This window comes from Microcoleus sp. S28C3, assembly GCF_036700785.1.
Lineage (GTDB): Bacteria > Cyanobacteriota > Cyanobacteriia > Cyanobacteriales > Microcoleaceae > Microcoleus > Microcoleus asticus.
Genome location: NZ_JAUBPO010000031.1, coordinates 1 through 57671, shown reverse-complemented (window position 1 = coordinate 57671; position 57671 = coordinate 1). Strand labels below are relative to the sequence as shown.

The window sequence follows — 57671 nt, the reverse complement described above, 5'->3', positions numbered from 1 at the left end:
CACACCGCCTGGAAATCCGTGTTAGAGCGCGATCGCGACTCACTTAATGTGTTGGGAATGCTGGCAATGCTCCTGACAGTTGTTGCCTGGGCGATCGCTGCTAATGTCGCCAATCGCCTGTTTTTATCAGGAGTGCAGCCGTTTGAGCTAGCTGGAGCAAGCGCAACGATCGCCACCTTTGGACTTGCGATTCTGGATAGTTTGGTGGGACGCTCCCACGCCAAGCCGATCGATCGTCCACAATTTGCGCTGGGACTCATTCTCGTTGGCTTAGTCGGTGCCGATTACCTGGCAATTCAGCGCTTGCCTGTAGCCGTGGCGATCGTTCTGTTATTTACGGCTCCTATTTTGGTTGTCCTCTGGACTGCTGTGACTTCCCGATGCCTGCCTGCTCGCCCTGTACTGGTGGCGCTAATTCTTTCCATCGTCGGAGTGCTGCTGGTTTCTAATTTACTCGCCAGTCACGAGGCACGGGTTGAGTGGTTTGGAATTCTCGTCGGTTTAACGACGGCGGTGTTTTTTGCTGCCTATATTGTACTGAGCGATCGGGTGAGCGCAACTCAAGAAACCATTGGTGTAATGTTGAAAGTTTTTGCCGTCGCCAGCCTATTTTGGATTGCCTATCAGTTGACCCAAGGAATGCCTTGGACGCTGCTTGCACGGGAGAACATTCTGAAAGTTATTTATGTCGGAATTGCAGGGAATTTACTTCCTTATCTATTGTTTTTCTGGTGCATTCAACGGATTCAGGCAGAAAGAGCGGCGATCGCTGCCACGCTAGAACCCGTCGTTGCAGGAGTGCTGGCATGGTTTTGGTTCGATCAAACCCTGACAGGAATGCAGATCGTTGGTGGATTTACGATCGTTGTGGCGATTACCTGGATGCAGTTTCAAACCGCAATCCCAAACTCCCTAGATTCACAGTAGCTGTTGCGAATGCTACTAGATCGAACAAAAAAACGATTGAGCGATAGATAGAAATTAAACGTTTAGTAAGGGAAGAATGACTCATGTCTCAAGTAAAAATTTATAGCGCCAAAGTTTGTCCCTACGCTCAGCGAACTCGCATGGTTCTACTAGAAAAAGGGGTAGACTTTGAACAGATTGAGATAGATCTGCGAAATAAGCCAGATTGGTTTGCTGAAGTTTCTCCCTATGGCAAAGTACCCGTGATTCAACACGAAGAAAATCGGATCTGGGAATCGAGCATTATCAACGAATATTTGGAGGAAGTATTTCCAGGGCCACCCTTAATGCCCAATAATCCGGGATTGAGAGCGATCGCCCGCATTTGGATTGACTTTGCCAATACCAAATTTACCCCTGCATTTTACAAATTGCTGTTGAGCCAGGATGTTCAACAACAACAAAACTGGACAAATGAACTCCATCAACACTTGTTGTTTATCGAAAAAGAAGGATTTCGTCAGTTATCAAAAGCAGGTTCCTACTGGTTAGGTGATTCACTGAGTTTAGTCGATCTGTCCTTCTATCCCTGGTTCGATCGATGGATAGCTTTAGAACATTATCGAGGTGTCAAACTGCCAGCAGAATGTACTCGATTGAGGGAATGGTTGGGTGTGATGCAGCAGCATCCTTCTGTTCGAGCAACTGCTCAGCCTCCCGAAGTTTACATTCAGGATTACGCCCAGTATGCCAGCGATCGAGCCTCTGGAGTAACTGCTGCGGAAATGCGACGCTACTAGGCAATCAAATTCAAAACAATCTCATGGAGAAAGTGATTTTATGGTTCGCATTTTACAGATCGACACCAGTCCTCGGTACGAACAATCTCATTCGCGGATGCTTGCGCAAGAATTTATGGACAAGTGGAGCGATCGTCATCCTGAAACTAAAATAATCCACAGAGATTTAGGGTTAAATCCTGTGCCTTACATTGATGCGACATGGGTGAAGGCAAAGTTTACGCCACCAGACCAATACACTCCCGATTTGGCAGATGCGATCCAGCTTTCAGATGAATTGATTGATGAGTTTTTGACTGCCGATCGCTACGTTCTATCTGTCCCGATGTATAACTTCAGTATTCCGGCAGTGCTTAAATCCTACATCGACCATATTGTTCGACCCAGACGCACCTTTGCTGTTGATGCTGGTGGTTTTAAAGGATTAGTAACTGACAAAAAAATGCTAATTTTTACTGCTCGCGGCAGTGATTTTAGTCCGAGTTCTGCATTTGCCCCCTTTGATTTTCAGGAACCTTTTTTGCGAACTGTGTTTAACTTTATTGGCATTACGGATATTCAATTCATCAATGCCAATGCGCTCAACTCCAATCGGCGGGAGCAATCTTTAACAGAAGTCAGAACAGCGATTCAAGATTTTGCCTTCTGCTGGTAGTTCATTCGTCAGCAGTCCCAAAGGAACTTTTCCGATTTACGGCAGCATTCGCCAAGAATACTTGAAAACAGGCGGACTTGATAGTAGGTTAGGAGTTCCTAGGAGTGGGGAGATAGCTCAATATTCCGATCTCTCTAACGGCTCGATTTCAATATCTGGAGAAATCTCAATGGCTGCAATTCTGGCATTCTCAACTATCGTATTTCCCATCATTGTATTGTGTACTGCCTCAAACTTAGATTCTGCTTCCGAAATTTCTTCGTAGTGTACAATCACATGATAATATTTATTAATTGGTTCTCCAGAATCTGAAATTTCCACGGCAAGCGAATCTATATTCTGAGACTCTTCTGCTTTCTCGCGATACTCGTCAGCTAAATGTTCTAAGCCGATCGCGATCGCGTGTTCTTTCGTTTGTCCGTAAAAATTCATGCGATCGTCGGGGCGATCGCTCAGAGATGACGAAATCTGACAAAGATACTGCCCGTTTGATTGAGCGCAAACGTCGATCGCAATTGTACCAGCAGTGCGATCGGGATTTATTTGAGTCATAAGCTGTTCGGCATTTAAAAGACGATAGTAGGGTGCGTCAGTCCATAAGCGTTTCCCTTGTCCAGTAAGTATTCTAACTGACGCACCCTACAAGGCTGAAACTCACCACAGCACAAGTTTTAGGAGCCGGGGAAGCATGACCTATTTCAGGATATGTCGAAAAAAAGCTAAAATATCAATTAGTTTTCATTGCACTTGTCATGTCGGAGAACAAATATGAGTTCAGTTGAGGAAACCGAATTGTCAGAAATCGTTGACTTGCCACTCATAGGGTCTGCTGAACAATATCTCTTCTCAGTCGAAGACAATCGAGAGCGTGCTGATAAGCTAAAAGAATTACTTGTCCCTAAGCTTAAAATAATCATTAAACAAGCTTGTGACCAAATTCACCAAGTTTATGGCACAGATGTACTCTCAGATTGTCGAATAACGACTACACCAGCTCATCGCTCTGGAGCCAAGAAAACCAAGCCATTCAAAATAGCAAGCGCTGGCTTGACTATAAAAGGAACTTGGTATTTCCAACTGAGATTCGAGTGTACTTCTGATAGTTTATTTGTGAACTTTTTTGGATTAAGAGGACTAGAAGGGAATCCGATTGTTCAAGTCCTGAAGAAGCATTTGAAAGATGTTACTCAGATTTGGGAGCAGGGTGAATATGAAGTTTACTCTGAAACTATTGCACCGAAAGAAGATGAAAATTTAGAGTATGATGAGTTCATTAACAAGCTGCAATTAGTTCCTGAACGAGATGGGAAAGGTACTTATATTCAGAGTCCATCCCTAGTTCTTCCTATTAAAGACCTAGATGCAGCTCAGCCAGTGATTGATAACTTTGTCGAACTCTTTGCTATCTTTCGTGCTGCCATAAATGTGTATCTTGGTGAGGAAGACCGTTTTGAAGAATATCTAAAATGTTTGAGGGATTGGCAAAATCCGCTTTTTGAAAAATACCTAAAATGTTTGTTGGATTGGCAAAATCCGCTTCAGGTTCAGGAATCTGTAACTACTACTAGATTCTTTCCTGATGAAGTAGATGCAGTACAAACATTTCGTGAGGGGGCAGTACGGCAAGTTTCAGTCAACGCCTATGAACGAGAGCCTAAAGCTCGGCAAAAATGTATTGATTATTACGGTTCAAGCTGCTTTATTTGTGATTTCGATTTTGGCAGAGCTTTTGGGAAACTGGGAAAAGGTTTCATTCATGTTCATCATCTAAGACCCCTTTCAGAGATTGCAGAAGAGTATGAAATTGATCCTATAAAAGATTTGCGTCCTATTTGTCCAAATTGTCACGCTATGATTCATCGTCGTTCACCACCATTTAGTCTTGAAGAAATCAAGATGTTGTTGAAGTCTGCTCGTGGTTCTACTATCTAATATGTTTTGTTGACTTATTCTAACCGATAGTTTACAAAAATTAGATCCCCGATTTCTTCAAAAAGCGGGGATCTAATTTTTCTGTTTGACTCCAGATAGCACCTACCAGGAGTCAAATACACTACTTCGCAGCTTGACGCTCTTTTGCCGCTTTAATCACTTCTTCAGCGATGTTATTCGGACAAGGAGCATAGTGCGAGAAGGACATTGAAAACTGGCCGCGGCCAGAGGTCATAGTACGCAAATCGCTAATGTAACCAAACATTTCGCTCAACGGCACATCTGCCTTGATCCGCGCTCCTGTCTGGCTTGTTTCTTGAGATTTCATCATCCCCCGGCGGCGGTTGAGGTCGCCGATCACGTCGCCCATGTAATCATCTGGTGTGAATACATCGACATTCATAATCGGTTCGAGCAACTGAGGCCCCGCTTTCGGCAGAGACTGGCGATAGGCCGCTTTGGCAGCAATTTCAAAGGCCATTGCTGACGAGTCAACGGGGTGGAAACCGCCTTCTAGAAGCGTGAATTTCAAGTCTAGGCAGGGGAATCCGGCCAAGACGCCTTTGTCGATGCAGCTTTCAAAGCCTTTTTCGACCGCTGGCCAATATTCTCTCGGGACGCTACCACCGGTCACTTTTGACTCAAACTGGAAGCCGCTTCCCACCTCACCAGGCTCGATCACGTAGCCAATTTTGGCAAATTGACCGGAACCACCTGATTGCTTTTTGTGGGTGTATTCGTCTTCGAGGCGCTTGGTAATCGACTCGCGATAGGCTACCTGTGGTTCGCCGACTTCTACTTCGATGCCGTGGGTGCGCTTGAGAATGTCTACTTTGATGTCGAGGTGTAACTCGCCCATCCCCTTGAGAATCGTTTCGCCGCTTTCTTGATCCGTCACCATGTGGAACGATGGGTCTTCTTGCACCATCTTGGTGAGGGCTGCTCCCATTTTTTCTTCGCCGCCTTTTTGTTTCGGTTTGACCGAAATCGAAATAACGGGATCGGGGAATACCATCGGCTCTAGGGTGGCAGGATGTTTCGGATCGCAGATGGTGTGTCCGGTGCGGACGTTTTTCATACCGACGATCGCCACAATGTCCCCTGCTTGGGCCGATTCAATTTCTTCGCGAGAGTTGGCGTGCATCTCCACCAAACGGCTGACGCGCTCGGTTTTGCCTGTGGCGGTGTTGAGTACGGTGTCGCCCTTGGACAACTTACCGGAGTACAGGCGCGTGAAGGTTAAAGCACCGTAGCGATCGTCCATGATCTTAAACGCCAGTGCCCGCAATGGCCTATTGGGATCGACGATCGCAAACTCGCCGGTTTCCTCGCCATCAAGATCGACTTCTGGCTGCGGTGTGACTTCCATCGGGTTTGGCAGGTAGTCAACTACGGCATCGAGAACCAACTGCACGCCTTTGTTTTTAAACGATGAGCCGCAGTAGGTGGGGAAAAATGCCCGATCGCGAGTACCTTTGCGAATGCAGCGCTTGAGGTCGTCGATGCTCGGCTCGTTGCCTTCGAGATACTGTTCCATCACAGCGTCGTCTTGATCGACGGCCAGTTCGATCAACTTTTCGCGCCAAGTTTCGACATCATCGACCATATCGGCGGGGACATCTTTAATTGCATAGTTCATCGGATCGCCGGATTCATCCCAGATCCAGGCTTTGCGGGTCAGCAAATCGACTACGCCGCAAAACTTTTCTTCTATGCCGATCGGCAATACCATTACCATCGGTTTAGCGCCAAGGATTTTATCGACTTGCTGGACAACGCGATAAAAATCTGCGCCCGTGCGATCGAGCTTGTTGATGTAGATGACGCGAGCCACTTTGGAATCGTTAGCGTAGCGCCAGTTGGTTTCAGATTGCGGTTCAACTCCACCCGAACCGCAGAACACACCGATGCCACCATCGAGAACCTTCAGCGAACGGTACACCTCGATCGTAAAATCGACGTGTCCGGGGGTATCGATGATGTTGAGCTGATGCTCGTTCCAGAAGCAGGTGGTAGCAGCGGATTGAATCGTAATACCGCGCTCTTGCTCCTGTTCCATGAAGTCAGTAGTCGCCGCGCCTTCGTGAACTTCACCAATTTTGTGGATTTTGCCTGTCAGTTTCAGGATTCTTTCTGTTGTGGTGGTCTTGCCAGCATCTACGTGGGCGAAGATGCCAATATTTCGATAACGAGTGAGATCTTTCATAATTACTGTTGAGATTAAATTCGACGAACCGTCGGCGACCACCTGCAAGCGTAACCAGCGAGGAATCAATGTTGCCTTAGGCGCCAGTACAGGCTAGATTTCCTTTCCCCTGTTTTTGGCAGAACTATCTTAATTTTGACACTTCCCCGTCATTCCTGCGAAGGATTTTTGGTTTAATTCAGTACGGGAATCCTTACAATTCATAAAAATACCCTAGGCCAAGGGAAAAATTTTCTGTGAAAGTTAGGTTGGGTTCAGAAAGTAGGTTGGGTTGAGGCACTCGTACCCAACAAATTCTTGTTTTTGACGCTTCGCTAAACTTGATATTTTGCACCATTCTCAGCAAAACGGTATAAAGCGGGTTTTCCTGACAAAAAACCTCATATTTTACGTGACTTTGTGGCAAGAAACCCGATTTCTGACATTAAATAGGTACCTGCAAATAAATCAGCCTACGGGGAGAGGGTGCGTGAGTGCAGCAATAAACTGCCGGCTTTGATAGATATGCGCTTAACCAGACCATACAAAATATTATTAAAAACACCGTTGCTGCGTCCAGGAATATCTAAGTCAAAATCGACCCGCTCATCATCCGCTGATATCTCCGCTCCAATTCATCCCGCACCACCGGCCACTGATTCAAACTTTCATCACTCTCAATTACCATTTGAGCCGCCGCCCTCGCCAACTCCAAAACCTCCTGATCCTCCACCAAACTGGCCAAAGCAAAATCCGGCAAACCCGACTGCCGAGTTCCCAAAACCTGACCTGGCCCGCGCAATCTCATGTCCATTTCCGCAATAAAAAAGCCATCTTGAGATTGTTCTAAAACCTTCATTCTCTGCATAGCTTCCGCAGTTTTGGAACCGGGCATTAACAAACAATAAGAACGGTTGCTGCCCCGACCGACTCTACCCCGCAACTGGTGCAGTTGCGACAGTCCGAAACGCTCAGAATTTTCAATCAGCATTACCGTGGCATTCGGCACGTCCACCCCTACTTCAACCACAGTAGTAGATACTAAAATATCCGTTTCTTTGTCCCGAAACTTAGTAATTGCCTCATCTTTGTCGGCACTGCTCATCCTACCGTGGAGCAAACCCACCTTAAACTCAGGAAATACACTTTTTTCAAGTTTCTCTTTTTCCTCAATTGCCGATCGCACGTCCAACTTTTCCGACTCCTCCACCAGCGGTAGCACCACATAAACTTGACGCCCGCTCGCCACTTCCCGCCGAATCAAATCGTAAGCTTGAATGCGTTCTTTTGCAGACAGTACAGTGGTTTGAATCGCCTGCCTGCCGGGGGGAAGTTCATCAATTTGACTCACATCTAAATCCCCGTGCAGCGTCAGTGCCAGTGTCCGGGGAATGGGAGTCGCCGTCATCGTCAAAACGTGGGGAGCTTCGCCTTTTTGCTGCAATTTAGCGCGCTGCTGCACGCCGAATCTGTGCTGTTCGTCAATTACTGCCAAACCCAATTTTCTGAAACTCACCGTATCTTGAATCAGCGCGTGAGTTCCCACTAAAACAGGCAATTCTCCGGTTTCTAACTGGCTGTGAATTTCCCGGCGCTTTGCTACTTTTGTGGAACCAGTTAACAGTTCAACTGACAAGTGCATCAAGTTAAACCAACCTACCAATTTGCGATAATGCTGTTCTGCTAAAACTTCTGTCGGCGCCATTAAAGCGGCTTGATAGCCGGATTGAATTGCTGCTAGCATTGCCACGACGGCTACTACAGTTTTGCCAGCGCCGACATCGCCTTGCACTAACCTGTTCATCGGTTGCGGCGAAGCTAAATCGTTGAGGATGTCGTTAATTACTCTTTCCTGAGCATTAGTCAAGGCAAAAGGCAAGATTTCATAAAAATGTTCGATCAATTTGCCGCTAGGAAGGATGACGGCACTAGCTTGAGCTTTTCTTTGGGTTTGGCGGCGCTTTAAAAGTCCTAATTGCAGGTAGAAAAATTCGTCAAAAACTAAGCGGCGGCGGGCGGCGGCCAAACAATCTCGATCGAGCGGAAAGTGAATATTAGTCACGGCATCGGCTAAACCCATTAAACCGTAACGCTCGCGCAAATCTTCCGGCAGCGATTCTGGCAACATTTTCGCCGCGGGCATTGCAGCCAAAATCGATCGCCTCACCGAACCGGCATCCACCCCTTCCGTCAGCGGATAAACCGGTATCAGGCGGCCGACTTTCATTGATTCGATCGCACCGCCGGAGTCGTCTAATATTTCTAACTCAGGATTGTCTAAAGTAATTCCATATTTACCCTGCTTCACCAACCCGGAAGCTGCCAGCACCGCACCAGTACAATACTCGCGCTTTTTGAATTCTTGCCAACCGCGATTGCTGTAGCGAGGGCCTGCAAAAAAACGACTAATTTTTATTTCTCCGCTGCGGTCTTTTAAAATTACTTCTAATATGGTTAACTTCTTATTCTTCGGACTAGAAAAGCAATTGCACCGCTTCACTTCTGCTATCAAAGTGACAGTTTCGCCAGCTACGAGTTCGCGAATTTGTACTTGCTTTGCATAGTCGATGTGGTTGCGCGGATAGTAGTAAAGCAAGTCGTATACAGTGTATAAACCGAGTTTTACCAAGCGGTTGCCGTTGGCGGGTCCGATGCCGGTGACGCGGGTTAACTGTTGGTCGAGAGTCAGACCCGGCGGTGCGGGTGCTGCACTCAGGGGTGCAGTTCGGGGAACGGAAACTGCTGGGGCGGTTGGTTGGGGAGCGTTTGCGGGTCTGACTTGTGCTACTTGTTCTTGCTGGTGCCGAGTTTCTTGTTCCCAAACTTGCTCCATTTGCCTCAAAAAACTGACCGTAATGGCGATCGAATGTTGGCGCTGTTCGAGATCTTTCTGAGGGTAGATGTCAAATTCAGCGGCTAGTTGTCTGGCTCGCTCGCGCGAAGAAGCCGCTACAGCAACTGCCAACTGTCTCAAACTCAGGCCCAGAAACTCGCTGAAGCGGTATTGACTGCCTTGGATGTCGTTAAATCCGCGATCGGCTTCTACTGAAAGAGCTTTTTGCAATCGCTGCCATTCTGGTTGATTATTAGTCATCAGTCATCAGTCATTAGTAATTAGTAATTAGTAATTAATCATTAGTCATTAGTCATTAGTCATTAGTCATTAGTTATTAATCATAGCTCAAGAATTCCAGACAGTTGTCAACTGTCAACTGACAACTGTCAACTGTCAACTGTCAACTGACTAATCTTCAAACCAACTCGATCGCCAAGCCGACTCAGCGTCCACCACAGCAAGTTCCCGCTGCTTTTTCTGGTAATCGCGGCCTAGCGAGTTCAACTTTACAGAGAGGTTGCGAATTTGCTGGCGCCAAGCCGAGGTTCCCGCATCAGCAAACTCTATTTCCGACAGCCGCAGTTTAATCGCTGTAATGTGCAGCGCCCTATTACCGGATGTTTCTGCCAAGTTTCGGGATGCGGATGACGCATCGGTTTCAATGATTAAGTTTAATAAGTTAGGTGGCCCAGCAACGCTGTCGCCGGACAATTCAGCTTGAGAAGCAGCTTCTAGAATAGGTTCTGGCAACTGACTGGGCAAGATTCCCGACTGTTGCAGCAAGCGGTTGGTGTCGCGAGAAAGCAGCTTGATAATACGGGCGATCGACTTTTCAATACTATTTTGCCAGCGCGCCAAACTTTCGGGGGAATTGGCACTTGGCATTTGGTAATTTGCCAATGAAAATAGATAGTTAATGGCGGAAACTTCGTTTTTTCCTTCTTTTTTTTCCTTTATTTCTTCTTCCTCTTCTTCTTTTTCTTCTTCTTCCTCTTCTTCTTCCTCTTCTTCCTCTTCCTCTTCTTCTTCCTCTTCTTCCTCTTCTTCTTCTTCTTCCTCTTCCTCAGATTCTGTCGTCACTAGAGATCGCAATTTTTCCTCCGACGCCGCAGCCAAAGCCCTTACAGACTGCTGCATTTTTTGCCGCCCGTCGAAGGACAACTTGAGAAAGGACTCCGGTACTGCTTGAGTGCAAAGGTGATAGCAAGCCAAAATTAATTGCTGCCGCACTGCTTGTCCCAACGCAGTTAAATAACCATCGTAGGTACTGCGAAACTCCAAAGTCAAGGCTGCTAAAGCCTCTTCGAGTCCTGCCAAATCTTGCTCTATTCGCTCTCTTGCTCGCACCATATCTCTTGTATAAAATTAAAATAGGAGGCGGGCAAAAAAACCAGGTTTCTGCCACAAATTGTCTGAGTTTCCATTTAATACTGGTTATAAACCGGGTGTTTTGTACACCGTCCGAGAGTCCTGTAAAAATTAAAAATTAAAAATGCAAAAAATCAACTTTTCACATTTTTAATTTTTAATTCTCAATCTTACATTGGGGATTATTTAGCACCCATTTGGGCTGCCACTTCATCGGCAAAGTTAGCTTCTACCTTTTCAATGCCTTCGCCCAACACAAAACGCACGAAGCGGCGCACTTGGACATTTTCTCCTATTTGGGCGATCGTTTGTTTCACCAACTCTTCCACCGAGATATTCTGATCTCTAATAAAAGGCTGATCCATCAAAGATAACTCTTTCATGCGCTTGTCAATACGCCCTTGAACAATCTTTTCTTTGATGTTGTCCGGCTTGTTGCCCAAGTCGTCCTTCTCCATTTCAATTGCCTTTTCTCTTTCGACAACTTCGGCGGGGATATCTTCAACTTTCACGTATTCCACATTCGGGCAAGCTGCAATTTGCATCGCAATATTCCGCACCAAAGTTTGGAATTCTTCGCGGCGTGCCACAAAATCAGTTTCGCAGTTAACTTCCACCAGCACTCCCACGCGGCCGCCCGTGTGAATGTAGCTACCTACTAGCCCTTCTGAGGCAACCCGTCCTGCTTTTTTGTCTGCCCCGGCGAGACCTTTTTTCCGCAGCCACTCAATGGATGTTTCGATATCGCCATCGTTTTCAGCGAGGGCTTTTTTGCAGTTCATCATGCCCGCGCCGGTTTTGTCGCGCAGTTCTTTAACAAGTTTTGCAGATATGTCCGCCATCTTCTTTAAGTTCCCAATCAAAATTAGTTATTAGTCATTAGTCATCAGTCATTAGTCATCAGTCATTAGTCACTAATTTTAATGTTAATGATTAGACCAGAGTGAAGAAATACCCAGTCGATATTAGTACCGACTTTGTAGGTGTAGCGCCAGAATTAATTCTAGCGCTGACACAATCAATGCTTTTGCCAGAACTCTACTAATGACTTAGACTCCTGCCATGTACAATTAAAAATTAAAAATATCCAACTAAAAATAATAATTATTTTTAATTTTCAATCTTTAATTTTTAATTTCCTGCTGTCAGATTCCGAGGGCAATACTAGCTCTCAGTTTCTTCGCCTTCGGCCTCAGCAGCTTCGTCGGGATCTACATAATCGGGGTCATCCAATTCTTCGATTTCGACATCATATTCAGCGCCTTCGTAACCACCGTCGTAGTCGTAGTCTTCCTCAGAGTCGCCGCCCTGCTGACCGTGACGACCTTCGTAGATGGCATCAGCCAACTTGCCGACAATCAGCTTGATCGATCGAATAGCATCGTCGTTCGCCGGAATCGCAATGTCCACCAAATCCGGGTCGCAGTTGGTGTCCAACAGAGAGACGATCGGAATTCCCAACTTTTGGCATTCCAACACCGCATTATACTCGCGGCGTTGGTCTACCAGCACCACTCCGTCGGGAATCTTGCGCATGGATTTAATCCCGCCCAGATACTTCTGGAGTTTGGCCATTTCTCGGCGCAGCACCGAAGCTTCTTTTTTCGGCAGCAAATCGAGGGCGCCGATTTCCTCGCGGCGCTCCAAATCCTTGAGGCGCTCCACGCGGGACTTAATAGTCGTCCAGTTGGTGAGCATTCCCCCCAGCCAGCGCTGGTTGACGTAATAAGCACCGCAGCGTTGAGCTTCTTGGGCTACAATCCCCGCAGCTTGGCGCTTCGTACCCACGAACAAAAACTTTTTGCCTTTTTCTGAGGCCACTCTCATGTACTCGTAGGCGTCTTCCATAAGCTGAGCGGTTTGCACGAGGTCGATGATGTGAACCCCGTTGCGCTCTGTAAAAATGTAGGGAGACATTTTCGGGTTCCACCGGCGGGTTTGGTGTCCGAAGTGAACCCCTGACTCTAACATTTGAGCCAAACTGACTACTGGCATTGTATTTTTAACTCCTGTATTCGGGTTAATCCTCCACCCGGTCGTATTTCTGAAGGTTTGCGCCCTCGAAACACCCGAAAACCCGGATGTGCGAATTGAAACAACTTTTCTAGTTTATCACAGCGCGCGCTACTTTTTCTGACAATCTTATATCCCTAGGTTTAGATGGGCGGTGGGCATCCGGAGGTGAGATTTAGTGCGGGGTGCGCAGGCTGCGGTTAGAGTTACTTGCAAGCGCTTCTTAAAAACGAAAAATCCAGATGGGAGGTTGCCAAAGCCTTTGTTCGCTTGTGAGAGAATGGCGTTGTTGGTGCGCCTCTTGTGCCTTCAACCTTCGATCGAGCTGGTAGCCATTTTTTTCGATCGCCCATTCTGTCGGCTTTACTGCCGTACCCTCTCGATCCGCAAAAATCCCAAAGCTAAAAACGATATGCCCATCCCCATTCTCGTCCTGCTTGAAGTTCTAATTGTCATCGCACTTTCCCGACTTGTCGGTTTAGCATTTCGATCTATCAAACAACCTCAAGTCATTGGAGAAATTGTAGCAGGAATTATGCTCGGACCTTCTCTGTTTGGCTTAGTTGCACCAGATTTAGCAACAGCACTTTTTCCAGCCGAAGCCGTTCCCTTCCTCAACGTGCTGTCTGAGGTGGGGCTGATCTTTTTCATGTTCTTGATTGGTTTGGAACTGAATCCCAAGTATCTCAAAAGCAATTTAGATATCGCGATTTTAACTTCCCACGTCAGCATTCTAGTGCCGTTTTCTCTGGGAAGCTTACTAGCACTCCTGCTTTATCCCATCGTTTCAAATAATAGCGTTTCGTTTACAGCCTTTGCCCTATTTTTGGGCGCTGCGATGTCAATTACTGCTTTTCCTGTGCTGGCAAGAATTATTACAGAACACAACTTACAGAATACAAAATTGGGGACGCTGGCACTGACTTGCGCGGCCGTTGACGATGTGACAGCTTGGTGCTTGTTAGCAGTGGCGATCGCAGTTACTAGAACTAACTCAATGCTAGGCGCTTTACCGACAATTATTGCATCTTTAATTTACATCGGTTTCATGCTGACTGTAGTCCGATGGTTGTTGCAGCGGCTTTCCAAGCACTACAATCGCACCGGCCGATTAACACAGTTAGTGCTTGCAGGAATTTACATGGGAGTTGTAGCTTCTGCCTTAATTACTGAATTAATCGGCATTCACTTAATCTTCGGTGCATTTTTGCTGGGTGCCGCAATGCCAAAAAATGCGGGATTAACCAGAGAATTAGCGGAGAAAACTGAAGATTTTGTCTTGATATTTCTGCTTCCAGTCTTTTTTGCTTACAGCGGTTTGCGCACTCAAATCGGCCTGCTCAACAGTCCCGAATTGTGGCTGCTGTGCGCCGCTGTTTTGGGAGTGGCTATTGTCGGCAAATACGTCGGCACTTACGTGGCGGCCAGAGTCTGTGGCATCAGCAACCGCGAAGCTTCTGCACTGGGATGGCTGATGAATACTCGCGGTTTGACTGAACTAATTGTGCTGAATATCGGTCTTTCCCTGGGCGTAGTTTCGCCGCTACTATTTACGATGTTAGTCATCATGGCTTTAGTGACAACTTTTATGACTTCGCCGCTATTGGAGTTGACTTATCCCAAACGGTTAATTCGGTTAGATATTTCAGAAGTTAGCTCGGAGGATTTAGAATTAGAAGCTTCACCAATTGCGGGTAGCAGCGAAGAAACTGCTAAAAAATTGCTGCCAACTTATCGAATTTTAGTACCGGTTTCTAATCCCAGCACGCAGAAAGGTTTACTGCAACTAGCGGTAGCGCTGGCGCAGCCGGCTGCTGGTATGGGTGGTGACGATTTACAGTCGGCGGCGGTTCATCCTTTGAGTTTGATAGAATTAAATGAGGATTATGCCTTTGAAAGTACGCCTGCGGAAGCAGATCGCACTATTCAAGAGCGCCGCTGGAAATTATCAGAATTGATTGATAGTTTGGAACTGCCTGACGCGAGAAAATTTGTACATCCTATCATTCGGGTTACTAATGATGTAGCCCGGGAAACGGCACAAATTGCGCAAATCGATCGCGCGGATTTGATTTTATTAGGATGGCACAGGCCTAGTTTTAGCAGCAATCGTTTGGGAGGACGTGTCGGTCAAATTCTCAGCAACGCTAAGGTGGATGTAGCAATTTTTGTTGACAGAAACCGGGAAACGTTGAATAACTTGTTAGTACCTTACGCGGCAAACATTCACGATGATTTGGGGTTAGAATTGGCGCTGAGACTGTTAGTTAATAGCGAGGAACGCCGTTTGACGGTGCTGCGGGTGGCGGTTGACGGGGAATCTGGAAACGAGCTGAGTTACGAGTTTCAGCGAGTGATGGAGCAGTTGCCGGTTGAGGTGCGATCGCGCATTGAAACTCCGATTGTGGAGGCTGCTGAGCCAATTCAAGCTGTGGTGGCGGCTTCTGCTAATGCTGATTTGACTATTGCAGGTACGAGTCGGGAGTGGGGAATTGAGCGCCAAACTTTGGGACGGTATACTGATGAATTGGCTGTGCAGTGTCATTCTTCGCTGCTGATTACGCGGTGTTACGTTAAAGTGCGATCGCACTTGGCATCGGTACTTCCTCAAAGGTAGTCAGTTGACTGTTGACAATTGGTAGTTGACAGTTGACAGTTGGCAGTTGGCAGGTGGCAGTTGACAGTTGTTATTAGTTATTGGTTATTGGTTATTTGTGAGTTGCCACCAATGCCCAATTCCCAATTCCCAATTCCCAATTACCGATTACCAATGACCGATGACTAATGACCAATTACCAATTACCAATTACCAATTACCAAGATCATGCATCAGTTTAACGTCAAAAAATTAACATTCTATGGTGTTTCTATCGCTTTTGTTGCGGTACTTTTTAAAATAGTGAGTGCTTACGGGGAAACAAATTTAAAGGCTGCTCCGGCAATTGGGGGAAGTTATCGCTTCGATGCTCAAAGTTTGCCCGAATGTCTGAAATCTGATTCGTTGGTCTTGACAATCGAGCAGTCAGGTGTTTATTTGAGCGGTAATTTGCGATCGGGCAGCAGCGAGGGCGATCGCGTAAAAACAGGCGAGGAGAAAGCTTCTCTAGTTGGCAAGTGGGAAACTCAAGGATTGAGTTTGTCGGGTGCTGTTCCTAATTTAACGGGTTGCAGCGACTCCACAGCAACGGGTCAAAACAGTTCTGTTAAACTGCGCGGAATTGTGGACAAAGAAACCCTCAAGGGAAAAATTAGTCTAACTGATAAGGCGGCGGCTACTGATTTTACGGCTCAAAGACAAGCGGCGGTGCAACCCCAGAAGAAGGAACATTGATCGATCCCAATGGGGCATAAGAAATGGGAAATGGGTAATTGTCAAATTCTTTGTCCCTCTCCGACTCTGTGAGTTTCCTACTCTCCGCTTCTCCCCAGGCTAAGTCAGGAATCAAAAAGCTCTGGAGGCGGGGGTGGGGGAGCGGGCGATCGAACTCCCGCCCCCAGAGCTCGCCCGCGACGCTCGGTTGCTGCTAGATTGGAAAATATATCTAAAAGTGAATGATAAAAATAAAGTATCCCAGAAGAGTCCTTGGTTGAGAATTTGTCTTGCTCAAGACCCCCCGTGCCCGTATAGTTTGTTTGGAATGGATGTTGCCGTGATCTTAATGCCGTCAGAAACTTCGCTTACCCAGTCAAAACCCTTGATTTTAGACAGTTTGCCAGACTTGTCGCCGAACGATGGCGGATGTCCCCGCCGGGCCAGATTGCAAATTGACTTGATGTTGCTGGCGATCGAAGCCTTGTATCTCGGAGGTGCTGAAGAAATGCTGGCAGTGTCAAAGGACCTGGAATTGGAATCAATTATCAAAAATCGGGTTGCCCTTTGGCTGATGCGCAATACTAACCCGCTGAGACGCTACACGCAGCGCCGCTCCCTTACCATGGTGGAGGCAAAAGCGCTGGTGGCGATCGCCTGTAATATGGCGCGCAAGTTAACCGCGACAATTCGGCAGTTACTGCTAGACTCGCAGCAGTTGCGATCGAGAAATATCCCCCTCAACCAGAACTTGCCGCTGGCTGAGTATTTAGAACGCTTTCGAGCTCACTTTCGATCGCGCATGAACCCCAAGCGATCGCTAGTTGCAGCTTACGATTCCGACGACAAGCTCAACGAACTAGCTTTGAACTTGTTGAGCAAACTGCTATTTTGTACAGGCACAGCCGGAATGCAGCGCTTCTGGGTTAGCCTGTTTGATGGAGAAGTTGAATAAAAAATGACTATTAGGCGTCAGTACAGTCTGCCAAATTGCACCCTGGTTCTAGAAGGGTTGAGCGATGGATCGGCAGCCAGCCAGTTAGATATACGGCCGGTGCTTTCCATACTAATGAGCGCTGAATGCTATGTTACAGGTCTCAGCGGGCCCCTAAGCGGGGGACGAGACTTTTTTGAAAGCTTGGTGAGGGCCGTCAGCAGCTACGCTCAAGAATTTATGAGCGGAGTGCATTATCCCGATCGCTACGGCCCGAATTTGGGTATGGTGCAGTTGCACAGAATTGACGGGAATTTGCATCGGTTGACCGTTCTACCCGCCGAAACAGGCAGCCCAAGCCAAATCGATCAAAAAACAGAACTTTCGGCAAAAGTAGATTTGACGACGGTACAGCTATTTGACTTAGTGGAAGCGATCGATCAGTTTTTTGCGGACACGCAGACGCTGCCGGAATTGTCACTGCAATTAACCCCAATTTCCAAGCGTTACGTCAAGTCTGCCGAACCTTTGGCGAAGCGGAGTTTGCCTGCTGTCGTGGGAGTGTCGAGTTTGGCTTTGGCGGCGATGGCGTTTTTCTTGGTGCCAGTGCCCGAAGTCCAGCGCCCGAGAGATCCAGTGCCGCAGCCGAATGCGGCAGGCCAGAATCTGGGAACGCCGAATCCGGGCGGATCGGGTTCGCCTAATCCCAATCCTACGCCTGCGGCGGGCGGTTTGCTGCCTGGGACTCAAACTCCGAACGCTGAATCGAGTTCGCCGACTCCGATCCCCGCGCCGCAGCCGGACGCTTCACCTCCTAGCGCCACACCGCAGTCAAACACTTTGCCGGAAAGCACGCCGAGTCCTGTTTCTGAAGGTTTGGCAAGCCCTGAGGTGGCAGCCGTGCCAATTAGCGATCCAGGGGAAATTGAGCTGTTGAAGGGCAAACTTTCCCAGCAAATTGACGGAGTTGTGAAGAATAAGCCTCCGGTTGATGCGGAGTTGGTTTATCGGGTGAGTGTGGCTAAAGACGGGGCGATTGTCGGTTACAAGTCGGAAAATTCGGCAGCAGTCGATCGATCCGAAACGCCGTTGTCGGAGTTGCTTTACAAACCGATTGGCAGCAGGCCGCCTGCGGAACCGCTGGCTGATTTCCGAGTAGTTTTTGCACCAGACGGCACTGTTCAAGTCACTCCTTGGTAATGGTTGATTGTTGACTGTTAACGGTTAACTGTTGACTGTTAACGGTTGACTGTTGACTGTTGACTGATACCAAATCCCGCTTAAATGCTCCCTCAATCTCTTAGTCTGCGGAGGCAGACTGGGTTTTTCTAGTAGCGATTTCAATCGCCGAATCATCTACAAACCGATTGCTGATTTAAAATCCTGTTGGTGCGATCGGCTCAATGTCGGGGTCAAATCCTCCGACTTGATTTGTGCGAATTATCCACAAAAATGCTCCCTGTTTTAAGAAAATTTTGGCGATTTCATCTTGGGTACGCCTGGGCAGCATTGTTCGGTAACTAATAACAGCTTTTATTAGGTTCACTATACCCGCAAAAAAGGTTTTTTTCAGTTCCGAATCAATCCCCGCCAATCTCGGATTTTTCCGCCAATCTGGACGGACAATGCCGAGGGGCATTAATACTTTTTCTAAACTTTCTCCTAAAGCTACTAACTTGTGAAATCTTTGGGTTTGTGCGTCGGTGGGATTTGTTTTAAGCCAGTCTTGAATCTGAGGATTTGACTCTATTTCGGAAGTAATTTTTTTAATTGTCGCGTAAATTGCCTGACTTGAATCTTGGACGCAAGAAGTTGCTGGGGTGACTAAACTTGCGCCGGTGCCGTCTCCGCTGCGGTAGCGGGCCATCATGATATCTAGTTGCTGGTTTAATTCGGTTAAAGGCGACAAGGCGATCCCACCAAAATCGTAGTCGCAACACACGCAATCTAATTTACAGATGATATCGCAAACCGGGCGATCGCCCAACCAGCCGCGCTGCAAGTCTCCCATATAGCTTTGCCATTTGCTGGAACCGGCAACAATTCCGTCGGGATTGTGGGCGTAAACTTGTTTGTATTCTATGTCAAAACGCAGTTCGCCGGTAAATCGATCGCGCACCACTTTTGCTACTCCGAAAGCAAAATGTCCGGTGACAATTCCCAGCGGTGCAGGTTCGCGTTTTTTGCCGCCGATACCGCCGAAACTGTGAATCACTATGCCGATATCTCCTTCTTGCCAAGGGGAGATTGAAGCGTTTTCTGTAGCATCATTTGGGGTTAACAATACTATTTTTGCTTGCCCTTTTTGTGCTGGTGTATTTGCCCAATTTTTGCTGCTTAAATAAGCCAGAGATTTTTTGAGACCGAAATGTGTTTCATCTGGTGTTAATTGGGCAATTTTGCGGGGTTCGATTGCCTGCACTACAAACATACTGTCTTCGTCTCTTTCGCCGTAAATGTACCAGCCGTCTGGATTTAAGGGCGATTTTTCGATCAGGTGATTAGTAGACCTCGCTACGCCATTTTTGTCTGGCTGTACTTGCGGAATCCGAATAATTTCGGCTGCGCCGTCAAATTGTCGAGATGTTTTGTTGAAATGCCGGACAATAAATTTGTCGCTGTCGGGTTCTTTTCGTTGCAAAATTGAGACGAAGGCGCACAAACGTCCGATAATTTGTACTGGTTCGCGATCGATCGTGAGTTCATAGCGATCGCTGCTGCTATAATTAATCGCAATCACCGGCCTGCGCAGCATCACAGTCACGCTGTCTTCGAGTCTGGTGCCTGCTAGAGTTTCTAAAGGGCCTACATTTCGCCAGCCGTTCAATCTATCTGGATGAATGTTGCCAGATTTTTTACTATCTTTAGCCTGTTTTGTGAAGTTGATATCTTGCGTTACTGCGTGGGCGAAAAACTGTACTTCGCGATTTGTACTCCATTTCAAAAAGGCTGTTTTGCCAATAAAGTTTTTATATTTTTTGGGCGCATTTATTACTTCAATAAACACTGTACCGTAGGGCTGGCGCTGTTCGCTTGAGGGCAAAATTAACCGCCCGTGCCAAAGAGCAATCGGCTTGTAGAGATAGGCAACTTCTGCTGAATTTTCGCAGATAATCTCCGGATCGAGCGCTTCTGAAATATTGCTTTTTTTTCCAAAAATAGCAGCCGTTAAATTGCTGTCACTTTCTACGAATTGGGGTTCTAAAAAAACTTTGTCAGGTTCTGAAATATTAGCGGGTGAATTGCCAGCCTTTCTTTTGAACGACCGTCTAAAAAAATGGCTATTTCCCTCCAATTTCGCCTGCAACCAATTGAGAAAAATCCGAATAAAAATAAAAGCTGTTAGGCCGCAAATTACAGCCAGAACTATCAGCGCCAGAGTCAAAATGAATTGGTCGAAAGATTGACCTGACAGTAAAAAAATTGTGGGCCCGTTCAAAGAAAATGCCGCCATAATATCTAAAAACGAGTTTTAGGTTCGATCCAGTCTGTGCTGGCTTGACTGCCGAAAACGAGGGGTTTGTCCTCGGTGATAGCTACGGTTTTGCCTGTCATATCAACTGCACAAAGAGGCCAAGATCGATCGCCCAAATTGCCGGCGCGGAACAGAACTTGTCCGGGACAAACTTGACTCCAACCCAACAATACAGCATGAGTGTAAAGACTGCGAGCGGGAGCAACGGTATAAGTGTAATTATCATTTTTGTCCCAAATGACACCGTAGTCGGACATATCGGAAGAGTTGAAAAGTGCTTCAAATTCGCGGGCGAGAACGCGGGAACCGTCTTGATTCCAAGAAACAGGCACTAAAATGGCGATCGTCCCGGACATATCTGTGTCATCGCTAGCATACATTCCGCTTTCCGCCAGCGGCGAAGCAGCCGCCACTGTTTGCAGTTCCCCAGTTTTGAGATTTTCCACAAACATGACGCTGCTAACCCGACACCGGGCGAATTCCGGCTGCACTTGCAACTCAATTCGACTGTAAGCCGCGTATTGGCCGTTAGTTGAAACTAGGGAAGGACTGCGATAGTAGCGGAGGCCTGTGCCGGCAGTTGAGCTAACTTTAGCATGAGTGGCACTAATCCATTCCCACGGAACGGGATAAGGGCTATTTAAAGGGTCAGTCATCGGTTTTTATTCCAAAAGTTTTACTGGATTATCCAACAGATTCAGGCTTACACGCAACGGACTAGAAACCCGGTTTTAGCCTCGATACTTCGCCACCCAACCCCAGATTTGTAGAAACCGGGTTTCTTTTTCAGATTTTAGATTTGTCCTCCCATCTAAAATCTAAAATCAATCGGCAAAGGCGGCAAGGTCTGCTATCTTAAATTTAGTTCGTTACACAACTTAACTCAAGTTTTATTAAAATCTCACAGGTCAGATAGTACCGAAATCAATATGGTATGTGAACCGAGAGGGAGTTTGACCTAATCACCTCATAGTTTACTAAACTTTTTCTCAAGCGAATTATGGCGATTTTATTGACAGACGCTCCGTTGTATGCTATAAGGTCTAGATAAACCCAAAAACCAAAGCAATTTTTTTCTGGTTTGCAATTTTTTTCTGGTTTGTAAACCGCGATCGATGTAAAACTGACCAGCCTATAAAAAGGTCGAACGGGATACCACGATTCGTTAAATAGGTTGAAAATAATGATTAAACAATGGCTAAAAGCTTTAAAAAAAATAGTTGTACTGACAAAAAATAGCGTGTTGCTCCACCCGAATTTACGGCAGCGGACCAGCAGGAGCAGACTCATGCACGTAGAAGCTGGACTCAGACCAAGCAACGAAAATACTTAGAGTTGAATGGTGAAGCAAAGATAAAATTGAGCCAAGTTTTGTATAGCAGGAAATATGACGCGATCTTTTAACCAAAAACCTTCAATCCCCCCGACTCGCACCTCCAAGTCGCGGGGAAAAGGTTTGCTTGTACTGTCGCTGATTTTTAGACTGCTGCTGCTGGGGGTAGGCAGCGGTTTTGCCTGGGTTCTGGGGATGGCGATCGCTCAAATTTATCCCTCAGGCGCGACCGAGATGCCGCTGGCAGAGAGATTGCTGCGTCTCACTCAAAATGTGACCCCCAGCCCGAAACTCGCACCAGCAAAGCAAATTCCGGCGCTCCCGACACCAACCGCTACACCCAGTCCGCAGTCCACAGTCAGTCCTGCGCAGAGAGAGAAATTGCAGTCGGATTTGAGACAGTTGCAGGGCGAGCTCAACGCGCTGATCGGCCGCACGGCGGCTTTGGAAAGTCAGTTGGGCAGCAGCCGCCCGACGGAAAGTTTGGAAAAGCGGTTGCAGTTGATGTCGCAGCAATTGGCGGGGCCGGAAACGGCGGCAAGTCCTGTTCCTGCTTTGCCCGCGATCGGCAGCAGCCCGAGTCCGATCGCTGAAACTGTTAATACTGCGCCACAAAATGCCAACAATCCGGTGTTTGGGGGGGACGGGCTGATGGTGACTCTGCCCAGCGATGTTTTGTTTGATACTGGCAGCATTTCTTTGCGCGCGGGAACAAGTGCGATTTTGGACAATTTGGTGGCGGAGTTGGGCAATCACCAGGGGGCAACTGTGCGGGTTGCTGGCCACACTGACGACGCGGGAGAAGCGGCGGACAATCGCAATGTGTCGTTGGCGCGGGCTCAGGCTGTGGTGCAGTATTTGTCTGGTGTGGTGGGCCAGAATTATCATTGGGTGGCGATCGGCTATGGGGAAAGTCGCCCTTCGGTAGACAATAGTTCCGATACTAATCGGCAGCGCAACCGCCGCATTGAAGTGGCAATTAGTCCTTAGTCATCACTCATCAGTGATCAGTCATCAGTCATTTTTCAAGCATCTTATTCCGATGCCAACAGAAACCAGATAAATTAAATATTTCAATTCCCCTCTCCCTATGGCGCCATCTCCCTATCTTCCCCGCTATCAGGCTATCAAGCCGAAGGTGTAAGAGGTGGCAAGTCAGAATTATTTTTAGCCTGATCTATGGCATCTTGATGTTCGCTCCTAAGCTTCGGTTTTAAATACAAGTTCTCAATCAAAGCTGCCACTCCCGCAAACCAAGGCGGTACAATTACAGCTCCAATAATTCCCAATACTTGAACGCCTCCCAAGACAGACAGCAATTGATATAAAGGATGCACTCCAACCGATGAACCAACTAGCAAAGGATCTAGCACGTAGGTTTCCAAATTCTGGATGATTACAAATAACAGCAACACCCACAAAAGTACCCAGCCACCTTTAGCTAATGCTACGATTAATGCTGGTACTGCTCCCAACACTGGCCCGAGGAAGGGAATCAAGTTGGTAACGCCGGCGATCGCACCCAAGCCTAAAGCAAATTCCGGCATTCCCAAAATGCTCAAACCTGTGGTAATAAATATCCCTAAAATGCCCGAAACTAACACTCGCCCGCGAATATAACTCCCCATTCTTTGACCGATTGGCGCTGCTTGTGCGGCTAATCTTGCATCCCAAGGTTTTGGGAAAAACTGCACCAAACTTTTAATTAATGTGTCGCTGTCCGCAACCATGTAACCGGAAATAAATAATGCTAAAACTAGGCTGAAGACACCGCCTAGAATGCCTCTCGTTAAACTGTACGATCGCAAAACCAGTTGTTGGCTCGATCGAATCAGCCAATTAGTCAGCGATTGAGTGTCCACAAACTGACCCACCAAGGTTGGGGCATTGTCGCTCAACCGACTCAATACATTAGTTGCCACAGTTCGCAAACTTTCGACATAAACGGGTAACTGCCGCAGCAGTAACTCTATTTGTTCGATTACCGTGGGGCCGATTAACACTACCGTCCCGCTAAATCCGCCGATGAGAGTTAAATAAACCATAATCACCGCTAGCCAGCGGGGAACCCGCATTGTTTCGGCCCAATTAACGATCGGGACGATCGACGCGGCGAGCACGACTGATATCATCAGAATTACTAGCAAGCTGCGCAATTGCCACAGCAGCACTAGCAGCAAGGACGATGCTACTATTAGCAGCAAGTTAGGTAAAGAAATAGTAATCCGCTGTTCTGACATGATTAAGTAATAAAGGTTTATATTTGCGCTTATGTCCTCCCATAGGGGGAGTTTATTTATCTTCTCAGTTACCAAATATATGTGGGGTAAAATCTGCCCCTACTCATATTATAATCAAAAGTAACATCAGTACAAAAAAAAATATGCAACCGCAATATTCAACCCAAGATTTCTCCACTATTTCGTCTATTAAATCACCAACGCTGTTTTACGAATGGCAAAATTATCGCTGTGCTTATGATGTTTATAAACCAACTACTGCGACAGAATATAGCATCCCTTTGTTATTAATTCATCCGATAGGAGTTGGTTTGTCAAGAATCTTTTGGCATAGATTTTGTGAAAGTTGGTACAAAGCAGGGAACAGTAATCCGATTTACAATCCCGACCTTTTGGGCTGCGGCGATTGCGAAATGCCGGCTGTGGCTTGCTATCCTGACGATTGGGCTGCACAGTTGCAGTTTTTCTTGGAAACAGTAGTAAAAAAACCTGCGATCGTACTCGTGCAAGGTGCTTTACTAGCTGTAGCCTTGGCTTTAGTAAAAAAGCAGCAGGAAAGCGGCTCAAATTTAATTCGCGGGTTAGTTCTCGCAGGGCCTCCCGCTTGGGCTGTGATGAACAAACATTCGACAGAAAGACAGCAAAGAATTGTCTGGAATTTGTTAGATTCTCCCTTGGGAAACGCTTTTTACCGCTACGCCAGACGCGCTGAATTTTTGCGTTCTTTTTCCATCAAACAACTCTTTGGCGATGCGAAAAAAGTTGACAGCGAATGGTTGAATGCTTTGCAGGCTGGGGCGGCGAATCCTGACAGCCGGCACGCGGTTTTCTCGTTTTTAGCGGGATTTTGGCGCCAGGATTACAGCGGTACGATTCAAAAGTTCGATCGACCTGCACTTGTTGTCATGGGAGAAAAAGCCTCAAGCATCAGTCAAGCGGGTAAGGAAGAGAAACCAGATGAAAGATTAGCGCAATATTTAGCCCATTTTCCCAATGCGGAAGGTTTATTAATGCCAGGGCGCAATGTTTTGCCCTATGAATCCACCGCAGAATTTGTCGCGGCTGTTGCGGCGTTTGTGGAGAAGTTAAATAAAAATTAAATCTATTTGTGGAGTTATTATCTAATAATAACTGACACAGTTAATAGACCTCATCATGTGTCCCGATGTCGAGTAAAACAATGACTTCACTATTTGTTTCCGTATCCTCTTCAATCGAGAAAACGATACGACAATCATAGCCGCAAGAGCAGGACTGAAGACCGTCGAGTTTGCCGCCTAGTTTGTGGATACCTAGGTTTGGAAAAAATACATCTGCTTCCATTTGTTAAAGAGATTCTTCTATACGTTGCTGGATCTCAGGATTTCGTTTGACAAACTTGCGAAATGCTCGTTTGAATTTGGGAGTCAGAACCAGTTGTCTCATGCTTCCGGCTCGTCCAAAGACTGGCGTAATGTTTCAATAACATCCTCGGCTGACTGGTGTCGAAATTTGCCTGTACGGAAATCAGCTAAGGTTTGTTGGGCGTCAGCAGCTATTTCTGCGCGGACACTCTCGCTGTGACGGTTTTGCAGGATTTTGATCAGCATTTCCTGCTGTTCGTAGGACAGTTGCAAAGCAGTTTCTAGCACTTGGTCGAGGGTATTCATAGAGTTAGGCTATTAGCTCTAAGGTGGAACAAATTGCGAAGTTGAGTAAATTGTATCGCTTATTCCAAGACTAGGCTAAACAAAAAAAAATGTACTAAACTCGGTTTTGTCATGAGCGACAAAATCATTACGATCGAACCAGGTAAACGCGGTGGAAAGCCTTGCATCAGCCGAATGCGAATTACCGTGTATGATGTGTTGGGTTGGCTGGCTGCGGGAATGTCTCATGCAGATATTCTGGACGACTTTCCAGAGTTCAGGGAGGAAGACATTAGAGCGTGTTTAGAATTCCGCGATTGAAATTGCTTAAGAGTCAAGCGAAGTCTGCCTCCGCCGACTATGAATTTGGTTTTAACTGCGGTGCCAAATTGTTGTACCATCCTTTTGATCTATCAGAGTAATTCCCTTATCCTTAAGTTCGTTGCGAATTCTATCGCCCTCAGCAAAATCCCTAGCTTTCCGAGCATCTTTCCGCTGCTGAATCATCACCTCAATCTCCGCATCACTCAAACCATCAACAGCATCATTGCTATCACTTTCCGGCTGAACTTCTAAACCCAAAACCTCCGCCAAACTCACCAATGTCAGCCATTTTTGCTGCAACAAATCCGGCGACGTTTCTGTTTTGCCTTGATGCACTAAAACATTGCCTTCCTTGCCCAAGTCCTTAGCCAATTCAAACAAAACAGTCAAAGCACTCGGAGTATTGAAATCATTGTCCATCGCTGATTGAAAGTCCTGCACAGCTTTGCTATCCTGTCCAGTTTTCTCAACGTCCCAACTAAGTTGAGAACCGTATCGGAGGCCAAACAGCAAACCTTCATTGATAGTCTTCCAGCCATTTCGAGCACTAGCGATCGCCTCTTCGGTAAAATCAATTTGACTGCGGTACTGCGCTGTTAACACAAACAGCCTCACCGCCATCGGTTCCACCGCTTTTGACTTCTCGCTTCCTTCATTCTTACTCCCCCCCTTACCAAGGGGGGGCTGGGGGGGGTTAGATTCCAAATCGCCCGACCAATTCCCATCCAACAAATCGCGAATTGTAATAAAATTGTGCAAAGATTTCGACATCTTTTTGCCTTTGACAGTCACAAAAGCATTGTGCATCCAATAATTAGCAAGTGACTTGCCCGTCGCGGCTTCAGATTGAGCAATTTCGTTTTCGTGGTGCGGAAAAATTAAATCGGAACCGCCGCAGTGAATGTCAATTGTTTCGCCCAAGCAATCGCGCACCATCGCCGAACATTCGATGTGCCATCCGGGGCGACCTTTTCCCCAAGATGAATCCCAAGCAGGTTCTCCCGGTTTAGCGCTTTTCCACAGGGCAAAATCAGACGAATCTTGCTTTTTTTGAGCTTCTATTTCTGCGGTTTCCAATCTACCGCTAGCCCCAGCTTGCATTTCTTCCAACTTGCGGCCGGAAAGTTTTCCGTAATCGGCAAACTGCCTCACGTTGTAGTAAACGTCGCCGCCGGAAGCATAGGCATAACCTTTATTTTCTAATTCGTGAATCAGCCGTTTGATGCCGTCCATTGTATGGGTGGCGCGGGGATATTCATCGGCCCTGAGAATATTCAGCTTGTCCATATCTGCAAAATATTCATCGATGAAGCGTTCCGCCACGGCTTCCATTGTGGAATTAGTTTCGCGGGCGCGGTTGAGAATTTTGTCGTCAATATCTGTAAAATTCTGCACGTAGCGCACATGGTATCCCCGCCACATCAGATAGCGGCGCACCATGTCCCAAACAATGTAAGCGCGGGCGTGGCCGACGTGGCAGTAATCGTATACCGTAACGCCGCAGCAGTACATCCGCACCTTTCCTGGTTCGATGGGTTCAAAAGGTGATTCGCGACGGGTCAAGCTGTTGTAAAGCGTTAGAGTCATTCGATTTTAGATTTTAGATTTTAGATTTTAGATTTTACAAGATTTACGCAGAACCTCTAGGTGTAGGGTACGCAATGCGCACCCGATCTGTATAGGTAGCGCGTCAAACTATTTTTGCGTCCAGGACGGTTGGTTGGTAGTTGCGATCGCCCGTTAGCGAAGCTTGCAGAAAAAGAGCGCCCAACTGCCAGCCTAGGAAATTTGGTACTAAATCTCCTCTATCTATAGTACCGCCCCGGCCGACTCAATCTCACATCTAATTCATGTCAGGGAATCTTGACAATAGTTGGTGACGATCCCCACAAGCGTTTTATTGTCAAGGTTTCCTGACATATTGATCCCCAAAATCCCGAAAATGCGTATAACTACTCATGATTGATGGCAAAGACCCCTTGACCCGATCGCAACTTGTCTGCAACATTAAGTCATGACAAAGCGATCCCAAAGAAATGCTTCGATTAAGCTAAGCAGCTCTGGGAGTCGAATAGCGCGCGTGCTGCCAGCACAGCGTTGCTAGCAGCACCGATCGCACTCACAAAATCGATCTTGTCAATCAAGAATCGACAGAAAAGTTTTATTTAGATCGGACGGTGCGCGCAGAAGCCAAGAAGTCAGAACCCCCGATCGCATTGGGGACAAGACAAGCTAAAAACAAGCAAGGCTTCAAAGGTTGGAGAGATTTGGAAGCTCGATAATATTTGCATTTAAAAGAGTTTCTAACTCACAAAGTCAACACATTTGTGTTGAAAGAAAAAATCTAACCCGCCATCCCAAATAAGTGGAGAACAAACTCATGGCAAAAGAACGCCCACCATTAGAAGAGATGACTTTGCGACAACTCCGCAGAGTTGCTAGCGAATGTGGAGTCTCTCGCTACAGCCGGATGCGGAAATCGCAACTCCTGGCATCAATTCAAGAAATTCAGCGCACCAAATTTTCCTACAGCCCATCTCGCAAATTAGAGGCACAAGAAGCAGTGGAAGCAGCAAAGTTTGAACTCGGTCAAGAAGATAGAACAGGCGGTTCTTTGTCGTCTGTAGATGAAGGTTTAGCAGATTTGCCCAACGGCTACGGCGAGAGCCGGGTTGTTTTAATGCCCCGCGACCCAGAATGGGCCTACACTTACTGGGACATTCCCAACGCTCGCAAAGAAGAATTGCGCCGCCAAGGAGGACAGCAACTCGCCCTGCGGATCTACGACGTTACAGATGTTAACCTCGACACCCAAAGCCCGCACAGCATTCAAGAATATCCCTGCGACGAACTGGCGCGGGAATGGTACGTGCCAATCCCCGTGAGCGATCGGGACTACGCGATCGACATCGGCTACCGCTGTGCAGACGGCCGCTGGCTGGTATTAGCTCGATCGGCCGAAGTCCGCGTTCCTCCCGTCTATCCCAGCGACTGGATTGAAGACCAATTCATCACCCTCGACTGGGAAGAAGAGTTGCAAGGCAAAACCTTCGCCGAACTGGTTCCTCCGGCCAAGAAAGTCGCACAAGCAGTCAATGGCAATGGTTACAGCACCAGCAACGCCATCTACGAACAAATCTTCGGCATGGCAGAGTCTGCTGAATCCCTGCGCGTAGCGGGTTCTATCTTTGGTTCCATGCAGCACGTCGCCGGTTCCGTCCAGCAAGTCGGCATCCACGAACAATCTCTCAGTTCCTACGTCTTCCCCTCCGGCGTCGGAATGTGGGCTGTTCCTACTATGTCCGGTGTCGGTATGTCCGGTGTCGGTATGTCCGGCCTCACCATGTCCGGTGTCGGTATGTCCGGCCTCACCATGTCCGGTATCGGTATGTCGGGTGTCGGTATGTCGGGAGTTGGCTTTGCCGCCCCGATGCGCCCCCGCCAGTTCTGGTTAGTTGCTGACGCCGAACTGATCGTCTACGGCGCCACCGAACCCGACGCTACCGTCTACGTAGGCGGACAGCCGATTAAACTCAATGCTGACGGCACTTTCCGCTTCCAGATGTCTTTCCAAGACGGCTTAATCGACTATCCGATTTTTGCAGTAGCAGCCGACGGCGAACAAAACCGCGCTATCCACATGAAATTCAACCGCGAAACCCCTGAACGGCACACCAATACCAAGGAAGATGCTGTTGTGGAATGGTTGGGCTGATCGCTCGCGGTCGATCGCGATCCGGGCGATAATGCAGGTTTGTGCCAATTTTTTAACCATCACAAGGCATAGCCTGAGCAGATCCTGATTTGTTAGGGTTAATCCCAGACAACAACCCATAACACCCCCTATACACCGTACTCCTGTTTTGAGGAGCGGTGTTTTTTGTATTTAGGACTTACTCAGAAACCGCGTTTTTATAGCAGAATAGATCGCGGATCGGGCGATCGGCAAAAGTTATACCAATTCTTAAAAGTAGGGATAAATATAGATTGTATGCGAACATCTGTAGGGACTTAAGCCTAAGTTCCTACTTTATTTCATCCGATTGATAACTGCTATAGCAATCCTACTAAATGAGTCGTAAATTTTTTACCCCACCCCAACCATCTCCGAAGCGGCGGGGAGGGAGTAAGAAATTCACAAATGATTTAGGATTGCTATATATTAGACAAATTTCTCAATATCTCTCTGTAGATAGATGTTTACTTAACTCGCTATCGAGAGTGTTAAATCAAAATTTGCACTTTTCACTCAAGCATTATTAAGTAAGCTAAAGTTTACTTAAATTTTTATTGCACAAACTCGCTAAATTCAGCGAAACAAAAGAAAGCGAGTTATGAGAGAAATAAGGCGATCGCACAGCCACTTCTCAAAAGCAAATGCAAAAAATAAATTCCCCGCCGCAACGAAGGCAGAAGCCTCGTCTTTTAGCCTTATTCGCTGTCACATTAACCGCCGTCTTGCTTTTATTTATTCTGCCGGCACTGACTCAACAGCCAGTCGTGCTCACCATGTTAATGCAAGGTCAAGACCTTGTTAACTGGAAACCCTTTGTCAAAGAATTTGAACAGAAAAACCCCGACATTCGCATCAACCTCATAGAAGGGCCTTTTGACAGCAACCTCATAGAAAATCTTTACACATCTGCCTTTCTTTTAGGCGAATCGCCTTACGACATCATCAACATGGATATTGTCTGGGTTCCCAAATTTGCAGCCGCAGGTTGGGTAAGCGATTTGACAGACAGAATTCCCCCCGAACAACTATCAAAATTCATCCAAGGTAACGTCGAAGGCGGCCGGTATCGGGGCAAACTTTACCGAATTCCCCATGCTTCCGATGCCGGAATGCTTTATTACCGCAAAGACATTTTAGAACAAGCGAAAATTCCAGCGCCGAAAACTTTTGAAGAGATGGTAAAAATCTCTCAAAACTTGCAAAAACAGGGAAAAGCAACTTGGGGTTATCTGTGGCAAGGCAAACAATACGAGGGAGTCTCTGCGATGTTTGTCGAGGTTCTCTCCGGTTTCGGCGGCTTCTGGGCTAACCCTCAAACTTTTGAAGTTGGGTTAGATAAACCGGAGGCAATTAAAGCAGTCGAATTTCTCAAAAATACGATCGCCTCCGGCATTTCTCCTCCGGGTGTCACCACCTACGGCGAAGAAGAAACCAGGCTGTTGTTTCAAAATGGCAAAGCGCTGTTTTTGCGAAACTGGCCCTATGTTTGGAAGCTGGCAAATGCCGAAGGATCGAATATTAGAGGTAAAATTGCGATCGAGCCAATGCTCAGCAGTATCGGTCAAACAGGCGGTTCCTGCTTGGGCGGCTGGGGCTGGGGAATTGCCAAAACCTCAAAACATCCAGAACAAGCGTGGAAAGCAATTCAGTACCTTACCAGCGAGGAAACCCAGCGCAAATTTATTTTAGAAACCGGTTTAGTTCCCAGTTACAAATCCCTATTTACCAACAAAGAAATAGTCGCCAAATATCCCCACTACCGGCAACTGCTAAAAGTAGTGGAACGGTCAGCTTTGCGCCCGCCCCTGGCACAATACGCTCAAGCTTCTGATATTTTGCAGCGCTATTTGAGTTCAGCTTTTACCGGCAGAATGAGTGCAGAACAAGCAATGAAAGCAGCAGCTAGCGAAACTCGCAATTTATTAGGCAGTTTGAAACAACCCCAAGCTTCGTAAGTCCTAAACAGGCAAGATGCCTGTTCCACACAGAGTGAATTTTCTAGCCCGCCCGAACAGGCTTTCCGGCCTGTTCCACACAGAGTGAATTTTTTTATTGTGGGGTGGGCATCTTGCCCGCCCGAACAGGCTGTCCGGCCTGTTCCACAAAAAGTTAATTCAATTGTGGGGTGGGCTTCTAGCCCGCCCAAAAATAAATTAAAGGTGAGAAATATGCAATTAGACAAGATGCGACAGCGCGAACAAACAACCGGATGGATATTAGTAGCACCAGCTTTGATAATTCTGCTGCTAGTATTTGCTTACCCAATATTGCGCGCTTTTTGGCTGAGTTTATTCACCCAAAACCTCGGTACTGAATTAAAACTCGTTTTTTCCGGTTTTGCTAACTACAGTCGAATGTTAGGCGACGGGCGTTTCTGGCAAACTTTAGGCAACACCACAGTATTTACTGTCGCCTCTGTTTTACTGGAATTAATTCTCGGCATGGGCATTGCCTTAGTTTTAAATCAATCCTTCCCAGGGCGCGGCATTGTTCGCACAATTTCCCTGCTACCTTGGGCGCTACCGACTGCATTGATGGGAGTAGCTTGGGCGTGGATTTTTAACGACCAATACGGCGTAATTAACGACATTTTAATGCGTTTGGGATTGATTCAAAATAGCATTAGCTGGCTGGGAAATCCGACTTTGGCAATGATGGCAGTAATTACAGCAGATGTGTGGAAAACTACGCCCTTTGTCAGCTTGCTTTTGCTAGCAGGATTGCAGTCAATTCCCAATGATTTGTACGAAGCACACGCCATTGACGGCGCTAGTAGCTGGCAGAGTTTCCGTCAAGTTACCGTCCCCCTGCTGATGCCGCAAATTGTGATTGCTTTGCTGTTTCGATTTGCCCAATCTTTCGGCATTTTTGACTTGATTCAGGTGATGACGGGAGGGGGGCCGGCGGGGGCAACCGAGACGGTTTCTATCTACATTTACAGCACGGTAATGAGGTATTTAGACTTTGGGTACGGGGCGGCTTTGGTGGTGTGTACTTTTTTACTGTTAGTGGCAGCAGTTGCGATCGCCGCTTACCTGTTATCGAGAGCCCGCATCAATTGATTTTAGATTTTAGATTTTAGATTTTAGATTTGAGGATTGTAGATTGTAGATTTTAGATTGCTGAACGGTTTGAATTTTTCCTTTCATTGGTATAAATTATGTCGATCGCCCGCGAACAACCAACAAAAAAAACCTTTGACATCCGGCAATTAATCTTGCCAATATCGGCGATATTAGTCGTCGCATATTTCCTCGCACCTATTATCTGGCAGGTGCTAACTTCTTTCAAAGTAAATGCGGATATTTCGGCAATTCCCAACGTCTACATTCCCAAACGAATTACTTTTGAGCATTACCTGTCCCTCTTCCAGCGCCGCCCGTTTGCTCTTTATATTTTAAATAGCGCTTTTGTTTCGATTACTTCAACATTGCTGTGTTTAGCAGTAGGCGCTCCCGCAGCTTACGCTTTAGCCAGGTTGCGGTTGTGGGGCGAGAGAATCATCCTGGCAACAGTGACAATTGTAACGCTATTTCCGGCTGTGCTGCTATTTTTGGGACTGCTGGAAATTGTCAAAGCTTTGGATTTAGGCAATAATTATTTAGCATTAATTATTCCTTACACCGCTATCAACTTGCCGCTGACAATTTTGGTAATGCGAAGTTTCTTTCAACAGTTGCCCAAAGATTTGGAAGATGCCGCTAAAGTAGACGGATACAACACTTTCCAAATGCTGTGGCAAATCGTACTGCCGATGACATTTCCAGCTTTAGTCACAACCGGAATACTGACATTTATTTCAGCTTGGAACGAGTTTATATTTGCACTAACATTTATGACTCGCGAATCTCTAAAAACCATTCCCGTCGCCACAGCTCAACTCAGCGGCACGTCAGTCTTTGAGATTCCTTACGGGCCGATCGCCGCAGCTACCGTTTTGGGAACTTTGCCCTTGGTTTTGCTGGTTTTGGTGTTCCAGCGGCGCATTGTTCAGGGTTTAACGGCCGGGGCGGTAAAAGGATAAATCGATTTTAGATTTTAGATTTTAGATTTTAGATTGAACTGGTTCCTAGGCTCTGCCTGGTAACGAGTCAAACAACACAGTCAACAGTCAACAGTCAACAGTCAACAGTCAACAGTCAACACTTTAAAAATCATGGCAAAATTGCAACTAAAAAACCTCAATAAAACCTACAACCCTAAAGTTGTTCCCGTAAAAGACATTAGTTTGGATGTCAGCGAAGGAGAATTTCTGACTTTGCTGGGGCCGTCGGGGTGCGGCAAATCTACGACACTGCGGTTAATTGCAGGGTTGGAACAGCCGACTAGAGGCGAGATTAGAATTGGCGATCGCAATGTCACTTATCTCAGACCGGGCGATCGGGATATAGCAATGGTTTTTCAAAGTTACGCGCTTTATCCGCACATGACAGTATACGAGAATATGGCATCGAGCCTCAAACTTCGCAAAATCTCCTCCAGCGAAATCAACCGGTTAGTGACGGAAGTTGCAACATCCCTCGGATTGACGGAATTAATCGATCGCAAACCCGGAAAACTATCAGGCGGACAGCGGCAGCGAGTCGCCCTCGGCCGCGCTTTAGTGCGCCAACCGGAAGTATTTTTGCTCGACGAACCTTTGAGCAATCTCGACGCATTATTGCGGGAAAAAGTTAGGGCCGAACTCAAACAATTGTTTTCCTCCCAAAAAGCTCCTGTAGTTTACGTCACTCACGACCAAACCGAAGCAATGACGCTTTCTACAAAAGTCGCAGTTCTCAACAGCGGCAGCGTGCAGCAGCTAGATCCGCCACACTTAATTTATACCCGTCCTGCAAATCAGTTTGTAGCGGGTTTTGTGGGCAGCCCGCAAATGAATTTGCTAGTGCTTAAATGCCAGGGCAATTTTGCGATGTTAGGTGATTTTGGAGTTCCACTCCCAAATATGCCGACTGTGCCGCCAGAAATTGTGTTGGGAATTCGCCCAGAACACGTCGGCTTTGCAGATGCAGAGGCCGGCAAGATAGCGACCCCAGAGGCAATTAAAGGTGAGGTTTATTTAGTGGAAAACTTGGGAATGCAAAATTTAGTTAGCGTCCGAGTTAAAGGTTTGGAGCCAGTAACGGTGCGAGCTTTGCTGCCAAATGACCGCCACTGGAATTCCGAAATTGTAGAGCTGGTTTTTCCGCCTCAGTTCCTGCACTGGTTTGATGTAAAAACGGGCGATCGCTTGCAATAATAATTTGCCCTGAATAGCATGATTGATTAAAAATTCTCTAACCATGTGTATAAAAATAGGTGTTTTGCTTCTAATTAAGTTATGACTTTAGTTAGAGGTAAAACTATTTTGCTGCTGTTAACGTGATATTCATGTGTGAAAAAGCTAATTGGCTCACACATAGGTGGCGTATTTATCAGAATTTATCGCTAACCTATAACTCTATTTAGGTGGTTAATGGCAACGTGAAGCTAAGTTGGCTTTCTCTGGCGTTAGCTGCTGAGTTTGGAGTGAGCCAATGAGATTTAAAAATGTTGAAATTTATCACCAATCAACTTAGGGAGTATTACCGAGATGAATTTGATTTCCACAGCCATTGCTCGCATCAGTTCCCTGCTTAAGGGCTTTCAAGTGAAGAGTTTTTTGAGTGTTGTCCTAGTGGGTTTTCTGCTGCTAACAACAAATGTTGATTCAAGCCGCAGTAACCAAGGTTTTGGCAGGCAAGCCAGCTCAAAGGCTGAGCTAAACAATCCAGAAAGACCCCAAACAACCCGGGAATGGAGGCAAGAAGCTCGCGAAACGTCAGACTCTCCGGGCGAACGAGCTCAGAAGATTGGACAAGAGGCAGGAGCAGCCGTGAAAGAAATGGGGGAGATGTACCAAGACACTGCTAAGAGAAGTGTCCGCGAATTAAAGGATAAGTAGGTCCACCTAAAAAAATATAACACTGAGAAACCTGATTGCTGTAGGGGCAGCGCCAAGAGTGTTCGCCCTTGCGGGTTTCTCAACATCTGAACAGTTTGACGTTTAAATAGGTTGAGCTACTTAATACGGCAGAGACAATCAAGTAGGCGAGCATAAATAAACTAAGACTGACGTTCATAAACCCGGTTTCTCATGTGAAACTGGGTTTTTGAGTTGGAAGCCTTTTATGTTAAATTAAATCAAATCCGCGTTAAAAACCCCTTGATAAGACTCGGCGGTTGAAACTGAGATATTGCTGGATTCTCCATAAGCATTTCAAGGGCGGACTAGGAGCAACCGCCCAGAATAAAATTGAACTATGAGTGGAACAGTCCGGAAAGCCTGGTCATGAAAATGGTGCAAGATGTCAGTTAAAACCGCCTTTAACCTCAAACTCGTATGTGGCTTCGATCGTCGCTGGAATGCGAGTTTGAGGTCAAACTACACAAACTTTCGTCGCTGTCTAAGAGACTGATAAATAAGCGGTAAGGCGCTTAGGTTGCACTTTACATATAGAAGTTCCGCGTAATTCCTGATGAATAAACATCTTAACAGTCTTTGCTTGACCGGCCTGCTGTTCATCCTGCCTGTTTGTCCCGCGACAATTGCCCGCGCTCAACTTCCCGAAACTTCGGATACTAATGCCAAGCAAACAAATCTCCTCAAAGATGAACTGTATTTTGGGTTAACTAAACCGGGAGGTGAGACAATTTCGGAAGCAGAATGGCAGGAGTTTGTCAAGGCAGTTATTACCCCTCGCTTTCGGGAAGGGCTAACTGTATTAGATGGCTCGGGGCAGTTTCTCAACAGCTCGGGAATTCTGATTAGAGAAAACTCTAAAATAGTTATTTTGATTTATCAAAGTAGCCGGGAAAAAAATCAGGCTATTAATGAAATTATCGAAACTTACAAACGCACTTTCCAGCAAGAGTCCGTTTTGCGGGCCACGAGCGAAGTTAAGGTTTCCTTCTGATGCGGTCATCGAATCAGTGTATTTATGATATTATTTGGCTGAGCAAGGTCATACCCTCAAAGATAAGTAGGGTGCGGGTGCAAGCAAAATCATAATAATCATAATTTTTGGGTATCGATCGCACACTGCAAAAACTCGCTAGAAAAACCTGCCCGGGAGAAAACAAAAACATGACAAACGACGGCAACCCAAAAGCTGAACGGCCCGAAAGCGAGGATTCAGAAAATTTGGACGGTATGGCGAAAGCTTTTATTGTGAGCGTGGCTTGGTCTTACGCAGAGGCATTGGAGCGAACGAAACGATCGCGAAATCCACAGGAACCCGCGCCGGAATCTCCGACAGAACAAGTCGATCGCAATCCTGAAAGCAATTAATGAAAGACCGTTAATGCGATCGATTTGCCAAATTATCTGTGCGATCGAACACAGTAGTCAGTTAGCTGTTTTGAGTTCAGAACGATCTACTCAGAGCAGCGAGCTGTTCAATTAAAGCCGAATTTGTATTGGATTTTACAACAAAAAAAAGTGAAATCCCCGTGACTCTTCAATAAGCTCAGGACAAGCTTTAGTCAGGGGATGAGAACTGCGTTGCGGGTTTGAACCTCAACCTATCTCTATCCCTAAAACGGATTTAAACTAAACAAAGTACGGTTTTACCGCTACAGTGTACAAAACAAATAACCAATTTTTAGATCGGTCTCATGTCTAATTCAAAAATGATTGGCAAAGCGATCGCAGGTGGTCTTTGCTTCGGCATCCTCGCCAGCTTCACCGCTTCACACAGCCCCGCATCCGCAGCAGCACCAACAATTGCCCAAGAAACAGCAGCCCCGGCCGCCAGCAACATCGACACGCAACTCCTAGGCCAATGGCAAGGCACAGTCCCCTCCGGTCAGTCTTTCACCTTCGTCTTTGCCCCAGAAGGCAAATTGTTTCTCATGGCTAAAGGCCCCGACGGAGCCGCCCGCGCCAAAGAAATGAGGTACAAAGTTAATCTCGGTGAAAAACCGATGCACATTGATGTCGGCCTCAGCAGCACAGAAACCGTTGAGACTGTTTTTGAATTGACTCCCGAAGGTCAAATGCGGCTTCAGTTGCAAGGCACTAATCCCGGACAGGCCAGACCTAATGCCTTAAACGAGCAGGCAACCGTATTTAAAAAGGTCTCTGAGGCCACTGCACTGCCTGCTGATACTCAAGTCATAGGTTTTTGAGGAAAATTACTCGCAGGCAGAAGGCACTCCAGTAGTTCTGAGTTTTGAGTTGTGAGTTTTAATTTAAAGAATTTAAACTTTAAAATTCAAAACTCACAACTTAAAATTTTCCCACTGCCTTCTGCCTTCAACAGGCCCTGCTACAATCCACTTAATCTCCATTTAACTTTTGCCATAGACCTCCATGAGTGAAACCGTCCTAGAAGTTCGCAACCTGCGGGTTCAATTTCAATCTGCGGACGCAGGCGATGCGTCTCCAACAGTCAAAGCTGTTGACGGCATTTCGTTTGAGGTCAAGCGAGGGCAAACTCTGGGAATCGTGGGAGAGTCGGGGTCTGGAAAATCGGTAACATCCCTGGCTGTGATGGGTTTGCTGTCGAGTTCGTCAACGAAAATCGAGGGCGAAATTTGGTTTTCTCCCACAAAAGACGGCGCTAGCAATGGGCCTGTGAATCTGCTGGAAATGCCGGACAGGGAAAAACAAACATACCGGGGCAGCCAGATTGCGACGATTTTTCAAGAGCCGATGAGTTCGCTCAATCCTGTTTATACGATCGGATTTCAACTCACAGAAGCCATTTGTTTGCACCAAAAGGTGTCGCAGACAGAAGCGCGCCGCAAAGCAGCTTCTCTGCTGCAAGAGGTCAAGCTGCTAGCGGGCGACGATGAGCTCAGGCAGCGGTGTTTGGCTTTGCGGCAAGAAGCGGTTCGGGAGGACGATCGCGATTTGATGGAGCTCGTCAACGGCCAAAAACAAGCTATGCTCGATCGCTACCCCCACGAACTCTCAGGCGGTCAAATCCAGCGCGTGATGATTGCAATGGCCATTTCTTGCAATCCAACTTTATTAATTGCTGACGAACCGACCACGGCTTTAGACGTAACCGTGCAGGCAACTATCTTAGCTTTGCTGCGCGAATTGCGGGACTCTAGAGGCATGGCAATGATTTTTATTACCCACGATTTGGGCGTCATTGCGGAAATTGGCGATACGGTGGCGGTGATGTACCGAGGCAAGATTGTTGAGTGCGGTGCGATCGAACAAATTTTCAGCAATCCCCAACATCCTTACACAAAAGGTTTATTAGCTTGCCGCCCAACTCTCGATCGGCAACTGCGCCGCTTGCCGACAGTTTCCGATTTTATGGATGTCACCACAAATGCTAGCGGCGAATTAGTAATTGTCGAGAAAAATACCGATTTAGACGGCGACATCAGCGGAGGAAATTCCGCTTTTCCAAATGGAAAACCGCCTCGGCTGCCGAATATTTCCGAGCCTTTGCTGGCTGTTAATAACTTGCGAGTCGGTTTTCCGGTGCAGGGAATGTTTGGCGAAACTAAACGCTTGTTTATGGCGGTCAACGATATTTCTTTTGAGGTTTACCCGGGCGAGACTTTGGGTTTGGTGGGCGAGTCTGGCTGCGGCAAATCAACTTTGGCGAGAGCTTTGCTGCAATTAATTCCGATCGCCAGCGGTAAAGTGTTTTTTGAAGGCCAAGAAATTACGCCTCCTGCCATAAGTAGTTCGGCATCGCAGTGGATGGCTAATTATCGAAGGCAAAAAGAGTACGATCGCAAATTGCGGTGGCTGCGGCGCGATCTGCAAATTATTTTTCAAGACCCTTTTAGTTCTCTCGATCCGCGCCTGAATATTGGGGATGCGGTGATGGAACCGATGGTGATTCACCGCTTTGGTAAGAACCAAAAAGAACAGCGCGATCGCGCGGCTTATTTGTTGGAAAGAGTGGGTTTAAATCCCGATTTTATGCGGCGCTACCCTCACGAGTTTTCGGGCGGACAGCGGCAGCGAATTTGTATTGCTAGAGCTTTGGCTTTGAATCCTAAGTTTATTATTTGCGATGAGTCGGTTTCGGCATTAGATGTGTCGGTGCAGGCGCAAGTTTTAAATTTGCTGAAGGAGTTGCAAACAGAGTTTGGACTGACTTATATTTTTATTTCTCACGATTTGAGCGTGGTCAAGTTTATGAGCGATCGGGCGATCGTCATGAACAAAGGTAAAATCGAGGAAATTGGCACTGCTGAGCGCATTTACAGGCAGCCGCAGCAAGCTTACACGCGGCAACTTATAGCTGCTATTCCTGCGGGAAATTTGGAGCGAATTCGGCAACAGCAACTAGGTCGCCAAGCTGCTTGGCCCCCATCGCCGGCAGATGAATCGAAACACTTGTGATCTCTAGTTTTTTAAACTGGTATCAATTACCAATTGCCCGTTACCAATTACCAATTACTAATTAACCATTAAGCGCGAATATCTCGTGCAACGAAAAACTTCTACAAATATTTTTTTCATTTTATCTTCACAAATCAGCGGTTTATCTTTATTTTAACTTCATAATTTATGGTCAAATTCAACCTGCTTGAACTTGACTAATATTCCGGGCTGTTCAACCTACACCCAGGGCGGTTCACGCAGTATTTTCATACATCAAACCCGGCCATTCCTGGACGCAAAAAGTGGTATAATACGCTACTCTAAAGCGGTAAGCAGCTTCATGCGCAGCATACATAATTAGGCTCTGCGTGCAGGATGAGCTAGATTACGCCAAATGTCCAATGACTAACAGCAATATGTAGCGTAGTATTATAGATAAACTTTCTCTATGAGTGGAAAGAAGTAGAAAAGGCGCACCCTAGCTAAAAAGAGATTGCTCGCTAATTCCGTAAATACACTTAATTCTCTGACCAAGTTGCGTAGATTTACGCAAATTTAAAAATGATAGATTTCGCAAGCTAGGAAAGTTTTACAAAATTTAAACATCTTTATTGTAATTGTGACTCACCAAAACAAAAACGGAATCAAGAGTAAAAAAATGAAATCTTCTGTTCATATCGAAGAATCAAAAAGCACTAAATTATCGAACTTACTGCAACTGTTGTTGAGAAAATTCACGGCAGAAGTCACCAAAATAGAAAAGGCAGAAGGCAGCAAGCAGTATGAAAAAAAAATCAGCCTAGCGACGATCGCCCCTGGCACTTTATTCTCAGTTTTGATAATTGTACTGCTTGTCTTAAACGAATTGCTCGTAGCTGGCAGCCGTGATAATTTGTACGGTGGCCAACTCGCACTGGGATTTTTGGGAATAGCAAATATTGTCTTTTTGGCGGTATCGGCGCGCTCAAACGCCTCTGCTGTCGCAGCCCAAAACGATCGCCCATCCAGCCAACCCGACGGGTGCGATCGCTTTTTTAGCCTCTCGCCAGATATGCTGTGCGTCATTGGTTTTGACGGTTATGTAACACTCATCAACCCAGCAGCAGAAAAAATCCTCGGCTATTCCCCAGCAGAAATGATTGGCAAACTGTTCCTTGAATTCGTGCATCCAGACGATCGCGAAATTACTTTAAAAGAAGTTGAAAGTATTGCTGCGGGAAATAATACCGTTGGGTTTGAAAACCGCTGGCGCTGTCGCAACGGTTCTTACAAGTGGATAGCCTGGACTGCTACCCGTTTCTGCGAGGAAGAATTGATCTATGGTGTCGGCCGCGACATTACCGATCGCCAAAGGGCCCAAGAGTCACTCCAGTACAGCAATTCTATCTTGTATTCCGTGATTGAAAGCACGCCGGATATCATTTGTGTCAAGGATATTCAAGGCCGCTACACGATCGCTAATTCTGCGCTAGCTCAATTTTTTGAAAAACCGCTTGAGGCAATTTTAGGCACAGACGATGCAGGATTATTTCCCGCTGAAATGGCCAGTCAAATTATCGAAATAGACAGCAGAGTGACGGCAGGAGAATATTTGACTTATGAAGAATATATACCAAAAAACGGGGCTGTGCAAACGTTTCTAACCGCGAAATACCCTTGGCGCGACTCTCAGGAAAATATTATCGGCGTAGTTGGCATATCTCGCGACATCAGCGATCGCAAACGCGCCGAAAAAGCCTTGCAAGAAAGCGAGGAACGCTACCGCTGCTTAATTGAAGCCACATCCCAAATTGTTTGGGATACTAAAGCCGCAGGCGAATTTGTCACCGAACAAACAGGATGGAGTGCATTTACAGGACAGACTTACGGCGAACTTAAAGGATGGGGGTGGCTGAATGCTATCCATCCAGACGACAGACAACATACTGCAAAGATTTGGTCTGATGCAATTGCCAACTGCACTTTATACGAAGTAGAACACCGCTTGCGCAGGCACGACGGCGAGTACAGGTACATGAGCGTGCGCGGTGTGCCCGTATTGAACGCAGACGGCAGCGTTCGCCAGTGGGTGGGAGCGCACTTCGATATTACCGATCGCAAAATAACAGAAGAACAAATACAGCAGCAAAAAGAATTTTTGCGCAGCATTTACGACGGCGTAGATTACAGCATTTTTGTAATAGATGTCGGCGAAGACGGAGAATTTCGCTACGCCGGCTGGAACCCAGCAACAGATTTACTCGGCGGCATCAGCAGCGAATTCGGGTACGGCAAAACTCCTGAAGAGCTTTTCCCAGAAGCTACAGCAGCAATGTTCCGGCAGAATTTGATCGACTGTTTGGAAAAAGGCAGCTCGATTTCCCGCGAATATCCCGCTAATTTTGTGCCTGGAGAAATCTGGTCGATCCTAACTCTGACTCCGCTGCAGGACGCATCGGGCAAAATTTATCGCGTTGTCGGCAGTTTCACCGACATTACAGAACGCAAAAAAGCAGAAACACAATTGCGCGAACAAGAGGAATTTTTAAACAGCATCTATAACGGCTCCAGTCAAGCTCTTTTCGTGATAGATGTCGGCGCCGACGGAGAGTTTCGCTATGCAGGCTGGAATACAGCCACAGAAGCCTATACAGGCCTTTTGAGCGCCGATGTCAAAGGCAAAACCCCAGAAGAGGTTTTTCCCCCAACCGTAGCAGCAGATTTTCGGCAAAGATGCGTCGATTGTTTGGCAGCCGACAGCTCGATTTCTTATGAAGACAGCGCCGAGTTGGAAGGCGCACAACATTGGTTTATGGTAACTCTGACGCCGCTGCACGATGCCTCTGGCAGAATCTACCGCCTGATTGGCAATTCGACTAACATTACCGATCGCAAACAAGCAGAAGCAGCGCTGCAAGAGAGTCAGCGTTTTGTTGAGCGAATTGCCAATACCAGTCCGAATCTTCTCTTTGTGTACGATGAAAGCGAGCAGCGAAATGTCTACAGCAACCGCGAAATCAGTGACACCCTTGGCTATACGAGGGCAGAAGTTGAAAACATGGGCAGCAATCTACTGCCCACCATCATCCACCCTGACGACTTAGCTAAATTTCCCGGATATTTTCAGCAATTAGAAAATGCTCCCGACGGCGAAGTTATTGAGTACGAATATCGGGTACGCGATCGACAGAATTGTTTGCACTGGTTAGTCAGCCGGAATATTGTATTTAGCAGAACAGAGGAGGGAAAAATTAAACAGCGTCTCGGTGCTGCTACAGACATTACAGAGCGCAAAATAGCAGAACAAGCTTTAGCAGAACAATTGAAACTTTCTGTATTCACAGCAGATGTGGGAATTGCTCTGACTCAAAACCAGAGTTTGCGTGCAACTTTGCAATATTGCAGCGAAGCAGTTGTGCGCCATTTGGATGCTGCGTTTGCTCGGATTTGGACGCTGAATGAAGAGGGAAATGTATTGGAACTGCAAGCAAGCGCGGGGATATATACTCACATTGACGGCGCTCACCGCCGCGTTGCTGTCGGTGAGTTCAAAATTGGTTTAATCGCCTTGGAGCGAAAACCTCACATCACTAATTCTGTGCAAGAAGATCCCCGAATCCAGGACAAAGAATGGGCCTCACGAGAAGGAATGGTGGCTTTTGCTGGATATCCGCTAATTGTTGACAATCAGTTGCTGGGAGTAATGGCGATGTTTTCTCGCCAGGAGTTGAACGAATCAACGCTGGTTGCTTTGGCATCAAGTGCCGATGCGATCGCCCTGGGAATTAAGCGCAAACAAACAGAAGAAGCTCTCGCCATACAAAAGCAAACTTTGAGGGCAATTATTGACAACGCTCCCATTTGGGTGTGGCTGACTGACACTAAAGGCAAGATGCTGTTGGTTAACAAAACTTTTTGCGAATCTGTGAACGTTCCTGAAGAAAGATTTTTGGCAGCTTCTCATTCTTCAGAAATTTTGGGAGGGGAAGCATTTGCTAAGTGCATGGCATCTGACGTGCAAATCTGGAGTCAAGATACTCCTTTTTATGCTGATGAAATTATCCAGTTTGCTGACGGTGAAAATCACCATTTAGAGGTGATCAAAGCTAAGGTAAAAGAGGCCAACGGCAGCGCGATCGGCTTAATCGGTTTGGGTTTGGACGTTACACAACAAAAAGAAGCTCAACGAAAGTTGCAAGCTTCGGAAGCGCGATTCCGCAAGTTAGCGGAGCAGGAAGCGCTGCTGAACCAGCTAGCTAGCAATATCCGCGAATCTCTGGATTTAGGTACTATTTTAGCAACAACTGTGCAGCAAATTCGCGACTTGCTGCAACTCGATCGCTGTGTGTTTATCTGGTATTTGCCCGACGCTTCGCCACCTGCTTGGGATGTCGTCCACGAAGCTAAAAATGATGACTTGTTCTCGGTTTTGGGTTATTTCCCTGCTGACATAACGGGTACGCTGTCGCAAAAAATCGCTAATTTGGAAGTTTATCAAATAGATGATGTTGCAACTCTCAGCGATCCCGTAGAACGAAAATTCTTTTTGGAGGCTGGTTACAAGTCTGTCTTGGATTTGCCGATTAAAAGTACCGGGGGTTTAAATGGTGTTATTGGCTGCATTTCTTGCAGCGAGGTGCGTAAGTGGACAAAAGAGGAAGTCGAGTTAATGGAGGCAATTGGCGATCAATTGGGCATCGCCATCAGTCAATCTGAACTTTACACTAAAAGCGTCGATTCAGCTCGGATAGCACAAGAACAAGCTGCCAAACTCGAAGTAACTCTGTGCGAACTCCAGCAAGCTCAAACTCAGCTCGTGCAGGCAGAAAAAATGTCGAGTCTCGGTCAGATGGTAGCAGGAATTGCCCACGAAATCAATAACCCGATCAGCTTTATTTTCGGCAATCTTACCTACACAGAAGAATACACCACAAACCTGATGAAACTGGTGCAAATGTATCGAGATGAATACCCGGAACCTTCTCCGGATATTCAGCAGGCAATAGAGGTGTTAGAGCTGGATTTTGTGCTAGACGACTTGCCGAAAATGCTGTCTTCTATGCAGGTGGGAGCCACTCGCATCCGCGATATCGTGAGGAGTTTGCGCAATTTTTCTCGTCTCGATGAATCTGACATGAAAAAGGTTAATATTCATGAAGGCATCGACAGCACATTGATGATTTTAGAACACCGTCTGAAAGTTCAGCCCGTTAGCGTAGCGAGTACGGAGTACCGTCGCCCCGCAATTCAACTCGTTAAAGAATACGGACAATTGCCACTGGTGGAGTGCTACGCCGGACTGTTAAATCAGGTGTTTATGAATATTATCGCTAACGCTATTGACGTTTTACAACAACCGCTCGAAAATCCGGGAATTATCCGCATTCGTACAGAGGTAGAAGGTACTCTCGCTGTGATTAGAATTGCTGATAACGGTGCAGGTATCACCGATCGAGTCAAGCAGCGAATCTTTGACCCGTTCTATACTACAAAACCGATCGGTTCGGGGACAGGGATGGGTTTGGCCATTTCCCATTCAATTATTGTGGAAAAACATAAAGGTGAAATCAAGTGTTTATCGGTGGTGGGGAAAGGCACTGAATTTATAATAGAGATTCCGATTAAAAGAACAGAAAATTAAATTGGTTTTCTGCAAAAATAGTAAAGTACGTCAGTTATAAAAACCATGTTTTTTTGTATTAACCTTAAGACAGACTCACCTATAGGCTACAAACAAATAAAAGTTATTTCCCCCGCAATTTGTCTGGTATACAATATGCACGAAACCACTAAAATTGATATGATATTAAAAATCTAAAATCTAAAATCTAAAATCTAAAATGGCATTACCTCCCGGCAGTTTAGGTTTACCCCTAATTGGCGATACCCTCAACTTTTTGCTAGATTCCCAATTTGCCAATAAACGCCACCAGCAGTACGGGCCCATTTTCAAAAGCAGGATTTTCGGACAGCCTACCGTGTTTATGTGTGGCCAAGAGGCTAATTTGTTTGTTTTAAGCAATGACAACCAATATTTTGTTGTGGCTTGGCCTGCCAGCACGAGAGCGCTTTTAGGGCCGCTTTCCTTGGCGTTGCAAACGGGTGCTAGCCACCAAAATCGGCGTAAGTTGCTGTACCAAGCGTTTCAGCCGCGAGCTTTGGGCGGGTACATCGGCGGGATGGAAAATATCACTCAGCGCTATTTAGAAAAATGGGCGAAAATGGAAACCATGACTTGGTATCCAGAACTGAGAAATTACACTTTTGATGTTGCGGGTAAGTTGTTAGTAGGGATTGAAAATGGTTCGGAAACGCCGCTAGGACATTATTTTGAAACTTGGTGCAATGGTTTATTTTCGATTCCTTTAGATGTGCCTTGGACTCAGTTTGGCAAGGCGAAAAAGTGCCGCAAGCTGCTGTTGGCAGAACTTGAAAAGATTATTCGCGATCGCCAGCGAGGAACCCCTAGTGGCAATGATGCTTTGAGTTTGCTGATTTCGGCTCGCGATGACGAGGGAAATAGTTTGAGTTTGGATGAACTAAAAGATCAAGTGCTGTTGCTGCTGTTTGCGGGACACGAAACTTTAACTTCGGCGATCGCCTCTTTTTGCCTTCTCCTAGCTCAAAATCCCGATGTGATGGCAAAAGTGCGGGCCGAACAGCAGCAGTTCCCCACAAGTGAACCCCTAACATTGGAACAGCTCAAACAAATGACTTATTTAGAACAGGTTATGCGAGAAGTGCTGCGTTTAGTTCCACCGGTGGGAGGTGTTTTTCGGACAGTAATTAATGCTTGCGAGTTCGGCGGCTATGAAATTCCCAAGGGTTGGAGCGTGATTTCTGGGATTAATCAAACCCATCAGGATAGTCAACTTTATCCTGAACCCGATCGATTCGACCCCGATCGATTTAGCTCGGAGCGATCGGCTAAACCGTTCAGTTACGTGCCATTTGGTGGAGGTTTGCGAGAATGTTTGGGCAAAGAATTTGCCCGGTTAGAGATGAAGTTGTTTGCGGCAAAGATTATTCGGGAGTTTGAATGGGAGCTTTTACCGGATCAAGATTTGAATTTAATCCGAGTACCGACTCCTCATCCCCGCGACGGTTTGCGAGTGAAATTTCGGCGGAACTATTCTTAAGAACAGGCTTTCCTGCCTGTTCCACAATAGGTAAATGTTCTTGTGGGGTGGGCACGCGAGCGTGCCCAGAAACCCTTATTGATAATGGTGCAAGATCTCAGTCTCAATCAACATCCAATTGCATCGGCCCCAAATACTTAGTTAAATAAGGAGAAAAAACCTCATAAATCAGCGTCAGTGGCTTCCCGTGATGCCAAAACAAATAGTGTCGCCCCCAAAAAGGCCCCGACTGTTCAAAAGCTGATTCCAAAGCAGCCGAATTACCCAAATAAATGCCTTGCACGTCCCGATACAATTCTGTGCGCAGCCGCGCTAAACTGGCCCAAATTGGCAAAGATTTATTTTGTAAATATTCATCTACATGGCTCGCTTCCCACCAAGAAGTCGCATAGGCCAAGCGCTGTCCCGAAGCAGTCCGCAGCCACACTTGGCGGCGCAGGCGCGGCCCCGGAACGGCGACAATTTGCTGGGGCGCGCCGTCTGCGTCTTCACCCACTAAAGACATATCGATGACATCAACTTCTGTGGGTTCCCCTGTCAGCAGTTGCAGGTGACGGGTGGGGGAACCGTCGCCTAGGAGCAGTATTTGCCATGCCGGTGCGAGCTTGGCGTGGGGCAAACCCTTCTGTACTGCGTCTTCGGCTCCTTGCCACAGGGGGTTGAGAGCGTGCCAGGTGCGGCTGTTTTTGGGTGTGAATGTTGCAGTCAAGGGTCTTTACAAAACTTAATTTTTTATTTATTATAACGCTTCTTCAATTATCCACTCAAAAATAAAAAATTGCTCGACCGAGGACGATCGCCCATAGGATGTCCGGTTAAATAGTTATAATACTTCTGTTCGGGATTTTTATTCTTCCTTCTTCCTTCTTTCTTCCTTCTTCCTTCTTTCTTCCTTCTTCCTTCTTTCTTCCTTCTTCCTTCTTCCTTCTTCCTTCTTCCTTCTTTCTTCCTTCTTCCTTCTTCCTTCTTCCTTACTTCTTCCTTCTTCCTTCCACTATATGTTACGAATAACCGAAATAAAACTCCCCCTAGATCATCCTCAAGATGCGATCGCCAGCGCCATTCTCAAAAAGCTGCAAATTCCCCCCGAAGAATTGCTCGGCTATTCCATCTTCAAGCGCAGCTACGATGCTCGTAAAAAAGCAGAAATCCTCCTTGTCTATATTGTGGATGTAGAGACGACACAGGAAAAGCAACTTCTCCAACGCTTCAAAAAAGATCCTCATGTAATGGTTACACCAGACACGAGTTATCGCTATGTAGCGCAAGCCCCCAGCAATTTGACGATTCGCCCCATTGTGATTGGTACAGGGCCGTGCGGTATGTTTGCAGGTCTGATGCTGGCACAAATGGGGTTTCGCCCCATCCTTTTAGAACGCGGAAAAGCAGTGCGCGATCGCACGGTTGATACCTTTGGATTTTGGAAGAAAAAAGCAGAATTTAACCCAGAATCTAACGCCCAGTTTGGCGAAGGCGGTGCGGGTACTTTTTCCGATGGCAAACTCTACAGCCAAGTTAAAGATCCTCAGCATTATGGGCGCAAGGTGCTGACGGAACTTGTGAATGCGGGAGCTTCACCGGAAATTTTATATATTAACAAACCGCATATTGGCACGTTCAAACTGGTGGGAATTGTCCAAAGTCTTCGCGCTCAAATTGAATCATTAGGCGGAGAAATTCGGTTTCAAACTCGTGTGGAAGATATCCACATCGAAAAGGGAAAAGTGCAGGGGCTTACCCTAGCCAGCGGAGAATATATTGCTAGTAATTATATAGTTCTGGCGGTCGGACACAGCGCCCGCGATACTTTTGAAATGTTGTTTTCTCGCGGGGTTTACATCGAAGCAAAACCATTTTCTATTGGTTTTCGGGTCGAACATCCCCAAACTATCATCGATCGCTGTCGTTTTGGCGATCGGGCAGGCCATAAGCTTTTGGGCGCCGCCGATTACAAACTGGTTCACCATTGCCAAAACAATCGTTCTGTATATAGTTTCTGTATGTGTCCCGGTGGTTTGGTAGTGGCGGCTGCGTCAGAACCGGGGCGACTTGTCACTAATGGGATGAGTCAATATTCTCGCAATGAACGCAATGCTAACAGCGGGATTGTGGTGGGTATCACGCCGGAGGATTATCCCGGTCATCCCTTAGCAGGAATTGAGTTTCAGCGTCGTCTAGAAGAACGGGCATTTGAGTTAGGAGGTGGCACTTATAACGCCCCTGGGCAGCTTGTGGGTGATTTTTTGGCAAATCGCCCTTCCACGGCGCTAGGCGCTGTGCAGCCGTCTTATACACCGGGAGTTGTGATGACAGATTTGAGCGAAAGTTTGCCAGATTATGCGATCGCAGCTATCCGCGAAGCACTTCCGGCTTTTGACAAACAGATTAAAGGATTTGCGATGGATGATGCGGTTTTGACTGGCGTGGAAACGCGCACTTCTTCACCAATTCGGATTAAACGCAAGGAAGATTATCAAAGTTTGAATACAGAAGGTCTTTATCCTGCTGGGGAAGGTGCAGGATATGCGGGTGGAATTCTGTCGGCGGGGATTGATGGAATTAAGGTGGCGGAGGCGGTTGCTTTGAGTATTTTGCAATCTTCAAACCATAAAATTTGATGCGGGATTTGAGGATTTTTAGATGGTTTGAAGATTGTCGTCAAATGTCAACTGTCAACCGTCAAGTCTGTTCAAACAGCAGCTAAACGCGATCGAATTTCGGTATCGGTATACTCAGGCGTCCAGCCTTCTTTGGTGGTAAAATAGCGCACCGCTTTAATTTTCCGGGCTGCTGTCAAATAAAACCAATGTTCTGTATTCGCCGGCACGTTGATAAATTCTTCCGGCTGCACTGTGAGTTCGACTTGGCTGCCGTCGGGCCGCACGAAGCCGAAAATGCCCTCGCCTGCTACGATATAGCGGACTTCATCATCGGCGTGGATGTGGCACTTGTTGAATTTGGACAGCATGGTGTCGAGGTTGGGAATGTCTGGGTGCAGTACGAGTAAGTCGCGATCCTGATAGCCTGCACTTTGGTTTAGCTGTTGAAAGTAGCCGTCGAGAGCTTGCAGCACTTGCTCTTTTTGATTGTCGTCAAGAGCATCTTTCGCTAACAAATTTTGAATTTCAGCGCTGTCACCCACGGGCCAGCGGTTGAGTTGAATGTTTAAAGGCGCGAGTTCGCGCGCAATGTCGCTTAATTGAGTGTAGGTTGTACCGTTTTCGAGTTGCAGGATAGCCATTTTTGCACGTTCCAATTTTTGGATGAGGCGATAAACAGACACAGCGAAAGATGTTTGTCGATCGCGCCTGTACCAGAATCACCATTTTAACGCTAATTTGAACAGGCTTTCCGGCCTGTTCCACAACAGTTGAATATTTGTCGCGATAATATTATAAGTCAGGCGCCAGCTAGCACCAGCAGCGATGGCATTACTGATATCTTAAATGTAACTTTTGCAACAACTATGCCTACTTATACGGGAATTTCTAGCGAAGCATTTCAGCATCCCCTCGATCGGCAAGCTGAGGAAGCGCTGCGCAGCGTACCTGGATTTGACTTAATTGCCAGCAAATTTGTAGAATTTGTCTACGAACGACCGCAATTCGTTTACCTAATGGGAAATAGCATTCAAGTCGGTCCACGCCAATATGCCAGCATTTATCATATATTTCGGGAGTGCTTGCAGGATTTAGATGTTTTTCCAGAACCGGGTTTGTTTGTTTCTCAGAATCCCTCAGTTAACAGCTATGCCCTGGGGAAAAACCAGCCTTATGTAGTATTAAACACTGGTCTTTTAGACTTGTTGGAAGAGCCAGAAATTAGGGTAGTATTGGCTCACGAGTTGGGACACATTAAATGCGGTCATCCAACTTTAAATCAAATGGCGACGTGGGCAATGAGCGTTGCCTCGACAATTGGCGAGATGACTTTCGGGCTGGGAAATATGGTCGGCAGCGGTTTAATTTACGCTTTTTATGAGTGGCGCCGCAAGGCTGAATTGTCGGCAGACCGGGCGGCTTTGTTGGTAACGGATGACTTGAACAGTGTGATGAAGACGATGATGAAACTTGCGGGAGTTAGCAGTAAATATGCTGACCAATGCAGTTTGCAAGAATTTATCCGCCAGTCTGACAACTATCAAGAGCTCGATCGAGACAACCTCAATCAAGTGTATAAATTTTTACTTTACAACGGCGGGCAAGGCGCGATGCTGAGTCACCCGTTTCCAGTGGAACGCCTGCGGTATTTGCGAGATTGGGCAAGTTCCGAGGAATACCGCCAAATCAAGCTGGGGAACTACAAACGGGCTGTAGCTGAGGGTGCGGTTGATGTGAAGTCTCAGGCATCTGCCAGCGAAGCAGAGGCGTTGCGGCGTCAGATTGAAGAGTTGCAGCGGGAAATCGACGCGAGACGTAAATCGCGGCACTAATCCTGGTCCCAGGCAACAGCGAGGCAGAGCCTCTGGATCTCGGTTCCCAGGCAGAGCCTAGGAACCAGTTAATCCTCGCAATCCTCGTCCCCAGGCAGAGCTTGGGGATGCAGATCTAGAGGCTCTGCCTCTGCCTCACCGAGAACAGCGAAATCCTCATAAAATGAAAACAAAAAATTACTGACACTATGCCTTATGAAGCTTACGATTATCGGTTGTGGCTATGTTGGGACTGCTCTGGCTAAATATTGGCATCCAAAACCAGATCATGTTGTTACAGTAACTACCACAAGCAAGGAACGTGTAGTAGAGCTTGAGGAAGTAGCGGCGCGGGTGGTAGTGATGAAAGGGAATGACGCTGCTGCTGTACAGTCCTTGGTGCAAAATCAGGACACTATTCTTGTCAGCGTTGCACCGATCAGTGACCGCCAAGTCAGTGGAGAAACTTACGCCGAAACCTATCTTCCCACGGCGAGAAATCTGATCGCATCCTTGGCAGGTGCTACTACGAGCAAGCAGGTTATTTACCTGAGTAGTTGCTCCGTCTACGGTAACCAAAATGGGGATTGGGTTGATGAAGAGTCCCTTGTAGCTCCCATCAGCTTACACGGGAATATTCTATCTGAGACAGAGCAGATTTTGTTACAGGCTAATCGTGAAAATGTCAGAGTTTGTATTCTGCGCTTGGGGGGAATTTACGGGCCAGGTCGTGACATGGAAAAGCGCTTTCGGTCTGTTGCTGGCACATCCCTTTCAGGAACGGGTAAAAACTTTACGAATTGGGTTCACCTCGACGACATTGTTTCAGCGGTGGAGTTTATGCGAGAAAAACGATGTCAAGGTATCTACAATTTGGTTGACGATCAGAAGATTACCATAGGAGAGCTGTCGAACCAAGTGTGCAATTTCTACAATCTCCCCCAGGTTTTGTGGAACCCTTCACAATCCAGCATTCGTGGCAATAATGTGCGTGTAAGAAATCAGAAAATCAAAGCAATTGGTTATCAATTGATTCATCCTAACATAGTGATTTGAGCAAAAAGCTGTGGTTACTTGCTTTTACTTTTCCGACTCATCTGCTAGGTATAACAGTTGCAACGTCAAGCTAGAAAAATCTCCCTCCTCGTCATATTTAACAATCAGTTGTTGCAGATGAGAAGTTGTCACCAGCCAATTGGCTACAAGGAAAAAGTCGGTACCAATACTGACTTTTTCAGGACAGCTCACAGAAATTCCATCTGGTAAAAAGAAAGTTTCGTTTCCTTCCCAAGGCCAATGCAACTGAGTTGGCACAGGAGACGAAACTTGTAAATCAGGGGTCATGGTAACAGAGGTTCCTTGCCAATTGCCGCTCAAATTTCTTTCAGGCAATACATCGAGTTCAGTTGACCAATATTTACTAGGAAATCCAGCAGCATCCTCACGAATACTCGCTGTTCGCATTAAGTTCCAGTTAGCGTCATAAACGATGCCTACACTATGTCGTAAGTTCTCGTATCTAAAAAATAACTCTAATCTCAAATACGAGTCCCTTTTTAATTGTTTTGTTACCCAGGTTGCCGCCCCCTGTTCAAAGTAAATTCCTCTTAACGACTCGCGTGCCGGGTGAAAGTGTCCATCAGCTAAGCTATTAGATTCCTGGTTATATTCCCAATTTTCTTCCTGAATTCTGCCGTCAGCATACATGTACCGATTTGTTTGAGCAATTTCAGTTTGCTCTGGATTGCTCTGAAAGCTTCTCAGGCTTTTAAACGACTCAATAACTTCTCCTTGGGGAGAATATCTTGTCCAAATTCCGTACCAATCATGCAAATGGTTGGTACATAAATTCTGCCAATTTTGTGCTTTTAGATCTATCATATCGGCTATTCCCTGATTGCAGCATTATCTCTAATGCAAAATCTACTATGAAAGATGTCTTGATTCACTCACGTCTACCCTCATTTAGGCAAATATTCACCAAATTTTCGAGGGTTAATTCTGGGAATTCATTCACTCGATTTTCGAGAAAAGTGCCACTACAATCAATTCCGTCATACCTGATGTTCCGCGCTCTTACTTCAGTACCCAGAAAATGGAAAAACTCCATATGAGTCCAACCATTTTTATATTTGGTAATCATCCGGCACATATCATTACCGATAGAGGTAATTGGACACTCAATACTCTCCTCCCCTAAGTAGCCTACTTCACGAACTATGTACTCTGGACAAGCATGGAGAACTGTAGCCATCTCATTCTCTAATTTCCTCTCAGTAACATTCCAGACTTTGAAGTTATGGTGGACTGAAATACCCTCCGGAAATAGGAATTTTTCTGAGGATATCATCTCATTACTAAACTGGGTGTATCGCACTACCTTGTCCCCATTGTCATAAACGTACCAACGGCGACCTTCCCATTTACCGAGTGACCTCTTAAAGAACTCTACTCCGTTCATTTTTTCCTCTCCATCGGCTGAACTGTATCAGTAATTTATGTTACTTCTTTTCCTCGTCCCCAGGCTCTGCCTGGGGATGCAGATCTAGAGGCTCTGCCTCTGCCTCACCGAGAACAGCGAGGCAGAGCCTCTGGATCTCGGTTCCCAGGCAGAGCCTAGGAACCAGTTAGTAGGGGCAATCCCCTGGTAGTTGCCCTCCGATCGAGATTATTTTCGAGATTTAGCGGATTTGGGGAAACTAGGAAGGTAAAAGGAAGGTGGGCAAGTGAGAGACTTACTCGCAACTCGCCTCCAATCTAAAAACTGTCCTCTCCTTTCTGAAATCTGTTTCTGAGGAAGTGTAGTTTAAATCAAGAGAAGATTATAACTCAACCGGGCTAGGTGAAAAATGATTATTGATAAAGCAATGAATACTAACAAGCCAACCTCTAATTTTTTCGGCAACGTGGGAAAAGTCGCGATCGCCCTGACTGTCCTAGCAGCCGGCATGGCATTTACAAATCCTCCGAGAGACAAATATCTAACTTATGCTTCCGGCGTACTCGAAACCGAGTTGGAAAGCACTGTGTGCAAGGATTCTCGCGTGCCCCAAGCTTTGAGCGGCGTTGCACAGACTTTGATCGGCAGTTGCAAGAATTTGCTGACTTCGCAGCGGAGTACGATCGAAAGCTTGCTCGACAATACAACGCAGCGTCAGAACTTAGGTGTTGCCAGTATTTACACAACTGAAGTGGGCAAAAAAAGCTATCAAACGGTTGGAGCTTTTGGGAATTTCGTGACCCTGCCACCTAGTTCTGAAAATGCTCAAAAATAGAGTCAAATTAAGTTCAATTGTAGAAACCGGGTTTTGGAGAAAGCCCGGTTTTTATTTACGTAATTCTATCTAAGTAAATTTCAATAAATTCGGATACAGGCAGCACATATTTTTAATCAAACCCGCTATTAGAACCAAAATATTAAGTTTTCTTAAAGAAGAAAAGTTATTGTCCCACTTAATATTAACATGAACGCTATAAAGTTTGATGTTTAACAAATAAGCAGATGACAATGCAATTAAGTAAGGGTGAGAGATTTAATATCTCTAAAGAAGCACCCGGTTTAAAAAAAATGGCAATCGCGCTCGGTTGGCAGGTGACAGAGGCAGGACAAAGCTACGAGATTGATGTCTCTGCGTTTATGCTAGGTGCTGACGGCAAAATACCTAACGATAAATATTTTATCTTTTACAATAATCTGCAATCCTTTGACAGTTCGGTACTGCAATCGATTCCTGAAACAAACAACCAAGGTCAAGAGAATAAGACTATTTACGGCGTTATCTTAGAAAGAGTTAATCCTGAAATTGAGGAAATAACTTTTGTTGTGACTATTCACGATGCAGAGAAAATTAATGCAAATTTTAGCAATATCAAAAATGCTTTTATCAAAATTAGCAATTTGGATACGAAAAGCGAACTGGTTCGGTATGAATTAAAAGAGAATTTTTCGCGAGAGACTGCTGTAGAATTTGGTCGTTTGTATAGAAAGAATGGAGAGTGGAGATTTCAGGCGGTAGGAGCAGGATATCAGGCTGGATTGCAGAGTTTTGTTGACAAGTATTGCAGCTAAAACAGTAATAATATTGCTCCAATTACTAACGAGTTGGCAGCGGGAACAGCAGATGATTTGCAGTTCCCGGCTGGGGAGTTGGACGTGAAGCCAGAACCGGAAGCGGAACAGTTTCGTCTGGAGATTTTGGTAAATTTGTTACCTTGCTACCTAGTTTTGAAAATGCTCCAAACTAATGTCAAATTAAGTTCAATTGTAGAAACCGCTTGGGGCAGAAATTCCGGTTTTTACTTAGGTAATTCTCTCTAAGTAAATCTCAATAAATTCAGATACAGGCAGCAGATATTTTTAATCAAGCCCGCGATTAGAGAAACTCTGTTAAATTTCATTAATTAAAGAACTTATTGTGCCACGTAACATTAAGATTAGGAATATAAAATTTTAGGTTTAACAAATAAGCAGATGGCAATGCAATTAAGTAAGGGTGAGAGATTTAATATCTCTAAAAAAGTGCCTGGTTAAAAAAAAATGGCGATCGCCCTCGGTTGGCAGGTGACAGAGGCAGGACAAAGCTACGAGATTGATGTCTCGGCGTTTATGCTAGGTGCTGACGGCAAAATACCTAACGATAAATATTTTATCTTTTACAATAATCTGCAATCCTGTGACGGTTCGGTACTGCAATCGATTTATGACAAAAATAACCGAGGTCAAGAGAATAAGACTATTTACGGCGTTATTTTAGAGAAAATTAATCCTGAAATTGAGGAAGTGACTTTTGCTGCCACTATTCACGAAGCACAGAAAATTAATGCAAATTTTAGCAATATCAAAAATGCTTTTATCAAAATTAGCAATTTGGATACGAAAAGCGAACTGGTTCGGTATGAATTAAAAGAGAATTTTTCGCGAGAGACTGCTGTAGAGTTTGGTCGTTTGTATAGAAAGAATGGAGAGTGGAGATTTCAGGCGGTAGGAGAAGGATATCAAGCAGGATTGCAGAGTTTGGTTGACAAGTATTCCAGCGGAAATAGCAATAATATTGCTCCCATTAGTAGGGAGTTGACAGCGGGAACAGCAGCAGATGATTTGCAGTTGCCGGCTTGGGAGTTGGAGGTGGATTCAGAACCGGAAGCGGAACAATCTCGTCAGACTCGAAGGGTACAACCATCACGACTTAACAATCAAGTTAATAATTCGCGAAGCCGCAAAATACCCGCAGCTTTATTAGCAAGTTTAGGCGTTTTGATGTTGGGAACAGGTGCAGGGATGAGCGCCGTTATGCGATCGGGAAATGAAACGCTGAAGCAAGCGAAAATACTGGCAGTTGAAACGCAGAATGCAGGGAAAGTCACCGATGTAAATCTGCTCAGAAGTTTCGATCGACGACTTAAAGAAACGATCGCCAATTTAGAGAAAATTCCTAACTTCCCCGGCTTTGGGTATCAACAAGCTAGAGCAGATTTGCTGCAACTGCGCCCGAATTTGGTTCCAGTAGCGCAAAATTTACAGGCTGCAGAAAGTCTAGAAAAAGCTCAACAATTGGCGATGGAAGCTGCTGTAGTTGTGCAAAAACCGCCTCATCCGATGGAAGTTTGGCATCAGTCGCAAAGTAAATGGCAACAGGCGATCGCACTTTTAGAAGCGATCGATTCACGTACACCTGTTTATAATCTAGCTCAAAATAAGTTATCTAATTACCGGGCCAATCGCGCTGCGATCGGTCAAAGAGTGGCGATCGCTCAAAAAGCCGCAACTTTCAGCAACCAAGGTTCTTTGAAAGTTCAAAAGGGAGATGTTCCGGGGGCTATCGCCAATTTTACTCAGGCTTTAGCGCTGAATCCGAACATACCTCAAGCTTACCTCGGATTGGGGATTGCTACTTCCAAACAGGGAAACAAGCAGCAAGCAATTTACAATTACGATCGAGCGCTGCAATTTAATCCTAACTTGGCAGAAGCTTATTTCGGTCGCGGTCAAGCATACTATGAATTGGGGTAATTGCTCAACTAGGGCAAAAAAGGGAGCGATCAGTAGAGAGAGCTTGTTGAATAGATTGATAAGCCGTCAAGCCCTGACGCTTGCCAGTATTAACAACTGAACGAACAGCAGCAAACAAATCTCGCCCCCATTCCGA

Annotated in this window: 46 protein-coding genes (1 of these 46 running past the window's edge); 30 read left to right on the top strand and 16 right to left on the bottom strand. The window is 46.3% G+C overall.

Going from position 1 to position 57671, the window contains the following annotated elements:
• The 3 genes from QUA13_RS11840 to QUA13_RS11830 form a co-directional block, all read left to right on the top strand.
• A protein-coding gene (locus QUA13_RS11840) for a DMT family transporter (protein WP_333198585.1) crosses the window boundary here: on the top strand, positions 1-927 show its 3' portion. Its footprint begins 18 nt before the window's first position; the window shows 927 of its 945 coding nt (coding positions 19-945); its start codon lies beyond the left edge, outside the window; its stop codon occupies positions 925-927.
• A gap of 83 nt (positions 928-1010) precedes the next feature.
• A complete protein-coding gene (locus tag QUA13_RS11835; protein ID WP_333198583.1) occupies positions 1011-1706 on the top strand; it encodes a glutathione S-transferase family protein in 696 nt (231 codons plus the stop codon).
• A gap of 40 nt (positions 1707-1746) precedes the next feature.
• The gene (locus QUA13_RS11830) at positions 1747-2361 is read left to right on the top strand and encodes an NAD(P)H-dependent oxidoreductase (RefSeq protein WP_333198582.1); all 615 of its coding nucleotides are present in this window, start codon (positions 1747-1749) and stop codon (positions 2359-2361) included.
• Positions 2362-2478: 117 nt separating this feature from the next.
• On the opposite strand, the gene QUA13_RS11825 is transcribed toward QUA13_RS11830, so the two are convergent.
• Positions 2479-2913: a hypothetical protein gene (locus tag QUA13_RS11825; protein WP_333198579.1), complete on the bottom strand. Its 435-nt coding sequence runs from the start codon at positions 2911-2913 to the stop codon at positions 2479-2481.
• A 216-nt stretch (positions 2914-3129) separates the two neighbouring features.
• On the opposite strand from QUA13_RS11825, the gene QUA13_RS11820 reads away from it, so the two are divergent.
• Positions 3130-4293: an HNH endonuclease gene (locus QUA13_RS11820; RefSeq protein ID WP_333198577.1), complete on the top strand. Its 1164-nt coding sequence runs from the start codon at positions 3130-3132 to the stop codon at positions 4291-4293.
• 121 nt (positions 4294-4414) lie between these two features.
• On the opposite strand, the gene fusA is transcribed toward QUA13_RS11820, so the two are convergent.
• The 5 genes from fusA to rpsB all read right to left on the bottom strand — a co-directional run bounded on the left by fusA (position 4415) and on the right by rpsB (position 12677).
• Positions 4415-6499: an elongation factor G gene (gene fusA / locus QUA13_RS11815; RefSeq protein WP_333198575.1), complete on the bottom strand. Its 2085-nt coding sequence runs from the start codon at positions 6497-6499 to the stop codon at positions 4415-4417.
• 565 nt (positions 6500-7064) lie between these two features.
• Positions 7065-9572, bottom strand: coding sequence for an ATP-dependent DNA helicase RecG (recG, locus tag QUA13_RS11810; RefSeq protein WP_333198573.1), 2508 nt, complete (start codon positions 9570-9572; stop codon positions 7065-7067).
• Positions 9573-9722: 150 nt separating this feature from the next.
• On the bottom strand, positions 9723-10664 hold the full coding sequence (locus tag QUA13_RS11805; RefSeq protein WP_333198571.1) for a hypothetical protein: 942 nt from the start codon (positions 10662-10664) through the stop codon (positions 9723-9725).
• Positions 10665-10864: 200 nt separating this feature from the next.
• Positions 10865-11524: a translation elongation factor Ts gene (gene tsf / locus QUA13_RS11800; protein ID WP_172187020.1), complete on the bottom strand. Its 660-nt coding sequence runs from the start codon at positions 11522-11524 to the stop codon at positions 10865-10867.
• A gap of 322 nt (positions 11525-11846) precedes the next feature.
• Positions 11847-12677, bottom strand: a complete 831-nt coding sequence (gene rpsB / locus QUA13_RS11795) for a 30S ribosomal protein S2 (protein WP_333189325.1) — start codon at positions 12675-12677, stop codon at positions 11847-11849.
• 196 nt (positions 12678-12873) lie between these two features.
• Between rpsB and QUA13_RS11790 the strand changes: the two genes are divergently transcribed.
• The 4 genes from QUA13_RS11790 to QUA13_RS11775 all read left to right on the top strand — a co-directional run bounded on the left by QUA13_RS11790 (position 12874) and on the right by QUA13_RS11775 (position 18139).
• Positions 12874-15312 (top strand): cation:proton antiporter domain-containing protein, encoded by a 2439-nt coding sequence (locus QUA13_RS11790; RefSeq protein WP_333198569.1) that lies wholly within the window; start codon positions 12874-12876, stop codon positions 15310-15312.
• Positions 15313-15519: 207 nt separating this feature from the next.
• A complete protein-coding gene (locus QUA13_RS11785) occupies positions 15520-16026 on the top strand; it encodes a hypothetical protein (protein ID WP_333198567.1) in 507 nt (168 codons plus the stop codon).
• 328 nt (positions 16027-16354) lie between these two features.
• Positions 16355-16960 carry a DUF3038 domain-containing protein gene (locus QUA13_RS11780; protein WP_422614740.1) on the top strand — a complete coding sequence of 202 codons (606 nt, stop codon included), beginning with the start codon at positions 16355-16357 and terminating at the stop codon, positions 16958-16960.
• A 3-nt stretch (positions 16961-16963) separates the two neighbouring features.
• On the top strand, positions 16964-18139 hold the full coding sequence (locus QUA13_RS11775) for a DUF4335 domain-containing protein (protein WP_333198565.1): 1176 nt from the start codon (positions 16964-16966) through the stop codon (positions 18137-18139).
• 175 nt (positions 18140-18314) lie between these two features.
• Here QUA13_RS11775 and QUA13_RS11770 read toward each other — a convergent pair whose 3' ends face one another.
• Positions 18315-20393, bottom strand: a complete 2079-nt coding sequence (locus tag QUA13_RS11770; RefSeq protein WP_333198563.1) for an abortive infection protein — start codon at positions 20391-20393, stop codon at positions 18315-18317.
• Positions 20394-20398: 5 nt separating this feature from the next.
• Positions 20399-21070, bottom strand: coding sequence for a hypothetical protein (locus tag QUA13_RS11765; RefSeq protein WP_333189320.1), 672 nt, complete (start codon positions 21068-21070; stop codon positions 20399-20401).
• A 731-nt stretch (positions 21071-21801) separates the two neighbouring features.
• Between QUA13_RS11765 and QUA13_RS11760 the strand changes: the two genes are divergently transcribed.
• The gene (locus tag QUA13_RS11760; RefSeq protein WP_333198562.1) at positions 21802-22737 is read left to right on the top strand and encodes an OmpA family protein; all 936 of its coding nucleotides are present in this window, start codon (positions 21802-21804) and stop codon (positions 22735-22737) included.
• A gap of 137 nt (positions 22738-22874) precedes the next feature.
• Here the strand turns inward: QUA13_RS11760 and QUA13_RS11755 are convergent, their stop codons facing one another.
• Complete coding sequence (locus QUA13_RS11755; RefSeq protein WP_333198560.1) at positions 22875-23987, bottom strand: AI-2E family transporter; 1113 nt, start codon at positions 23985-23987, stop codon at positions 22875-22877.
• 143 nt (positions 23988-24130) lie between these two features.
• On the opposite strand from QUA13_RS11755, the gene QUA13_RS11750 reads away from it, so the two are divergent.
• On the top strand, positions 24131-25087 hold the full coding sequence (locus QUA13_RS11750) for an alpha/beta fold hydrolase (RefSeq protein WP_333198558.1): 957 nt from the start codon (positions 24131-24133) through the stop codon (positions 25085-25087).
• A 40-nt stretch (positions 25088-25127) separates the two neighbouring features.
• Here the strand turns inward: QUA13_RS11750 and QUA13_RS11745 are convergent, their stop codons facing one another.
• Positions 25128-25310, bottom strand: coding sequence for a plasmid stabilization protein (locus tag QUA13_RS11745; RefSeq protein ID WP_333198556.1), 183 nt, complete (start codon positions 25308-25310; stop codon positions 25128-25130).
• Positions 25311-25408: 98 nt separating this feature from the next.
• The gene (locus QUA13_RS11740; protein WP_333198554.1) at positions 25409-25636 is read right to left on the bottom strand and encodes a hypothetical protein; all 228 of its coding nucleotides are present in this window, start codon (positions 25634-25636) and stop codon (positions 25409-25411) included.
• A gap of 111 nt (positions 25637-25747) precedes the next feature.
• On the opposite strand from QUA13_RS11740, the gene QUA13_RS11735 reads away from it, so the two are divergent.
• Positions 25748-25936, top strand: coding sequence for a DUF433 domain-containing protein (locus tag QUA13_RS11735; protein ID WP_333198552.1), 189 nt, complete (start codon positions 25748-25750; stop codon positions 25934-25936).
• A 51-nt stretch (positions 25937-25987) separates the two neighbouring features.
• On the opposite strand, the gene cysS is transcribed toward QUA13_RS11735, so the two are convergent.
• Positions 25988-27526, bottom strand: coding sequence for a cysteine--tRNA ligase (gene cysS, locus QUA13_RS11730; RefSeq protein WP_333198551.1), 1539 nt, complete (start codon positions 27524-27526; stop codon positions 25988-25990).
• Between the two features lie 793 nt (positions 27527-28319).
• Here cysS and QUA13_RS11725 point away from each other — a divergent pair.
• The 12 genes from QUA13_RS11725 (at position 28320) to QUA13_RS11670 (ending at position 47114) form a co-directional block, all read left to right on the top strand.
• Complete coding sequence (locus QUA13_RS11725; RefSeq protein WP_333198549.1) at positions 28320-29654, top strand: DUF4912 domain-containing protein; 1335 nt, start codon at positions 28320-28322, stop codon at positions 29652-29654.
• A gap of 662 nt (positions 29655-30316) precedes the next feature.
• Positions 30317-31630, top strand: coding sequence for an ABC transporter substrate-binding protein (locus QUA13_RS11720; RefSeq protein ID WP_333198547.1), 1314 nt, complete (start codon positions 30317-30319; stop codon positions 31628-31630).
• Between the two features lie 213 nt (positions 31631-31843).
• Positions 31844-32737: a sugar ABC transporter permease gene (locus QUA13_RS11715; protein ID WP_333198545.1), complete on the top strand. Its 894-nt coding sequence runs from the start codon at positions 31844-31846 to the stop codon at positions 32735-32737.
• Positions 32738-32835: 98 nt separating this feature from the next.
• Entirely contained in the window at positions 32836-33699 is an 864-nt protein-coding gene (locus tag QUA13_RS11710; protein ID WP_333189310.1) for a carbohydrate ABC transporter permease, read from the top strand.
• Positions 33700-33831: 132 nt separating this feature from the next.
• Positions 33832-34914, top strand: coding sequence for an ABC transporter ATP-binding protein (locus QUA13_RS11705; protein WP_333198543.1), 1083 nt, complete (start codon positions 33832-33834; stop codon positions 34912-34914).
• A gap of 333 nt (positions 34915-35247) precedes the next feature.
• Positions 35248-35598, top strand: a complete 351-nt coding sequence (locus QUA13_RS11700; protein ID WP_333198541.1) for a hypothetical protein — start codon at positions 35248-35250, stop codon at positions 35596-35598.
• Positions 35599-36172: 574 nt separating this feature from the next.
• The gene (locus QUA13_RS11695) at positions 36173-36610 is read left to right on the top strand and encodes a DUF3574 domain-containing protein (protein WP_333198539.1); all 438 of its coding nucleotides are present in this window, start codon (positions 36173-36175) and stop codon (positions 36608-36610) included.
• Between the two features lie 170 nt (positions 36611-36780).
• The gene (locus QUA13_RS11690) at positions 36781-36984 is read left to right on the top strand and encodes a hypothetical protein (RefSeq protein WP_333198537.1); all 204 of its coding nucleotides are present in this window, start codon (positions 36781-36783) and stop codon (positions 36982-36984) included.
• Between the two features lie 326 nt (positions 36985-37310).
• The gene (locus QUA13_RS11685; RefSeq protein ID WP_333189305.1) at positions 37311-37823 is read left to right on the top strand and encodes a hypothetical protein; all 513 of its coding nucleotides are present in this window, start codon (positions 37311-37313) and stop codon (positions 37821-37823) included.
• A 184-nt stretch (positions 37824-38007) separates the two neighbouring features.
• Complete coding sequence (locus QUA13_RS11680; RefSeq protein WP_333198535.1) at positions 38008-40014, top strand: ABC transporter ATP-binding protein; 2007 nt, start codon at positions 38008-38010, stop codon at positions 40012-40014.
• 640 nt (positions 40015-40654) lie between these two features.
• Complete coding sequence (locus tag QUA13_RS11675; RefSeq protein ID WP_333198533.1) at positions 40655-45616, top strand: PAS domain S-box protein; 4962 nt, start codon at positions 40655-40657, stop codon at positions 45614-45616.
• A 199-nt stretch (positions 45617-45815) separates the two neighbouring features.
• Positions 45816-47114, top strand: coding sequence for a cytochrome P450 (locus QUA13_RS11670; RefSeq protein ID WP_333198531.1), 1299 nt, complete (start codon positions 45816-45818; stop codon positions 47112-47114).
• 103 nt (positions 47115-47217) lie between these two features.
• Here the strand turns inward: QUA13_RS11670 and QUA13_RS11665 are convergent, their stop codons facing one another.
• Entirely contained in the window at positions 47218-47823 is a 606-nt protein-coding gene (locus QUA13_RS11665; RefSeq protein ID WP_333189301.1) for a chorismate lyase, read from the bottom strand.
• A gap of 289 nt (positions 47824-48112) precedes the next feature.
• Here QUA13_RS11665 and QUA13_RS11660 point away from each other — a divergent pair, with 289 nt between their 5' ends.
• Positions 48113-49732, top strand: a complete 1620-nt coding sequence (locus QUA13_RS11660; RefSeq protein ID WP_333198529.1) for an NAD(P)/FAD-dependent oxidoreductase — start codon at positions 48113-48115, stop codon at positions 49730-49732.
• Positions 49733-49803: 71 nt separating this feature from the next.
• Here the strand turns inward: QUA13_RS11660 and QUA13_RS11655 are convergent, their stop codons facing one another.
• The gene (locus tag QUA13_RS11655) at positions 49804-50355 is read right to left on the bottom strand and encodes an acireductone dioxygenase (RefSeq protein ID WP_333189298.1); all 552 of its coding nucleotides are present in this window, start codon (positions 50353-50355) and stop codon (positions 49804-49806) included.
• Between the two features lie 225 nt (positions 50356-50580).
• On the opposite strand from QUA13_RS11655, the gene QUA13_RS11650 reads away from it, so the two are divergent.
• Together QUA13_RS11650 and QUA13_RS11645 are read left to right on the top strand one after the other, a co-directional pair.
• Positions 50581-51546 carry a M48 family metallopeptidase gene (locus QUA13_RS11650; RefSeq protein WP_333198527.1) on the top strand — a complete coding sequence of 322 codons (966 nt, stop codon included), beginning with the start codon at positions 50581-50583 and terminating at the stop codon, positions 51544-51546.
• A 195-nt stretch (positions 51547-51741) separates the two neighbouring features.
• A complete protein-coding gene (locus QUA13_RS11645; protein WP_333151958.1) occupies positions 51742-52581 on the top strand; it encodes an SDR family oxidoreductase in 840 nt (279 codons plus the stop codon).
• A gap of 24 nt (positions 52582-52605) precedes the next feature.
• Here QUA13_RS11645 and QUA13_RS11640 read toward each other — a convergent pair whose 3' ends face one another.
• Both QUA13_RS11640 and QUA13_RS11635 read right to left on the bottom strand, forming a co-directional pair.
• Positions 52606-53406 carry a DUF3598 family protein gene (locus QUA13_RS11640; RefSeq protein WP_333151956.1) on the bottom strand — a complete coding sequence of 267 codons (801 nt, stop codon included), beginning with the start codon at positions 53404-53406 and terminating at the stop codon, positions 52606-52608.
• 64 nt (positions 53407-53470) lie between these two features.
• On the bottom strand, positions 53471-53986 hold the full coding sequence (locus QUA13_RS11635; protein WP_333198525.1) for a hypothetical protein: 516 nt from the start codon (positions 53984-53986) through the stop codon (positions 53471-53473).
• A 388-nt stretch (positions 53987-54374) separates the two neighbouring features.
• On the opposite strand from QUA13_RS11635, the gene QUA13_RS11630 reads away from it, so the two are divergent.
• The 4 genes from QUA13_RS11630 to QUA13_RS11615 all read left to right on the top strand — a co-directional run bounded on the left by QUA13_RS11630 (position 54375) and on the right by QUA13_RS11615 (position 57535).
• A complete protein-coding gene (locus QUA13_RS11630) occupies positions 54375-54800 on the top strand; it encodes a DUF4359 domain-containing protein (protein ID WP_333198523.1) in 426 nt (141 codons plus the stop codon).
• 233 nt (positions 54801-55033) lie between these two features.
• Positions 55034-55594: a TerD family protein gene (locus QUA13_RS11625; RefSeq protein ID WP_333198521.1), complete on the top strand. Its 561-nt coding sequence runs from the start codon at positions 55034-55036 to the stop codon at positions 55592-55594.
• A 33-nt stretch (positions 55595-55627) separates the two neighbouring features.
• Positions 55628-55843 carry a hypothetical protein gene (locus tag QUA13_RS11620; RefSeq protein WP_333198519.1) on the top strand — a complete coding sequence of 72 codons (216 nt, stop codon included), beginning with the start codon at positions 55628-55630 and terminating at the stop codon, positions 55841-55843.
• Positions 55844-56062: 219 nt separating this feature from the next.
• Positions 56063-57535, top strand: coding sequence for a TerD family protein (locus tag QUA13_RS11615; RefSeq protein WP_333198517.1), 1473 nt, complete (start codon positions 56063-56065; stop codon positions 57533-57535).
• Positions 57536-57671: the final 136 nt, after the last annotated feature.

Coding starts and splice junctions, on each gene's coding strand:
- QUA13_RS11835 (WP_333198583.1), top strand. CDS start 1,011: ATGTCTCAAGTAAAAATTTATAGCGCCAAAGTTTGTCCCTACGCTCAG.
- QUA13_RS11830 (WP_333198582.1), top strand. CDS start 1,747: ATGGTTCGCATTTTACAGATCGACACCAGTCCTCGGTACGAACAATCT.
- QUA13_RS11825 (WP_333198579.1), bottom strand. CDS start 2,913: ATGACTCAAATAAATCCCGATCGCACTGCTGGTACAATTGCGATCGAC.
- QUA13_RS11820 (WP_333198577.1), top strand. CDS start 3,130: ATGAGTTCAGTTGAGGAAACCGAATTGTCAGAAATCGTTGACTTGCCA.
- fusA (WP_333198575.1), bottom strand. CDS start 6,499: ATGAAAGATCTCACTCGTTATCGAAATATTGGCATCTTCGCCCACGTA.
- recG (WP_333198573.1), bottom strand. CDS start 9,572: ATGACTAATAATCAACCAGAATGGCAGCGATTGCAAAAAGCTCTTTCA.
- QUA13_RS11805 (WP_333198571.1), bottom strand. CDS start 10,664: ATGGTGCGAGCAAGAGAGCGAATAGAGCAAGATTTGGCAGGACTCGAA.
- tsf (WP_172187020.1), bottom strand. CDS start 11,524: ATGGCGGACATATCTGCAAAACTTGTTAAAGAACTGCGCGACAAAACC.
- rpsB (WP_333189325.1), bottom strand. CDS start 12,677: ATGCCAGTAGTCAGTTTGGCTCAAATGTTAGAGTCAGGGGTTCACTTC.
- QUA13_RS11785 (WP_333198567.1), top strand. CDS start 15,520: ATGCATCAGTTTAACGTCAAAAAATTAACATTCTATGGTGTTTCTATC.
- QUA13_RS11780 (WP_422614740.1), top strand. CDS start 16,355: ATGCCGTCAGAAACTTCGCTTACCCAGTCAAAACCCTTGATTTTAGAC.
- QUA13_RS11775 (WP_333198565.1), top strand. CDS start 16,964: ATGACTATTAGGCGTCAGTACAGTCTGCCAAATTGCACCCTGGTTCTA.
- QUA13_RS11770 (WP_333198563.1), bottom strand. CDS start 20,393: ATGGCGGCATTTTCTTTGAACGGGCCCACAATTTTTTTACTGTCAGGT.
- QUA13_RS11765 (WP_333189320.1), bottom strand. CDS start 21,070: ATGACTGACCCTTTAAATAGCCCTTATCCCGTTCCGTGGGAATGGATT.
- QUA13_RS11760 (WP_333198562.1), top strand. CDS start 21,802: ATGACGCGATCTTTTAACCAAAAACCTTCAATCCCCCCGACTCGCACC.
- QUA13_RS11755 (WP_333198560.1), bottom strand. CDS start 23,987: ATGTCAGAACAGCGGATTACTATTTCTTTACCTAACTTGCTGCTAATA.
- QUA13_RS11750 (WP_333198558.1), top strand. CDS start 24,131: ATGCAACCGCAATATTCAACCCAAGATTTCTCCACTATTTCGTCTATT.
- QUA13_RS11745 (WP_333198556.1), bottom strand. CDS start 25,310: ATGGAAGCAGATGTATTTTTTCCAAACCTAGGTATCCACAAACTAGGC.
- QUA13_RS11740 (WP_333198554.1), bottom strand. CDS start 25,636: ATGAATACCCTCGACCAAGTGCTAGAAACTGCTTTGCAACTGTCCTAC.
- QUA13_RS11735 (WP_333198552.1), top strand. CDS start 25,748: ATGAGCGACAAAATCATTACGATCGAACCAGGTAAACGCGGTGGAAAG.
- cysS (WP_333198551.1), bottom strand. CDS start 27,526: ATGACTCTAACGCTTTACAACAGCTTGACCCGTCGCGAATCACCTTTT.
- QUA13_RS11725 (WP_333198549.1), top strand. CDS start 28,320: ATGGCAAAAGAACGCCCACCATTAGAAGAGATGACTTTGCGACAACTC.
- QUA13_RS11720 (WP_333198547.1), top strand. CDS start 30,317: ATGCAAAAAATAAATTCCCCGCCGCAACGAAGGCAGAAGCCTCGTCTT.
- QUA13_RS11715 (WP_333198545.1), top strand. CDS start 31,844: ATGCAATTAGACAAGATGCGACAGCGCGAACAAACAACCGGATGGATA.
- QUA13_RS11710 (WP_333189310.1), top strand. CDS start 32,836: ATGTCGATCGCCCGCGAACAACCAACAAAAAAAACCTTTGACATCCGG.
- QUA13_RS11705 (WP_333198543.1), top strand. CDS start 33,832: ATGGCAAAATTGCAACTAAAAAACCTCAATAAAACCTACAACCCTAAA.
- QUA13_RS11700 (WP_333198541.1), top strand. CDS start 35,248: ATGAATTTGATTTCCACAGCCATTGCTCGCATCAGTTCCCTGCTTAAG.
- QUA13_RS11695 (WP_333198539.1), top strand. CDS start 36,173: ATGAATAAACATCTTAACAGTCTTTGCTTGACCGGCCTGCTGTTCATC.
- QUA13_RS11690 (WP_333198537.1), top strand. CDS start 36,781: ATGACAAACGACGGCAACCCAAAAGCTGAACGGCCCGAAAGCGAGGAT.
- QUA13_RS11685 (WP_333189305.1), top strand. CDS start 37,311: ATGTCTAATTCAAAAATGATTGGCAAAGCGATCGCAGGTGGTCTTTGC.
- QUA13_RS11680 (WP_333198535.1), top strand. CDS start 38,008: ATGAGTGAAACCGTCCTAGAAGTTCGCAACCTGCGGGTTCAATTTCAA.
- QUA13_RS11675 (WP_333198533.1), top strand. CDS start 40,655: ATGAAATCTTCTGTTCATATCGAAGAATCAAAAAGCACTAAATTATCG.
- QUA13_RS11670 (WP_333198531.1), top strand. CDS start 45,816: ATGGCATTACCTCCCGGCAGTTTAGGTTTACCCCTAATTGGCGATACC.
- QUA13_RS11660 (WP_333198529.1), top strand. CDS start 48,113: ATGTTACGAATAACCGAAATAAAACTCCCCCTAGATCATCCTCAAGAT.
- QUA13_RS11655 (WP_333189298.1), bottom strand. CDS start 50,355: ATGGCTATCCTGCAACTCGAAAACGGTACAACCTACACTCAATTAAGC.
- QUA13_RS11650 (WP_333198527.1), top strand. CDS start 50,581: ATGCCTACTTATACGGGAATTTCTAGCGAAGCATTTCAGCATCCCCTC.
- QUA13_RS11645 (WP_333151958.1), top strand. CDS start 51,742: ATGAAGCTTACGATTATCGGTTGTGGCTATGTTGGGACTGCTCTGGCT.
- QUA13_RS11640 (WP_333151956.1), bottom strand. CDS start 53,406: ATGATAGATCTAAAAGCACAAAATTGGCAGAATTTATGTACCAACCAT.
- QUA13_RS11635 (WP_333198525.1), bottom strand. CDS start 53,986: ATGAACGGAGTAGAGTTCTTTAAGAGGTCACTCGGTAAATGGGAAGGT.
- QUA13_RS11630 (WP_333198523.1), top strand. CDS start 54,375: ATGATTATTGATAAAGCAATGAATACTAACAAGCCAACCTCTAATTTT.
- QUA13_RS11625 (WP_333198521.1), top strand. CDS start 55,034: ATGCAATTAAGTAAGGGTGAGAGATTTAATATCTCTAAAGAAGCACCC.
- QUA13_RS11615 (WP_333198517.1), top strand. CDS start 56,063: ATGGCGATCGCCCTCGGTTGGCAGGTGACAGAGGCAGGACAAAGCTAC.